Origin of the sequence: Pelagibacterium halotolerans (assembly GCF_044811015.1) — a bacterium.
GTDB lineage: Bacteria > Pseudomonadota > Alphaproteobacteria > Rhizobiales > Devosiaceae > Pelagibacterium > Pelagibacterium halotolerans_A.
Window position 1 is genome coordinate 2,732,390 of the sequence record NZ_CP085243.1, and the last position, 57,671, is coordinate 2,790,060.

Consider the following 57,671-nt stretch of genomic DNA (forward strand, 5'->3'; position numbering starts at 1 on the left):
CGCCCGCATGATCCGGGCGCTGATCGACGGCGCCGATCCAACCGATTTCCAGGTTCTGTGGGAAGCCAAGCTGACGCAACGCGCGTCAGCCAATCCCCCGGCACATCTCATGGAAAGATCATCGAAGGGAGGAAACGAATGATCAGGAAAACCACAGGTATTCTAACGCTCGCGACGGCGGGGCTGATGCTCTCGACGTCGCTGGCAAACGCACAGCTTCAGTTCTGGACGACCGAGGAACAGCCCGACCGGCTAGCCAGGCAGGAACAGCTTGCCGCCGATTTCGAGGCGGAAACGGGTATTGGGGTCGAAGTCATCCCGGTGACCGAAAGCGAGCTGGGGACGCGGGCAACCGCGGCGTTCGCGGCGGGGAACCTGCCCGATGTCATCTATCACCCGCAGCAATATGCGCTGCCCTGGGCCGAGGCGGGGATTTTGGACGTCGAGGCGGCCAATGAAGTTGTTGAAGAGCTCGGACGCGATACCTTTGCGCCCGGCGCGCTCGCTTTTGCCGATTTCGACGGGGAAACCGCCGCGGTGCCGGTCGACGGCTGGACGCAGATGGTGGTCTATCGCACCGACCTCTTTGAGGAAGCCGGCCTCGAACCCCCCACGAGCTACGAGGCGATCGCCACAGCGATCGAAGCGCTACACAATCCGCCCGAGCTGTACGGGTTCGTCGCCGCGACCAAGGTGGACGAAGCGTATATGAGCCAGATGCTCGAGCACGTCTTCCTCGCCAATGGCGTCAGCCCGGTTCATGCGGATGGCTCGACCGGGTTTGATCCCGAGCCTACGATTGAGGCACTTGAATTTTATAAGACGTTGGCCGAAGCCTCGCCGCCGGGCGATCTTTACTGGCAACAGTCGCGCCAGCTCTATTTCACGGGTAATGCGGCGATGATCATCTGGTCGCCGTTTATCCTCGACGAGCTTGCGGGCCTGCGCGACAGCGATCCGCCAGCGATCAATGACGATCCGACATCGACCGAACTGGCGAGCAAAACCGGAGTTACGACCACGATTTCGGGGCCGTCGAACCCGGACGGCTCGGCCTGGGCGGATATCCGGTATTTCGGCATCACCATGGATGCCGATACCGACGATGCCGCGGCGTTTGTCGAATATTCGATGAGCGAGGGCTATGAGAACACGCTTTCGATTGCGCCCGAGGGGAAGTTCCCGGTCCGTCGCGGGACACCGGAAGACCCGACTGCCTTCGTCGACCTTTGGGCGACTTTGCCGGTCGGCGTCGATCGCAAGGCGCCGCTGGCCGATCTCTATCCCGAAGAGGTGATCGGGGACATTGTCGCCGGGCTCGAAACCGCCGGGCGTTGGGGAGCAACGGAGAACCAGCTCGCGCTGGCTTCGCGGATCATCAATTCGCAGATGATCAACCGCTATGTCCGGGAATTCATCGACGGCGAACGCGATGCCGCGGCGACGGTCGAGGCGATGAATGCCGAACTGGCCAATATCGAATAGGGGTCTCCTCCCCCATGGGACCGGACCGCGTTTCGCTGACGCGCGGCCCGGCCCGCCACAGGTTTATTCGAGGGAAGCGATACGATGACCGGATCCGACATGGTCCCGGCCCAGCCCGATCCCGAGCGCGCGACGAAGCCAAAACGCAAGGTGGGGCCGATGGCCCGCGCCGAGGCGCGGTTGGCACTCGGCATGCTGATGCCGACATTCGTTATCGTCTTTGCGATCGTTCTGTTTCCGCTTGCGGCCAATTTCTGGATTTCGGTCAAGCCGGTAGCACTCGCCGATCTGCGGCCCGCCGCGCCGATCGTTTCGGAGCGCACGAGTGGCGACGACGATGTCGCGGGCGCGCAGTTCACCATCGAATACCGCCTGCGCAATTCCTCGCAGGACAACGTGATTACCAATGTGACGCTGGCCGACACGCTGCCCGAGACCATCGCAGTAGACCAGATCGATGAGCGCTGCACGATCGACGGGCGCGCGGTTTTTTGCGAACTGGGCGATTTCGCGCCGGGTTATCGTGAAACCATCGAATTTATCGCCACGCCCGTCGAAGGATTGACGGGCGAAGAGATCGATCCGCGCGCGAGCGCGCCCGTGATGGACGGCGACGCACCCAATGTATTGACGAGCGGCGAATTCACCTTTGGAAACTTCGTGCGAATCTTCGATTCCCGTGCGTTCTGGGGCGTTTTGTGGGTGACCATCGCCTATACCGTCTTCGGGACGGCTGGCGCGCTGGTGCTTGGGCTGTTTGCCGCGCAGCTTCTCAACACCGAATTTTTCGGCCGGTCCTGGCTGCGGGGGCTGTTTTTATTCCCTTATGTCGCGCCGGTGATCGCCGTGACCTTTACCTGGGTTGTGCTGCTCGATCCGTTCTCGGGCACCTTCAATGCGATCCTGCAGCGGATGAACATCACCGACGCGGGGATCAATTTCTTCGGCCAGCGCGCGGTCGAGATGAACCTGTTCGGGCTGACGGTCGACTTTCCCTTGGCGCTGGCCTCGGTCATCGCCTTTGAGGCCTGGCGGTATTTCCCGCTTTCGTTCCTTTTCATCCTTGCGCGGATGCAGTCGATCTCCTCGGACATGTACGAGGCCGCCGAGGTCGACGGGGCCTCGCCGTTTCAGGTCTTCTGGCATATCTCGTTGCCGCAGCTCCTGGGCATTCTCTCGACGCTGTTCCTTTTGCGGTTCATCTGGACGTTCAACAAGTTCGACGACATCTTCCTTTTGACCGGCGGCGCCGCTGGCACGCGCACGCTGACCGTCGAGGTCTATGAGCAGGGGTTTGCGCTCTCCAATCTCGGCGCGGGGGCGGCGGTGGCTGTTGTCGTCTTCCTGTTTCTCGTTGCGTTCGCGACGGCCTATTTCCGCTTCATTCACCGGGAGGAGGGCTGAACCATGCGTATCGGCACGGGATTTGTGCTGGCCCTGCTGGTCGGGGCGCTCTGGGGTGTTATCGCGGTGGTGACCTCGGGGATCGCGATCACGCTGATGACCGGGCTTGCGGCGACGCCGGTGGTTCTTGCCGGGGCGATTGCAGGGGCCGCGAGCGCAGGGGTGATCGTGACGCGCGACCCGGATTTGAGGACGCAGGCTGTTTCGCTCGGAGCCTTCCTCGCGGCGGTTGTCGGGCTGCTTGCTACGTCATTCGCCGCGCCCTTTTCGCAAACCCTCGGGGTTGCGCCGGTCATCCAGGCGGTCGCGATCGCGCTTGTGTGCGGGGCGGTGACGCTCGGGAACCTCGCCTGCCTTTCGGGTATCGAGGCGGGGAACCTGAACCGCTACCGGATCGAAGTGCTGCTAGCGCGGGTCTTTAAGGGGGTCGGGTTCGTCTTTTTCACCGTGATGGTGGTGCTGCCCTTCTACGTCATGGTGATGACGAGTCTCAAAAACCAGCAGCAGCTCATCTTCAACCCGCTCGATCTTTCCGTCGACCTTTCCAAGGGCCTGGGGTTGTTCGAGAGCTACTACCAGCTCTTCACGCAATACAATTTCGGCCGGTTCATGCTGATCTCGGCGATTGTTTCGGTCTCAGCGGTCATCATTACGCTCTTGTTTTCGATCCCCGGCGCCTATGCGGTTGCACGGCTGCGGTTTCCCGGGCGGTCGGTGATGACCCAATCGATCCTATTGATCTATATGGTCCCGGCCATCGTGCTGGTGATCCCGCTTTATGCGGTCTTCTCCCAGCTTGGGCTGAGAGATACCATCCTGGGACTTTTGATCGTCTATCCGGCAACCACGGTGCCCGTAGCGCTTTATATGCTCCAGGGCTATTTCCGGGGCCTGCCGCCCGAGCTCGAGGAGGCGGGGCTGATGGACGGGCTCAACCGGTTCGGGGTGATCCGCAAGATCACTTTGCCCCTGTCGCTGCCGGCGCTCGCCTCGGTTGCGCTCTATGTTTTCATGATCGCCTGGAACGAGTTCCTGTTCGCGTTCATGTTCCTCGACGATCCCTCGATCTTCACGCTTCCGCGCGGCGTCGTCGCGCTCGATTCGGCCGAGGTGCCGCGCCAACACCTGATGGCGGGCGCCGTGGTCGCGACCGTTCCGATCCTCGTCATCTTCCTCTGGTTCGAAAAATTCCTCGTGCAGGGGCTCACGGCGGGCAGTGTCAAAGGTTAGTGCAATGATGAATACACCAAGCGCCGAACGCGCAGACGAACTCGACGCGCGGGCCCGCGAAATCCTCACCCAGAACGATCGGGGCGGATATACCGTGCCGACCAAGGGGCTTTATCCCTTTCAGTGGAACTGGGATTCCGCGCTCGTGGCGCTGGGGTTTGCGACCTTCGATACGGAACGCGCCTGGACCGAGATCGAGACACTGTTCAAGGCGCAATGGGACGACGGCATGGTGCCCCATATCGTCTTCTGGCAGGACGATGCGGGGTATTTCCCTGGGCACGATCAGTGGGGCAGCGAAACGTCCCCGCCGACTTCGGGGATCACCCAACCGCCCGTTGCCGCGACCATCGTGCGCGCGCTTTTCGAACGCGATCCCGATGTCGCCCGCGCCGCAAATCTGGTCGAAAAGCTCGCGCGCTGGCATGTCTGGTTCGCGCGGGCGCGGGATCCCCAAGGGCGTGGCCTTGTCGCGATCACGCACCCCTGGGAGAGCGGACGGGACAATCTTCCCGATTGGGACGCACCGCTTTCCTATGTCGATACATCTCGGGTTGGCGACTATCAGCGCCGCGATACCCAGCATGTCCATGCCGACCAGCGCCCGCTCAAAGCCGAGTACGACAAGTATATGGCGCTGGTGCAGTTCGGGCGTGAGGCGAAGTGGGATATCGATACGATTGCCCAAGGCAATCCATTCTGGGTGGCCGATATCGGGGTCAACGCCATTCTTTTGCGTGCGGAACGCGACCTTGCGGCGCTTGCGGCGGCGGTGGGAGAAACGGACATCGCGGAAAGCGCACGAGTTCGGGCAGCGCGGATGGAGGCTGGCATCGAAGCGCTCTGGAGCGAGGAGTTGAACGGCTATGTCTCGCTCGACTTGCGGCACGATGCGAAGGCCACGACGCTTTCGGCCGGAACGCTGCTGGCGCTTTATGGCGGGGTGGGTGCCGGCCGTGCAGAACAGTTGACAGCAACGCTTGCGCGCTGGGCGGAGCGTGTGACCTATCTCGTGCCGAGCTACGATCCGGAGGAAAGCCGGTTCGATCCCATCCGCTATTGGCGCGGGCCGGTCTGGGCTGTGGTCAACTGGATGATCGCTAGCGGGCTGGCCGATGCGGGAAAGGGCGATCTTGCCGAGGTCGTGCGCCGCGACACGGGGCGGCTAATCGCCAAATCGGGGTTCTATGAAAGTTTCGATCCGTTGACCGGTGCGGGATGCGGCGGTGGGGATTTTTCCTGGACGGCGGCAATGTGGCTCGCCTGGGCGTCACCGAATATGCCTGGTGCGCACGAGGAGGGATAGATAATGGGCAGGATCGAACTTCAAGGCGTCCGCAAATCCTTCGGGGCGCTCGAGATCATCAAAGGGATCGATCTGACGGTCGGCGAGGGCGAGTTCGTCATTTTCGTCGGACCCTCGGGGTGCGGGAAGTCGACGCTCTTGCGGCTTATCTCGGGGCTCGAGGAGGCGACCGACGGCAAGATTGTGATCGATGGCGAGGACGTCACGGGCAAGCCTCCGGCCGAGCGCGCGCTTTCGATGGTGTTCCAATCCTACGCGCTTTATCCACACAAGACCGTGCGCGAGAATATGGGCTTCGGACTTCAGGTCGCACGTGCGCCCAAGGCGGAGATCGAGCAGAAGGTCGCGGCTGCAGCCGCGACGCTGCAACTGACCGATTTCCTCGATCGCCACCCACGTGAGCTTTCGGGTGGCCAGCGACAGCGTGTGGCCATCGGGCGATCCATTGTGCGCGAGCCGAAAGCCTTTTTGTTCGATGAGCCGCTTTCCAACCTCGATGCGGCGCTGAGGGTGGAAATGCGGCTTGAGATCGCTAAGCTGCATCGGAGGCTCCAGGCGACCATGGTCTATGTGACCCACGATCAGATCGAGGCGATGACGCTGGCCGACAGGATCGTTGTCTTGCAGGCGGGGCAGATCGAGCAGATTGGTTCGCCGATCGATCTTTACCAAAAGCCGGCCAATCTCTTTGTGGCGCAGTTTATTGGATCGCCGAAGATGAACGTCGTGCCCTGCGCGGGAGGAGCGGGCACCGTGCGCTTTGCCGGCGGTGGCGAGATCACGTTGCCCCATGCGCGCGAAGCGGTTGCGCATTTCGGCGTCCGGCCCGAGCATATCGCGCTGACCCCCGCGGGCGAGGGCGTGGTCGAGGGAATGATCGACGTCATCGAGCATCTGGGCTCGGATACGTTCGTTTATGTCGAGGTGCCGGAACTGGGGCTTTTTACGGTGCGGATCGTCGGGCACACGCGGTTCGAACCCGGAGAGACCGTGGGGCTGCGCTTCGATTTGGACGAAGTACACATCTTCGATCGGGACGGGCAAGCGATTGGGCGTTAGCGCACCCTTGCGGGTCAGAAGCGTCTGGATGGTCCGCGATGTGACCTTGAGGTCGAGCGAGATGTTTTTGAGGGAATAGGGGTTGTAGCCGAGCTTTTCGAGGCTTTCCTCGTTGCCGGTCGCCCCGCTATGGGTGAGCTCGGACGTCACCATTGGCGAAAACCGGCCAGAGGCGCCAGTGGGACTGCACCTCGATCCGGCGTCGGACGCAGTGTGGTGCAACAGCGACGGGATCACGAGCGACAATACACCGACGCTCACCGGTGCGGCGGGGTCGACCGAGGCAGGAGCAACGGTGATGGTTTACGATGCGAACGGAACGACTGTCCTGGGGGCCGGTGTCGCGGCGTCTGACGGGAGTTGGTCGGTAACCACGAATGTTCTGTCGGACGAAACGCACGATCTGACGGTGAAAGCGGCCGATGTGGCTGGCAATTTGTCTGTTGCCGGCGATGCGGTGACGATCGTTTAAGAGTGCGCTGTCGGCTCGGCGTCAAAGGCGGGCTTCATTCTCACGCATTCAGAAGGGCGCTGGCGGCGACGCGATACATGGCGTTCGCGCCGTGGGCAACAGCATTGTACTGTCTGCCGAAAACCATCTCACGGCCATAGCGGTCTGACCCGAATATATTGCTGCCATCATAGAAAGCCCGGTCATCGCGATGGCCGGGCTTTGCTTTTGCGCAAATGAAGTAAATTGCTATTTATTGCCGATAAAAAGCAAAATTTGTGCGTCAAAATAGCACATTTGGGGTATGTTATTCGCATATAAGCATGAAAAATAGGAAGAGGGGGCAATCGCTGGTGTGTGGGTGATTCTGCCGCCGGCGGATTTATATCGGTCTGACGCGTTTCCAGAAGCGTTTCGACCAGCGGACATCCGGTTGGTCCGGACTCGCTGGATCGCACACGCGAAACACGGTCAGGACAGACCTTCGGCTCTCCCGCTGCGATGGAATTCGGATCGGGATATGCGTTTGGAAATGGAGATAGAGTAGTGAGTATACGGAATGGTGAAGCGGCCCCTGATCGGGGACGCAGCGTTGATCTGGACCGCGCCCATGGAGCGGCGCTGAGTGCGGCCAATGGCGCGGTGGAAGCCGCACAGGGCCGCGAACGCGGCTCGGCATTCTCTGTGCGCGTCGATCGTGACGCCAATGGCGATCATGCGCTCAACAGCAGCGAAATCGATGCGGGCCGGTCGCTGGCGTTCAGCGGCACGGCGGAGGCCGGTCAGGATATCGTGGTGAGCTACACCAATGGCGGGCCTGTCCAGTATTACGGCATCGTCACGGCGGACGCGGACGGCAAGTGGACATTGCCGTTCGATACGGAGATGGCGGACCAGAACGTCCACTTCACCTTCGAGCCCGCGGGCGAAGCGGAGGTGAATGTCGATGTCGCCGTCGATACCCAGGCGCCGGAGTTTACCAGTGGGGTTTCAGTGCCGCTCGGGCCTGTGATCGTGAACATGGAAACCGGAAAAGAGTCATTTGTCCCGATCTATTCCGGCCATGTCGAGGGAGCGGAGACGGTCGAGCTTGTGGTTGACGGCAAGGTGTTCGCGTCCGACGTGGTCGGCCCTGATGGCGAATGGATGATCCGTGGCCCGGAAGATGTGCTTGGGGATGGCGAAACGCCTGTGACCGAGTTCGTGGCGATAGACGCCCATGGCAACAAAACGGTCTACGATGACGAGGCCGTGATGGCCAACATCCTTGGCGATGACTCGGCAACGGCCGAACCCCGTGTTGTCCCTTATGATGCCGAAAGCGGCCATGACGCGGCCTCTCCGGCAGCCGACGCCGCTGATGGCGGTAACGGCAACGGTGCCGGGAACGGCCATGACGCTGCCGACAACGCCCCCGCTGCCTCATCGCTCTCGGTGCATGTGGATGGCGATGTCAATGACGACAATGCGCTCAACGCCAGGGAGATCGGCGCCGACAGGACGCTGTCGTTCACCGGGACAGCGGAGCCCGGCCAGGACGTCACCGTCAGCCACTTCGAGAACGGTCATGTCGTGACCGACCAGACAGTCCCCGTGGGTGCGGACGGCACCTGGACCTATACCTATGGCTCCGGGGTCGCGGACCAGACCCTGCAGTTCGTCTTCGAGCAGGAGAATGGCAAGGCGCTGGACGCCAAGGTCGTCATCGATACTGTCGCGCCGGAGATCTCGGATACCTCGTTTGCCAAGGATACCGGGCGAAGCGATACTGATCGGCTGACCAACGACGCGACCCCGACCTTCTCGGGCAAGGTCGATGAGAAGGCGACGGTCAAGGCGTTGATCGACGGAGATGCGATCGGGGTTGGCACGTCGGATGCCGATGGCGGCTGGACGATCGGTCCGGTGGCAAAGATCGCCGATGGCGAACACGCGCTGCAGTATGTGGCGACGGACCCCTACGGCAATGCGAGCGATGCCTATGACGCCAAGCCGTTGACCATCGACACGGTCAACGACGACACGATCGCCATCTCCTCGGTCAACCGGTCGCGCGTTGCGCATACGACGGGCAAGGTCGATGGCGAGGAGACGACACAGGTGCGTCTTGTCGTCGATGGCCGGACCGCCGAGGCGGTGACGGTCGATGTGACGAACGGCACGTGGTCGGGAAATGTGGACACGCATGTGCTGCGTGCGGGCCATAAGCTCGAGGCGGTCGGGATCGACGATGCGGGCAACCTCACCGAGGTGGCCACACGCATCTTCTCCAACGCACCGCCCCCCCCGCCCCCGCCCCCGCCGCCGGCGCCGACTTGGCCTGTGTGGACGCCTCCAAATACGCCGCGCAGATGGGGTTCATTCGGTCCGATGAATGGCAGCCCACTCTCGCTCGACCTGAACGATAACGGCGAAATCGATACCGCGTCCATCAAGGAAGGCGTCAAGTTCGATCTCTGGAATGACGGGGTGGAGGACCGGATCAGCTGGCTCTCTGACGGCGATGGCTTGCTCGTGCTCGACAAGAACGGCAACGGATCCATCGACAACGGCTCCGAGCTGTTCGGCCCGACCGAGCGCTATGCCGACGGGTCGTTGATCAACGAGGGTTATATCGAGATCTCGGCCTACGACCTCAACGGCGACAAGGTGATCGATCAGAACGACTCGATCTTCGAGGATCTCCAGGTCTGGGTCGACGGCAACATGAACGCCGTGACCGATGAGGGTGAACTGCTCGACATCGCGGATCTGGGCATCGTGTCGATTTCCATCGACCCGACCGACCTCGACTACACAGACGCTGAGGGTGTCTACCACAAAAACACCTCCACGGTTGAGCTCGAGGACGGCAGCACCATGGTGATGGAAGACGTCTTCTTCGAAGTCGAGGACGATGCACCGGCCAACGACACCGCTTCAGCTGATGTCGGCGACGCGATGTTCGACGTCTATGCGGCGGACAACGGCAATGTCCTGCCGGTCGAGGATCAGGCCGCGGCCATAGTGGTCTGATCCGGGGATACAGCCCCCGCTAATCATAGCCGGCCCGGTCATCGAAATGGCCGTGCCGGCTTTGTGTGTGCCGAGGGGTCAAGGAAAGTCCTTGTGGCGTTGTCTTCCCCCAATCCGACAGTCTGCCAAGCACGGCTCCAGGCCGCTTTGCGGGGGTGCAAGACGTCATAAGCTTCGTCTGAGTAAGTATACTCTTCTATATTTAAGTAATCTCTCCGGGTTTTCAGTCCCTCCTTGATCGGTATTTTGTCGTATCGCGCGTTGTACGGTCCCGTAACCAATTGCGCAACAAGGTATCGCAATGATCGAGCCTTTGGCTCTCATTGGATTTATCTTCGAGAGGATTGAACGATGCTTCATATAGCGACAATCACTACGGAAAACGGTGTGCGGAATGTGCCGCAGGCGCTGGCGGGATCCCGTGCTACCGTCGATATGGCGGGCGCAGCGCGTGTGCAGCTCGATGTCCCGGCCGCGGACGTGGCGGGCTATGTCCGTCAGGGCAATGATCTCGTGATCCATCTCAAGAACGGTGAGGTGATCGTTCTTTCCGACTATTTCGCCGCTGGCGCCCAGAATGTGCCTGCGCTCGAGACCATCGACAGCGTGGGCAACTATGTCCCGGTCGATTTCGGAGCCTCGGCGGCTACCGACGGTGTTCTGACACCGTCTATCGGCGCGTCTGGCGCCGCGGCGGCGGAAACCGCCGGGTTGGCGGGTACGCTCGGCGGCGTCGGCATGGCCGGAATCGCGGGGCTCGGCGCACTGGCACTCGGCGGTGTCGCCGCAGTAGCGGCCGGCGGCGGCAGCGGCAGCGGCGACAATGGCGGCGATAATGGCGGCGGCACTGGTGCATATGTGCCCAAGCCGGACATCGGCCAATATAGCGCCGATACAATGTCGGGGACCGGGACGCCCGGGGATACGATCACCATCAAGAACGAGAAAACCGGCGCGGTGCTTGGCACGACGACCGTGCGGCCCGACGGGACGTGGTCGCTCAGCCTCGATCCCAAACCGGCCGATGGCGATCAGGTCTCGGTGACCGGGACGGATGAGGACGGCAACGTCTCGCAGGCGTCAAGCGTCACGATCGGCGAGAGCCGTCCGGCTGCGCCCGAGGTCACACACTTCAGCCCCGACGAAATTTCCGGAACCGGAACGCCGGGGGATACCGTCACTGTCACCGATCCGGAGACGGGGAAGGATCTTGGCTCGGCGACGGTTAATCCGGACGGGACGTGGTCGATCAAGCCCGATCCCAAGCCCGATCCTGGCGATCAGGTCACGGTGAGCGGGACCGATTCGAACGGCAACGATTCGCAAAGCTCCGGTGTCACCATCGGCGAAAACCGTCCAGCGGCGCCGGAGGTCAGCGCGTTTACCCCGGACGAGATTTCCGGGACGGGCACGCCGGGCGATACCGTTACAATCACCGATCAGTCTACGGGGCAGGTGCTCGGCTCGACGGAGGTTAATCCGGATGGGACATGGACGATCAAGCCCGATCCCAGGCCGGCCCCTGGCGCTCAGATCACGGTGAGCGGGACCGACGCGGACGGCAACAGTTCGCAGAGCACCGGTGTCACCATCGGCGAGGATCGTCCGGCGACGCCGGAAATCACCCAGGCGGGTCCGGACGAGATTTTCGGGACGGGCACGCCAGGCAATACCATCACGGTTACAGACGACAGCACGGGGCAGACGATTGGCTCGGCGACGGTTGGGTCGGACGGCAAATGGTCGCTTGCACCCAATCCCAGGCCGGACGATGGGGATCATATCTCAGCGGTCGCGACCGACGCGAACGACAACGATTCGCAAAGCGCCGGGGCCACGTTTGCCTACGTCGACACCACGCCGCCGGAGGCTCCGGCCAACCTGATGCTGGACGCCAGTTCGGATACAGGGTCGAGCGACAGCGACGGGATCACCAAGGATACCGCGCCGACGATCAAGGGCACGGCGGAGGCCGGGGCGACAGTTACGGTTTATCACACCGACGGGACCGAAGTGGGGACCGCGGTCGCGGCGGACGATGGGAGCTGGTCGATGACGGGCACGTTATCCGAGGGTCCGCACAGTCTCACCGCGAAGGCGGTGGACGCGGCGGGCAATATCTCGGCTGCTTCGAATGCGCTCGCTGTCACCATCGACACGACAGCGCCGGAGGCGCCGCACGCGGCGCTCCTCAACAGCACCACAGTCTCGGGCACCGCGGAGGCATTCGCCAGGATGACCATCGATTATAATGGCGATGGCGCGGTCGATGCGGCGGTGGCGGCAGATAGCGAGGGGAAGTGGAGCTTCACCGGGCTCACGCTTGCAAATGGCACCGAGGTCAAGGTCTGGGCGACCGACGCGGCGGGGAATGTATCCGAGGCCGATACCGAAACCGTTGATACCACGACCCCAACGGTGCGCATCCTGCATCCTGACATGACGTATACCGTCACGGAGATCAGTGGGGATACAGGAATAGCCCATTCCGCCGTGATCGGCGATTTCGATGGCGATGGGGACAACGACATCCATGTCGGGATGAATGGGAGCACTCAGAACGTCCTCTGGCTCAATGACGGCAAAGGGGGGTTCACGGAAAAAGGGAATATCAGTGGCGATAATGGATACGCCTACAAAGCCGTTGCGGGCGATGTGAACCACGACGGCAAGATCGATCTCTATGTTCCGAGCAATACCAGCAGCACTTCCTACCCGAATATCCTCTGGGTCCAAAAGCGCGACGGCACGATGGACAACCAGAAAATAACCAACGATGTTGGAAAAAGCTACGGCGCGGTGATGGCCGATATCGACGGTGATGGCAGTCTCGATATCTATGTTGCGAACGAAGGCGCGAACAAGTTGTGGATCAATGACGGAAGTGGCCATTATTCGGACCAATCGATTTCCGGAGACAACGGAAGTAGTCGGGGCGCGGCAGTGGGAGATTTCAATCATGATGGATACATGGATATCTATGTAGCAAATGATTCTGGCCAACAAAATGTGATATGGATCAATAACAAATTCAATAAGTTCCTCGAAACAAAGAAGCTTGAAAGCGATCTTTCATATAGCATGGACGCTGTCGCTGGCGATTTTAATGGTGACGGATTCGATGATATATATGTTGTAAATAGAAGTAATCAGAAGAACGTTCTATGGCTCCAGAACAAAGATGATCCTGGGAAATTCATACGCAAGGAGTTGAATGGCGACGAGGGGGATAGCTATGCCGTCGAGGCGGCCGATATCGACGGCGACGGCGATCTTGATCTCTATGTCGCGAATTATGGCGGCACAAACCGGCTGTGGATCAATAACGGCGAAGGAGAGTTTAGTAGCCACGACATTAATACGGACGACGGCTGGACGTACGACGTGGCCATCGGCGACGTGAACGGGGACGGCTGGCTGGATCTCTATGCCGCGAACTATTATCAAAACATCCTCTGGGTCAATGACGGCCTCAAGGTCACCGCTGGCGAGAGCGTCAGCGTCAAAAGCAGCACGCAAGGCACTGTCTATCTCGTCAACGACAAGGTGGAGGTGCAAACCCTGAGCGATATCACCGATGCGGATGGCGGGCTCTGGAACGAGGTTGCCATCACCGCCGAGGATACTGCCACGGCGCTCGATACGACCGGGCTCGAGGCCGGGGACTATTACGCCTATGCCGTGAATACGGGCTCGACCCTCTCGCTCGTTTCGGAGATGAGCGTTCACGTCGACACCGTATAGCTCTCGGGCGCGCAGGATCGTCCGGCAGGCATGGCGCGTTTCCTCCCCGCGCCATCGCCTGGCCTACCCCTCCGCTCTTCTGAGGCAATCGCATACGGTTCCGGTTTCACCTGATAGCCCCGCACACGCCCTACGGGATTCACACGTTTCCGTTTGAGGCACCCATCCTTGCCCAGTTCAAACCCTGCAGTCTCGAAAGGAAATGTGCGAACGTCGTGGGCACACGCCTGAGGCGGGGTGGGATATGACGAACCCCGTGCAGGGCGCGTCCACGGGTACCTTATTCGCCTATTAGGCGCAAAAGTAGGAAACAACGGAAATCGGCAGCGCGCAGGGCACCGTGGCGCCAGCGGATTTGTATCGGACGGAGAGTTTCCGCAATGTCTCGGATTGCGAAAATTCTCCGGGTTTTTTGATTTGCGACGCTTTGGAAGCGGAAAGCACACCAGTGTTGGAGAACGAATAGTGAAAATACAAATTGTCGATGCGGCCACGGGGCAGATGCGCACTGTGGGGCCGGACCTTGCCAACGGCGCCGTGCTGGATGTGGGCGATGCTGCGCGGGTGGCTTTCGATTTTCCCGCCGATGCGGTGGCGATCTACGAGCGCGTCGGGGATGCCCTCGTCGTGGTGCTGACGAGCGGGGAAACGGTTCTTCTGGAAGACTTTTTCCGTGAGGACGCGGACGGCCGTCCGGTTCTCGAGGTTGCCGGGGATGCCGGCGGCGCACCGGTCGAGGTGGTGTTCGACACTGCCGGGCAGGGCGTGCTTGCGCCGGCCTTCGTCGAGGGCGGGGCCGATGCCGTCGGTACGGCCGGAATGGGCACCGAGGCCATGGCGGGCCTCGCGCTCGGCGGCCTTGCGGTCGTCGGGGCGGGCGCGGCGCTGGCTGGCGGCGGGGGCTCGTCGGATGGCGGCAGTCCGCCGGACACTACGCCTCCGGCGGCACCGGCCGGGCTGACGCTGGATGTGGGTTCGGACACGGGGCCAAGCGATAGCGACGGGATCACGAGCGATACGACGCCGACGCTTACCGGTGCGGCGGGATCGGTCGAAGCCGGGGCGACGGTGACGATCTACGATACGGACGGTATGACGGTTGTCGGGACGGGGGTCGCGGAGGCCGACGGGAGCTGGTCGATAACCACCAGCGCTCTGGCCGAGGGCGTGCACACGCTGACCGCGAAGGCGACGGATGCCGCGGGCAATGTCTCGGCGGCGTCGGATGCGCTGAGCGTGACCGTCGACACCACGGCGCCGGGGGTGCCGGAGGTGGCGGCGTTCCTCGAGCCGTTTTTCAAGAGCGATACTATCGAAGGAGATACCGCGGGCGCCCACCGCGACGTCGCGATGGGCGATGTCGACGGCAATGGGCACCTCGATATCTATGTCGCGAACGAAGACGGGCAGAACCAGTTGTGGCTCGGCCTCGGTGGCGGCAAGTTCAAGCTTGTTGAGATTGAGGGAGATACCGGAGCCAGCGCTGGCGCCGTGATCGCCGATATCAATGGTGACAATCATCTCGATATCTACGTTGCCAACCGGGACGGACAGAACAGGCTCTGGTACGGCGACGGCAAGGGCAGCTTCACCAAGGGGGATATCGAAAACGATATCGCGGGGAGCAATGGCGCCACTGTGGGCGACGTCGACGGCAACGGTTTGCTCGACATTTATGTCGCGAACGAAGGGCAGAATCTGCTGTGGCTCAACTATGGAGAAACCGGCTTCGCCCCGGGCCCGGTCGGACAGCCCAATTCGTTCAGCAACGATGCGGCGATGGCCGATGTCGATGGCGATGGCGACCTCGATATCTATGTCGCCAATGCCGGGAAGGACCTTCTGTTGCTCGGCGACGGCAAGGGCGGTTTCAGCGAGTCCACTGCCTTTGACGATACCGCTCCCCTGCCCAGTTCCAGCGTGGTCCTGCGCGACGTCAACGGTGACAACGCGGTCGACGCCTTTGTCACGAACCGGGCCGGGCAGAACCATCTGTTGCTTGGCGATGGCAAGGGCGGCTTCAAGGAGACGGTCGATATCGGCGGGCCGACCGGGGCCAGCACCGACGCTGCGATCGACGACGTGAACGGCGACGGCTTTCTCGACATCTATGTGGCAAACAATGACAGCCGGGACGAGCTGTGGCTCGGCGACGGCAAGGGCGGGTTTACGCTCGATCCGGCCGACTGGGGCAACGTAATCATGTGGGAGCAAGGGGCCAGCAATGCCGCTGCGTTGGGAGATGTCGACGGCGATGGCGATATCGATATCTATGTCGCGCAGGATAATCACCAGAACAGGCTTTGGCTCAATCGTGGAGGGGAGTTTGAAGCTCCCGAGAGCATCGAGGTCCTGGATTCCGAGGCGGGCACGGTTTATCTGGTGAAGGACGGTGTGAGCGTGACTTCGGAAGGCGATATTATCGCGGCGCCGGACAGCCAGTGGAACAGTGTCACGCTGACGGCGGCAAATACCAACGCGTCGCTTTCGGTGGAAGGGCTCGATGGGGGCCACTATCATCTCTATGCGGCGGACATGGCAGGCAATCTGTCGGCCGTTGGCCAGGACATAACGGTCATCGTTATCGTTGGGCTCTGAAGACGCTTTCGGGTCCGGAGGCGAAGCGGTTCGCGCCGCCCCCGGACGCACCCCCCGTGTTTCCAAACACCGAAAACGGCCTCCACCCGGTCGTATCGTCGACCGGGCGGAAGGTGGGCCTGTCAGGCCTTGTGGGAAGCTATGGGGATGCAGAGGTCGGCCTCTGCGTATTTTATTCGCTCAAGCCTTTTGTTCCTGAAAGCGCTCTCGCGCGTGCTCCGGTGGGGTGCCTAACGTAGAATAGCATTAATTGCCCCGGCATAGACCATCGCGAGTATCTGGAGATCCTGTCCCGATCGTGTCGGGGCGGGATCTCTTATTTTGCTTTTATATCTCAAATTAGTGAAAAAATCAAAGCGCATAAATTTCATAAGTATTGTTGCTTATAAATATTTCCACGTAGACTGTTCTTTATGACGTCGTAACCAGTTCAGCCTCACGCTGTCGTCGATGATTGATGCATTTCGCTCTCATCGGGTTAGCTTTGCGAGGATTGAACGATGCTTCATATAGCTGCAGTCACTATGGAAAACGGCGTGCAGAACGTGCCGCAGGCGCTGATGGGCGCGCGGGCGACCGTCGATACCGCGGACGCGGCGCATGTGCAGCTCGATGTCGCGGCCGGGGATGTGGCGGGCTATGTCCGCCAGGGCGACGATCTGGTGATTCACCTCAGGAACGGCGAGGTGATCGTACTGTCGGACTATTTCGACGACGGTGACCAGAACGTGCCATCCCTCGAGACGCTCAACGGCGCGGGCGACTATGTGCCCGTCGATTTCGGTACCTCGGCGGCTGTGGAGGGCGTCCTGACGCCGTCCGTCGGCGTGGCGGCGGGAGCAGCGGCAGCCGCCGGTGCCGCCGGCGCGTTGGGCGGGCTGGGCATGGCCGGAGTGGCCGGGCTCGGGGCGCTGGCGGTCGGCGGCGTGGTCGCGGTGGCCGGCGGCAGCGGCAACAATAATGGCGGCACCGGCGCGCATGTGGCTGCGCCCGAAGTGGGGCAGTACGGCTCGGACACGGTTTCGGGGACCGGGACGCCCGGGGATACGGTCACGGTCACCAATCAGACGACGGGCGAGGTGATCGGGACCGGGACGGTGGATCCGGACGGCAAATGGTCGGTTACCCTCGATCCCAGGCCCAATGATGGCGATCAGGTCTCGGTGAGCGAGAAGGATCCGGACGGCAACACGTCCGGCACCACCGATGTCACCATCGGGCAGAGCCGGCCCGAGGCGCCCGAGGTCGGCCAGTTCGGCCCGGACGGCTTCTCGGGCACCGGGACGCCGGGGGATACCATCACGGTGACCAACGAAACGACGGGGCAGGTGATCGGCGAGACGACGGTCGGCGCGGACGGCACGTGGTCGCTCACGCCCGACCCCAGGCCGGGCGCGGGCGACAAGATCACCGTGGTCGAGAGCGACCCGCACGGCAACGATTCGCAAGGCTCGGACGTCACCATCGGCGAGAACCGCCCCACGGCGCCCGAGATCGGTCAGTTCGGCCCGGACGGCTTCTCGGGCACCGGGACGCCGGGGGATACCATCACGGTGACCAACGAAACGACGGGACAGGTGATCGGCGAGACGACGGTGGGCGCGGACGGCACTTGGTCGGTGACGCCCGACCCCAGGCCGGGCGATGGCGATCATATCTCGGTGACCGAGACCGATGCCAGCGGCAACAGCTCGCAGGGCGCGGACGTCACCATTGGCGAGAACCGCCCTGTGGCGCCGGAGGTGACCGAGACGGGCCCCGACACCTTTTCGGGGACCGGCACGCCGGGCGATACGGTTACGGTGACCGACGATACCACGGGGCAGGACCTCGGTTCGGCGACGGTGGGGCCGGACGGCACATGGTCGATCACGCCCGATCCCAAGCCGGGCAAGGGCGATCGGGTGACCGTGACCCAGACCGACAAGAACGGCAATGATTCCCAGGGGGCAGGCGTCACGGTGGGCAGTTCGACCGCCGACACCACGGCGCCGGACGCGCCGGTCGGCCTGACGCTGGATCCGGGCTCGGATACGGGATCGAGCGACAGCGACAGGGTCACCAAGGACACCACGCCCACGATCAAGGGCGCGGCGGGATCGGCGGAGGCCGGGGCGACGGTCACGGTTTACGATACCGACGGAACGACGGTGCTGGGGACTGCTGTCGCGGGGGATGATGGCAGCTGGTCGGTGACGGCGGGCACGCTCAATGAAGGCCAACACAGTCTGACGGCGAAGGCGGCCGATGCGGCGGGCAATGTCTCGACCGCGTCAGGCCCGCTCGCGGTGACCATCGACACCACGGCGCCGGCGGCGGCACAGGTGGCCACGGCGAATGCCGGCACGGTCTCGGGCACGGCCGAGGCGTCCGCAACGGTCACCATCGACTATACCGGTGACGGTGAGGCCGATGCGACCGCGGCGGCGGATGGCGACGGGAAGTGGAGCTTTGATGGGCTCACACTGGCCGATGGTATCGAAGTCAAGGTCTGGGCCACCGATGTGGCCGGGAATATCTCCGAGGTGGCGACTGAAGCCGTGGATGCAAAGGTGCCGGTAGCAAGGATTGTGAATGCGACCCCGACGTTTCACGAAACGCATATCAGCGGGGATGCCAACGCTAGCGGCGACGCGGTGATGGCTGATATCGATGGCGATGGTGATCTCGATATTTTTGCTGCAACCGGAGGATCCTCAGCCTGGGGTGGCCAAACAAACCATCTCTGGATCAACGACGGAAAAGGGAGCTTCACGAAAAGCCCAAATCTTCCAGCCGATACCGACTTCAGCAAGGGGGTGGCTATAGGTGACGTCGATGGTAACGGGAAACTGGATATATACGTTGCAAATTACGGCGGTCAAAATAGTCTGTGGATTCAGCATCTAGATGGAACGTTCGAAGAACGACATATTTATACAGATGGAGGAGATAGTCAAAGTGCTGTGATGTTCGATGCAGACGGGGATGATGACCTGGATATCTATGTCGTAAATTTCAATAATCAACAAAACCATTTATGGATAAATGACGGAAAAGGGAATTTCACGGTAAAAATCGATATTCCTAAAGATAACCACAGTAGCTGGGATGCTGCGGCGGGCGACATCGATAAGGATGGAGATATGGATCTCTATGTCGTAAATCATAGTACGCCGAATCAAATATGGCGCAATGACGGCAATGACGGTAGTGGGCTGCCAACGTTCACGGGCATCGGCATTGACGGTGAAACAACCGGGGGGCGTCAAGCGTCGATCGGTGACGTGAGCCGAGATGGGCGCCCCGATATCTTTGTCGCTGACGGCTCGGTGCAGAAACTCTGGATTCAACAGGAAGGCGGTACGTTCGCAAACCACCCTCTTGGCAATAATGCCGTTAGTGACGCTAGCGACGCCGTTATGGCCGATATCGACGGAGATGGTAATCTCGATATCTATATAGTGGACCTAACCAGACAGAACCGTATTTTGATCAATGAAGGCGGGGGAGCTTTCAGGCCCACGGGTATCACCGATGATACCGGTGGCTGGCACGCTGCTATAGGCGATGTCGATGGTGACGGTCATCCTGACATCTATGTCACGACCTATTCCTCTGGCCAACCGACGCTCTGGATCAACGACGGTATTGCGATTTCTGCCGGCACCGAGGTTGACGTCAAAAGCACGGAAAAAGGCACAGTCTATCTCGTCAACGACAAGGTGACAGTGAACACTCTGAGCGACATCACCAACGCCCCCGACAATCTCCAGAACGCGGTCGAGATCACGGACGAGACACAAGCCGTCGCGCTCGATACGAGCGGCCTCGATGGCAATGGTGATACCTATCACGCTTATGCCGTGGATCTGGATGGCAATCTTTCGCCCATCTCGGAGATGAACCTCATCATCACCTGAGACCCGATGTCCCTGCCCCCCGGGGCTTCTCCTCCCGGCCCCGGGGCGCAGCGGATGCAGAGACCGCGGCGAGATGCCGTGTTGTGCCCGGACTTCCCAGGCGAGGTCCTGTGACCAGAACGGTCCACACTCCCAACCACCGACAACGACCATACCGGAAGGCCGTGTCCTTATTCGCCTATAAGCAGACGAGAGGAGTAGGCAGTGAGCAGTTTGCCATGGCTCTGGCGGATTCGCGATTCGATTGACGGTCTGATTCAGAAACGGGGGAAGAGTAATGAAGGCAGATATCGCAGGCGCATCGCCGGGTCAGGTCCCTACCAAAGAGTCAGGTTTTGCCGACGGGGCCGCCCTGCACATGGGCGATGCCTTCCCGGTGACGTTCGACTTTCCTGTCGATGTGGCGGCCACCGTTGCCCGGTGCCCGGCCGGTTTCGGGGCAGGGTGACGTGCTTCATCCCCGCCCAGTCGGACGGCCCGGTTCTCTCTCAAATAACCGAGTGACGAATGCGAACAGCTATCGAAAGCAGGTTTCTCCTTGAAGAATACTATGAAACGCCTTGATGACGACCGGCCTGGAGCCTTTCCGATTTTGAATCGATCGAAATCGGGCTCCAAGCCTCTGTTTTGCCACGCTTCCGAACCGGAAAAGGCTGTCAACTTTTCGTTTGCGCGGACCCTCGGTTCCCGGAAACGCTCCGGAGCCGATCGCGCCGTCATGATGACGGCACTGCTTCTTGTGCTGTCGGGGTGCTCGACGGTGCAAACGACCGGGCAAACGTCTTCGCTCACGCGAGGAGCGGCCGGTATCGACGTTGCCTCCGCGTCCGTGCAAAGCGATGCGCGCGGTTCGGCCGTGCAGCGCAATTTTGCGCCCGTGGCCGGCCCGGCGAATACGCTGTCTGGCGCGGTCGCCGCTGCACTCAATTACAATGCTGCCGTCCGGGAGGCGTCGACCCGTTCCGAGCTTTCGGACATCGAGGTCGATATTGCGCGGTCCGGCTATCTGCCGGTCGTGCAGGGCGCCGCCGAAGTCGGGCAGGATGGCGTTCCGGACTGGCAGGTGACGCTCAGGCAGCCCCTGTTCGACTGGGGCCGTACGGGCGCGCAGGTCGATCAGGCACAGGCCACCAACAGTGCCGCCGGTTTCGAACTGATGGCCGCCCGCGAGCAAGCGGCCTTCGAGGCGGCTCAGGCCTATATCGGCGTCAAACGCAGTGAGGCGCTGGTCGAGGCCGCCCGCGAAAACCTTGCAGCTTACCGTCGTCTTACCCAGTTGGCCAAGGACCGTGTCCAGGGTGGCATCGGCGACAATAGTGAGGTTGAGCTCGCGGGCGTGCACGAAGGCGAAGCGCAGGCCGCGCTCGAGGACGCTCTTGGCGTGCTGCGCAACGCGCGTATCATGTTCGAAGCTCGTATGGGCTACACGCCTCAAAACCTCGCCCCCATTCCCAATCTGCCGCTTGCCCTGGGCGACATTGCCGATATTCGTGCCGCGGCAATGCGTTCGCCAGCCGTCGCGGCGGCGATGGCCAGGGGCGAGGCTGCCAATCACGCGATTGAGGCGGAACGCGCCAACCTGCTGCCGACCTTGAGTCTGGAAGGTTTCGCGCGCACGGAAACGCCGTTGTTCGGGGATCGCTCGGTAAACACCGGTGTGGGCATAAAGCTGACTTCGCCCACATTGGCCGGCTTCAGCAATTTCCAACGCGTCGAGGCAGCGGATCTCGCCGCCAACGAAGTCCGGTGGACGGCGGAAAAAAGCATACGCGACGCCATGCAGCAAGTTCAGGCCTATCAGGCGCAGGCGCCGGGTTTGCGCAATCGCGCAAACATCCTCGAAGAGCAGCTTGAGCGGGCTATGGCGTTGCGGGTCCTCTATGAGGATCAGTTCAAGTTCGGCGATCGCGGCGTATCCGACCTCTCGGCCGTTCTGGCGGACGTCTATCGCGTCGACGTCAGCATTATCAACGCACGGCACGACATCTTTGAGCTGCAATACGCGGCTGCGGGGTCGCTCGGTCTTTTGCAAGAGAGCCTCGCCGCCGTCGAGGGCCCGCGTCACCCGTGAGGGTGCGGATGAATTTCAAGGATATCATAGAACATGACCAACGTGCATATGGCGGCTGAGGCAGAGGCTCCGGTTTCGGGCACTGGAACGCGCCCGCCGCAGCATTTCGACCCGATACTTGCCGGACTCCTTGCGATGTGCCGGCTCTACGACCGGTCCGCATCCGCCGCCGAACTGACGGCGGGCCTTCCGCTCAAGGATGGCAAGCTGACACCGGCCCTGTTGCGCCGCGCTGCGGCGCGTGCCGCGCTGGACGTGCGTGTCGCCCAGCGCGCGATCGATGCGATCGATGAAGACCTGCTTCCGGCGCTGGTTATTCAGGACGACGGTTCCACCGTTATACTTGTGCGCCGCGAGGACGATGATTGCATCGTTCTGCTACCGGACCACGAAACGCGCGAGGTCCGAAAGCCGCTCGAGACACTCAAGGCGCGCCATAGCGGTATGGTTGCGTTTGCTGCGCCTCTCGAACGCAAGGACGGACGCGCCGGTGCATTCGCCGCCGAGCCCAAGGGGCACTGGTTCTGGAGCGAGGTGGTCCGGCTCTGGCCAGTCTTTCTGGAAGTCATGTTTGCATCCGCGCTCGCCAATGTCCTGGCGGTGGTTACCTCGCTGTTCGCCATGCAGGTTTACGATCGCGTTGTTCCCAATCTTGCCTTTGCGACGCTGTGGGTGCTGGCGGCGGGTGTTGGGCTCGCCATCATCATAGAGGCGATGGTCCGCATGGTCCGTGCTCACCTCATGGAGGTTGCCGGCAAGCAGCTCGATCTGAAGCTGTCTTCACGCATATTCGAAAGAGCACTCGGAATGCGCTTGCAGGCACGGCCGAAATCCACCGGTGCCTTTGCCAATCAGGTGCGTGAATTCGACGCCGTGCGTGAGTTCTTTACCTCGACGACGATCGGCGCGTTGAGCGACATTCCCTTCGTTTTCGTGTTCATCGGCATTATTGCGATGATCGGTGGACCGGTTGCCTTCGTGTTGATCGGCGCCGTTCCTCTTATTGTTGTTCCCGGCCTGCTCGCGCAATGGCCCATGTCGAGACTCTCGCGCCGAAATCTGCGGGAGGGCGCGGTCCGGAACGGTCTGCTGATGGAAGCCCTTTCGGGGGTCGAGACCGTCAAGGCGAGTGCCGCCGAGGGGCGGTTTCAACGGCTTTGGGAAGAGTATAGCGGGCTTCTCGCGCGTAATGGCATCGGCATGCGGGTGATATCGGGTGCCTTGACCTATTCGGCGGCGGCGGTTCAGCAGGCCTCCTATGTTCTCGTGATGGTGGTGGGTGTCTATCAGATCGCTGCCGGCCAGATGACGGTTGGGGCGCTTCTGGCTTGCGCTATTCTGTCGTCGCGTACGATCGCGCCCCTCACGCAGATGGCGGGGATTTTTGGGCGCTTGCAGCATATGCGCTCCGCGCTTGCGGGCATCGATACACTTATGGCCGCTCCCGTCGACCGGCCCGCGGACCGCGAATTCGTCCACCGTCCAAATCTCGTCGGGCATTATGTATTTGAGAACGTTGCATTCGCCTACGACGCGGATAGCAACCCCGCGCTTCAGGTCCCTTCTCTGACATTACAAGCAGGAACCGGAACCGCGCTTATGGGTGGCAATGGCTCGGGCAAGTCGACACTGCTCAAGCTTATGGCTGGGCTCTATGAGCCATCGCAGGGCCAGTTCTTGCTCGATGGGACCGACATTCGCCAGATCGACCCGGCCGACCTGCGCAAAGCGATAGGGTATCTGCCTCAGGACGTCCGGCTTTTCTTCGGCACGCTGCGCGACAATCTCAGGCTGGGCCTGGAACACTCCACGGATGAGGAACTGCTCGAAGCGCTGGCATTCGTCGGCGCCGACAGGCTCGTTCAGGAACATCCGCTTGGATTGGACCGTATGATCGGGGAAGGCGGCGCGGGCGTGTCTGGCGGACAACGGCAATCCATCGGAATGGCACGCATCTGGTTGCGCGATCCTCGCATCGTGATTCTGGACGAGCCAACTGCGGCAATGGACCGTGCGCTCGAGATCGAATTCATAAGCAAGCTCAAGCAGTGGGCGGCCGGACGTACGCTTATCGTTGCGACGCACCGCCAACCTGTGCTCGCCCTGGCGAGCCGGGCGATGGTTCTGAATAGCGGTCGGATAATGGTGGATGGCCCGGTTGAGAGCGTAATGGCGGTGTTGTCGGGCAAGGCCCGTCCGCAGGTTGCGTCGCCCAACACGCCGCCCGTGGCGTCAGCGTCGGAGGGGAACAAGTGATGTCGGACAATGCTGCAACTGTCGCCGATCATGTCGGCGCATTCGAAACGCGCAAGCGGGGCGTGTCTCGCCCTTTGCTGTGGGTGACCGGGTTTGCTCTGGTCGTCTTCGTCGCATGGGCCGCGAACGCACCGCTTGGCGAGACCACGCGCGGGATCGGCAAGGTTGTGCCGCTCAGCCGGAGCCAGGTGATCCAGAGTCTCGAGGGCGGCATCCTCGAATCGCTGCTCGTGCAGGAAGGCGAAGAAGTGGCCGTAGGCCAGACGCTCGCGGTCATCGACGCTACAAGGTTCAGGGCGGCGGTCGAGGATCTGCAAGGCCAGGTTATCGCGCACAAGGCGACGCTTAGCCGGCTCAATGCCGAGCTTGCCGGAGCCGATCAGGTGGAGTTCGACGCCGAGGTTTTGCAGGATGCCGAGGTCGTTCGGACGCAAACCGCATTGTTCGAGTCACGGCGGCAAGGTTTTATCGAGGAGGTCGCTTCGCTCGAAGAGCGTATTGCCTTGGCGCAGCAGGAGCTTGACCTTGTGCTCCCGCTGGTGGAACGCGGAGCGGCGAGTGCCGTACAGAGAATTCAGTTGGAACGGACCATCGCCGATCTTAGAGGGCGGCTCGTGGAGGTTCGAAACACCTATTTCGAAGATATCAATACCGAGATCGTCAGACAAAGCGCCGAGCTGGACAGTCTCACTCAGCAGCTTGCCGAAAAGGCGGATGCTTTAAGCCGCACGGCGCTCAAATCCCCTGTCCGGGGGATCGTCAAGAATCTCAAAGTGACTACACGGGGCGGCGTGGTGAGCCCGGGCGAAACCATTATGGAAATCGTGCCTCTCGATGATCAGCTCTATGTCGAGGCCGAAATCCGTCCTCAGGACGTCGCCTTTCTGCATACCGGTCAACCCGCGACGGTGAAGATCACCGCTTATGACTATACGATTTACGGCATGCTCGCCGGTGAACTCGTCTTTATCAGTGCCGATACCATTCGCGATGAGACCCGTAGAGATGCCGAACCCTACTATCGTGTGCGTGTCCTGACCGACAAGGCCGCCCTGCAGGGGCCGGATGGCGCGCTGCCGATCAAGCCGGGCATGGTGGCCGAGGTCGACATTCAGACCGGCAGCAAGACGGTGCTCGAGTACCTTCTCAAGCCGATCCTGCGTGGCCAGGAGGCGTTTCATGAACGCTAACCGCCGGCGTTTTCTCAAGCAGGGGGCAGCCGTTTCCGCATTCTTTGCTGCGGGGTGCTTGCCGGCTGCAGCCAACTCTCACGACGAACGCGCGGTCTTCGAGATGGGATGCGATGTGGTGCGCGGGGTTATGAACGAGCATGTGATGTCAGGATACGTTCCGGGCCTGACCTGGGCTGTCGATTGGGAGGACCACACGCGCGTCGAAGCGGCCGGCGCCATGGCGTTTGGCGGTGCACCGATGCATCCCGATTCCATTTTCCGGATCGCTTCAGTCAGTAAGCCGATTACAGCCGCAGCAGCCATGGTTCTTGTCGACGATGGCAAGATCGATCTGGACGATCCGGTCGACCGATACCTGCCCGAACTTGCGAACCGCCGTGTGCTGCGCAGCGTTGACGGGCCGCTTGATGACACAGTGCCGGCGCGCCGCGCCATCACCTTGCGCGACCTGCTTACATTCCGTTTCGGTCTGGGGGCCTTGGCCTCTTTGCCTGAGAGCGCGCCAATCCGAATGGCGATGGCCGAACGCGATCTCGAGCCCGGTGAAGAGATATTCCCCGGCACGTCGGACGAATATATGCGACGCATGAGTGACTTGCCGCTCGCTTATCAGCCGGGCGAGGTGTGGCTCTATCATACCGGGTCGGAAGTTGCAGGGGTGCTTGTCGAGCGGGTCGCCGGCAAGCCATTGGGCGCATTCATGAACGAGCGCATTTTCTCTCCGCTCGGCATGAAGGGCACAGGTTTCTATGTCACCCCGGCGAATATCGGAAGGCTTGTGACAGCCTATATGCCTGACGCGAGCATTCTCAAGCCGACCGTCTTCGATGCACCGATTGCTGGGCGTTTCTCGAAGCCGCCGCTTTTTGAGTCTGGCGGCGGCGGGTTGGTGTCGACGGCCGGTGACTGTCTTGCCTTTTATAGCCTTCTAGCAAATGAAGGTGGTTTGGGCGGTGTGCGTGTTCTCTCTCGACAGGCAGTTGCGGCGATGACATCCAATCAGCTTACGCCGGAACAGATGCGCGCTGTGGAGGCGCGTTCGCTCCTGGGAGGTGACGGCTGGGGGCTCGGCGTGTCGGTTCAGGAAGACGGCAGTTTTGGCTGGATCGGCAGTTACGGGACGGTTGCCTTTTGCGATCCGGCCCAAAGGCTCACTGCCATTCTCATGACACAGCGCCTGATGGATCTGGAAAGCTCCGATCTTCCGCCAACGATGCGCGATTTCTACGCGGCGAGCACGGCCTTCACGATGTGATGTGCAAACCCACTGTAATATAAAACATCATTCGACAATCCCTCCCGGCGACTTCATGGGTGGAGTTGCTGGTCTGCCGGTGTCGGATGTCTCCCTCCATGCTGCGGTTTACAGCATTGTTCTGCCTGTTGTGGATCAGGCTGCAGCACAGTGGTCTGATCTGCACGTTCACCACGATCATAGCCAGCCCGGTCATCGTGATGGCCGGGTTTTGACTTACATACCCGGATGAAATTACCCTTTTTTGCCTTTAGGCAGCAAAATTGTGCGCTAAAACGACGCATTTGGGGTATGTTATTCGCATATAAGAAAGAAATGTAGGAAAGAGCGGGCAATCGTTGGTGGGCAGGCGTTTCTGTCACCGACGGATTTATACCGGTCTGACGCGTTTCCAGGAACAGTGGACGTCCTTTTGTCTGGCCCCATGAGACCGCACAAACACAACGCGACATGACGGACCTATGTGCCCCCGTTTCGATGGTTCGGAGCGGGATAGGCTTTTTAGAAATGGAGATAGAGTGATGAAAGTACGTATCGTTGACAGTGCTGCGGTTCAGGCGGGTACCGATGGTCTGGCGTTCAGCGGCACGGCGCAAGCCGGTCAGGAGATCGTCGTGAGCTATTTCGATGGTAGCGCTGTGCAGTATTACGGCATCGTCACCGCCGACGCGGACGGGAGCTGGACGCTTCCGGTGTCGTCGGAGTTGGTAAGCCAGAATGCCCAGCTCACTTTCGAATCCGCGGGCGGTGAGGCGGTGACGGTCGATGTGGCTGCCAGTATCGCGGCGCAGGAGATTGTCGATGCGCCTGTTTCCGAGGAGATGGCTTCAGTGGTTTCGGGTCAAATCGCTGAAGTTGCGGTCGCGGTTCCTGCCGACGGCGAGGCGGCGGGATCGGTCGAGACCGGTGCGGCCGACGCCTCCGCGAGCGAACCTGCCGTGACCACCGAGCTCGTTACGACGACCAAGCTTGTTTCGGCGGTTGCCGATAACAACCGCGGCGATAATGGAAAGGCCGCTGCCCCCGCGTTTTCGGTGCATGTGGACGGCGATGCCAATGGCGACAATGCGCTCAACGCCAGCGAGCTCGATGCTGCCGGGCAGTCGCTGTCGTTCACCGGAACGGGGGAGCCGGGTGAGACGGTTTATGTCAGTTACTTCAAAGATGGTTCTGTTCAGAGTCTTGGTCATGCCACCGTCGATGCGGATGGAAACTGGACCTTTGAATATGACAAGTCCGGTCTTGAGGACCAGAACATCCAGTTCGTCTTCGAGCAGGGCGATAGGACGATCGATGTCGATGTCGTAATTGACACCGTCGCACCGGTGATCTCGGATACGTCCTTGTCCACGGATACCGGTGTGAGCAACACTGACCGGCTGACCAACGATGCGACCCCGACCTTCGCGGGTCACCTCGACGAGCAGGCGACAGTCGAAGTGCTTATCGACGGCAAGGTTGTCGGATCGGGGCTCTCGGACGCCAGTGGCGCCTGGGCGGTCGATACGTCGACGCTCGCCGATGGCGAGCATACGGTCCAGTTTGTCGCAACGGACATCTATGGCAACAAGGGCGCGATCCATGACGCCGCGTCGGTGACCATCGACACCGTCAATAACGACACGATTAGTCTGGATTCGGTTAATCGGGCGCTCGTTGCGCGTACGACAGGCAGGGTTTCGGGCGGCGAGACGGTGCAAGTGCGCCTTGTTGTCGACGGTCGGACCGATGAGGCGGTGACTGTCGACGTGAATGAGGACGGTACGTGGTCCGGGAATGTGAATACGCATGTTCGGCAGGGGCACACGCTCGAAGTGACTGGGGTCGACGCTGCGGGCAACGCCACCGAAGTGGCCACCCGCACCTTCGACAACAGCGATCCGCTCGCGATCGACATGAACGGGAACGGTCGCATCGACACCATTTCCATGGATGAAGGAACGCGGTTCGATCTCGACAATGACGGTTTCCTCAACCAGGTCAGCTGGCTGGCGAAGGGCGACGGGCTTCTCGTGCTTGACAAGAACGACAACGGTGCCATCGACAATGGCAGCGAGCTGTTCGGCCCGACCGGGCGCCATGCCGATGGGTCGCTGGTCAACGATGGGTATGCAGAGCTCTCGGCCTACGACCTCAACGGCGATAAGGTGATCGATCAGAACGATTCGATCTTCGACGACCTGCAGGTCTGGGTCGACGGCAACATGAACGCCGTGACCGACGCAGGCGAGTTGGTGGGTGTCGCGGATCTGGGCATCGTGTCGATCTCCCTCGACCGGGCCGGTCTCGATTACACCGACGCGGCTGGTGTCTACCACAAGGACGCGTCCCGCATTCAGTTCGAAGATGGGCGCACACGGGTCATGGAAGATGTTCTGTTCGAAGACATCGATGACGCGATAGGCAGCGACAATGCTTCGGCCGGTGCCGGCGAGACGATGTATGACGTCTATGTCGCGGACAATAGCACAGTTCTGCCTGCCGAAGATCCGGCTATGGCCATCGTAGTCTGATCCGAAGATATCGCCACAATCATAGAGAGCCCGGCCATCGCGGTGGCCGGGCTTTGTTCTGCCTCTGTGGACGAAATTGCCAATTTTTGGCCTTAATAAGCAAAATTGTGCGCAGGATAGATAAATATTGAGAATCTTATTCGCATATAAGCATGAAAAATAGGAAGAGGGGGCAATCGCTGGCGTGTGGGTGATTCTGCCGTCGGCGGATTTATATCGGTCCGACGCGTTTCCAGAAGCGTTTCGACCAGCGGACATCCGGTTGGTCCGGACCTGCGGGCGCGAAACGCGATGAGGACAGACCTTCGGCCCTCCCGCTGCGATGGAATTCGGATCGGGATATGCGTTTGGAAATGGAGATAGAGTAGTGAGTATACGGAATGGTGAAGCGGCCCCTGATCGGGAGCGCAATGTTGATCTCGGTCTCTCCCATGGGGCGGCACTGACTGCCGGTGATGCCGCACAGGGCCGCGAGCGCGGCTCGGCATTCTCTGTGCGCGTCGATCGTGACGCCAATGGCGATCATGCGCTCAACAGCAGCGAAATCGGCACGGACCGGTCGCTGGCGTTCGGCGGCACGGCGGAGGCCGGTCAGGATATCGTGGTGAGCTACACCAATGGCGGGCCTGTCCAGTATTACGGCGTTGTCACGGCGGACGCGGACGGCAGGTGGACATTGCCGTTCGGGTCGGAGATGGCGGACCAGAACGTCCACTTCACCTTCGCGCCCGCGGGCGAAGCGGAGGTGAACGTCGATGTCGCCGTCGATGCCCAGGCGCCGGAGTTTGCCCGTGGGGTTTTTTCGACCAGGGATATGTTTTACATCCGCGATCCCGAAATCGGCGTCGTCGGAATGGCCTCGCAGCATTCCGGTTATGTCGAAGGCGCGGAGCGGGTCGAGCTTCTGATAGACGGCAAGGTGTTTGGGTCCTCCGCGGTCGACCCGGATGGCTACTGGATCATCAATCTGCACGACTGGGTTGCGCCTGAAGGCGACGGTGGCCCGTCCGGCGCCCCGCTCGATCCACTCCCACCCGCCGAGTGGGCTCCGCATACGGTCCAGTACAGGGCGATAGACGCCCATGGCAATTCGACGATCTATAGCGACGAGACAGTGTCGACTAAGATCGATCTTGTCGATAGCGACACCGACAACGCCCGTGGCGCGGTCCCTCAGGCGGTCGTCAAAGCCGCTCACGGTGGTAACGACGCCGACAACGCCCCCGATGCCGGCAAGGCTGAGGCCTCGGCGTTCTCGGTGCGTGTGGATGGCGATGCCAATGGCGATCATGCGCTCAACAGCAGCGAGATCCATGTGAGCCGGTCGCTGGCGTTCAGCGGCACGGCGGAGGCCGGTCAGGACATCGCCGTGAGCTACGCCCGTGACGGATCCGTCCAGTATTACGGCGCTGTCACGGCGGATGGGGATGGAAACTGGACGCTGCCGTTCGCGGCCGGGATGGCGGATCAGAACATCCGGGTCACCTTCGAGCCCGAGGGCGAAGCGCCGGTGAGCGTCGATGTCGTCATCGATACCACGGCGCCGGAGATCGCCGATGCGACCTATGCCGAGGGTGCATTTTCCGGCCATGTCGACGAAACGGCGACAGTCGACCTCGTGATTGACGGATCCACATTCGGGACTCTCTCAACCGAGCCTGATGGTAGCTGGACGAGCGGTGTGATAGCGGATTTCGCGGCCAGCGATCACGTGGTTCAATACGTTGTGACGGACGCCCATGGCAACCAGAGGACCTATGACGGCCCGGCGGTGACGACCGCAGACGGCTATGGTGGCAATCATGGCAACGGCGGAAAGCAAGCGCTCTCGGCGTTCTCGGTGCATGTGGATGGCGATGCCAATGGCGACAATGCGCTCAATGCCAGCGAGATCGATGCCGACAAGTCGCTGTCGTTCTCCGGAACGGCGGATGCCGGCGAGACGGTATATGTCAGTTACTTCAAGGGCGGCGCTGTTCAGGGTCTCGGTTCCGCCATCGCCGATGCAGACGGAAACTGGACGTTTGCGTACAACAAGACCGGGCTTGAGGATCAGAAGATCCGGTTCGTCTTCGAGCATAACAATACGCCATTCGACCTCGATGTCGTCATCGATACAACCGCACCGGTGATCTCGGACACCTCCTTTTCCACGGACACCGGTGTGAGCGATACCGACCGGCTGACCAACGACTTCACCCCAACCTTTTCGGGTCATATCGACGAGCAGGCGACGGTCAAGGCGCTGATCGGCGGTAAGGCGGCCGGGTTGGGACAGTCCACCGATGGCACCTGGACGGTCGGTCCGGTGGCGGCGCTGGGCGATGGCGAGTATGCGGTCCAGTATGTGGCGACGGATGTCTATGGCAATACGAGCCAAGTCTATGACGCCAAGCCGTTGACCATAGATACCTTCAATGGCGATACGGTCGCCATCTCCTCGGTCAACCGGTCGCGCGTTGCGCATGCGACGGGCAAGGTCGATGGCGAGGAGACGATGCAGGTGCGGCTTGTCGTCGATGGCCGGACCGCCGAGGCGGTGACGGTCGATGTGACGAACGGCACGTGGTCCGGGGATATCGATACGCACACGTTGCGTGCGGGCCATAAGCTCGAGGCGACCGGGGTCGACGATGCGGGCAACTCCACCGAGGTTGCCACACGTATCTTCTCCAACGCGCCTCCTCCTCCTCCGCCGGCTCCGGTGTCCGATCCGTGGCCAACTCCCGGCGCCAATGGGGACACGTTCGTGCATGATGGGCAGATATATACGTGGTGGTATGACTTGGGTGCCCAGAAAACGGTACCTTGGAAAGGCGTATGGACTTCGGTGCCTTATGACCCGTCGCCATGGGTACATCCCGTTGCCCCTCCCCCTGGCAGCTCCCCCCTCTCGCTCGACCTGAACGAGAACGGGCGCATCGACACGGCGTCTATCAAGAAAGGCATCCTGTTCGATCTCGACAACGATGGAACCCTCAACCAGATCAGCTGGCTGTCCGGCGGCGATGGGCTTCTCGTGCTCGACAAGAATGGCAACGGGTCCATCGACAACGGCTCCGAACTGTTCGGGCCGACGGAACGCTATTCGGACGGCTCCCGGATCAACGAGGGCTATATCGAGCTCTCGGCCTACGACCTCAACGGCGACAAGGTGATCGATCAGAACGACTCGATCTTCGAGGATCTCCAGGTCTGGGTCGACGGCAACATGAACGCCGTGACCGATGAGGGCGAACTTCTCGACATCGCGGATCTGGGCGTCGTGTCGATTTCCATCGACCCGACCGACCTCGACTACACCGACGCTGAAGGCGTCTACCACAAGAACACCTCCACGGTTCAGCTCGAGGACGGAAAGACCATGGTGATGGAAGACGTCTTCTTCGAAGACAAAGAGAGCGATTCGGCGCTTGCCGGCGACGATACCGTTCAGATTTCAGGCATGGATTATGCCGGGTCCGAAATCGTCGGCGATGTCACCTACGACTTCTACGTTGCGGACAACGCCAATGGTCCGCGCATGGAAGACGAGATCGGCGCTATCGTGGCCTGATCCCTGCATCCTGCCAGCCCGGCCATAATCGCGGCCGGGCTGGGCAGCATGTTGCCGGGTGCCCGGTGATGACCTGCGGCGTGTGCAGCGATGTTTTCGCATCGGAAAATAATCCCCGTACATTATTCGCCTATAAGTATTCTCCAGTATAGAAGTTTGTTTCTGCGGGGAGTTTTGGGTTCAGAGGGAATAAGTATTTCCATGTAGAGAGCATTTCACGGCGCTGTAACCAGAAAAACAGACTATCGCGACGGTCGAGCCCTTGGCTCTCGTCGGATTTACCTTAGAGGAAAGACCAATGTTTCATGTAGCCAAAGTCACCATGGAGAATGGCGAGGTCAAGGTGCCGCAGGCGCTGGCGGGAACCCGTGCCGCAGTCGATGCCGCCGACACGGCGCTGATCCAGCTCGACGTGGCGGTGAGCGACGTCGCGGGCTATGTCCGGCGCGGCGACGATCTGGTGATCCAGCTCAAGAGCGGCGAGGTGATCGTTCTTGCGGACTATTTCGACGACGGTAACCGGGATGTTCCGGTGCTCGACCTGCTCACGAGCAATGGCGAGTATGTGCCGATCGAATTCGGGACCTCGGCGGCCGCGGACGGCGTGCTGACGCCGGCCGTCGGCGTGGCCGGGGTCGGAGCGGCGGGGGCTGCCGGTGCGGCGGGCGCGTTCGGCGGCCTGGGCGCGGCCGGGCTGGCCGGTCTCGGCGCGCTGGCACTCGGCGGCGTCGTGGCGGTGGCTGGCGGCAGCGGCGGCGGTAATGGCAATGGCAATGGCGGCGGGGGCAGCGATAGCTATGTGTCCCAGCCCGAGATCACGCTTTATGGCCCGGAGGGCATGTCGGGAACCGGCAAGCCGGGCGACACGATCACGATCCACAATGAAACGACGGGCCAGGATATGGGCTCGGTAACCATCCCCGACGACGGCAACTGGTCGATCACCTTCGACCCGAGACCCGGCCCGAACGATCATCTCACCGTGACCGAGACCAGCCCTGAGGGCGGGACGTCCGAGCCGGTCGACCTGACGCCCGGCACGGCGCGTCCCGAAGCGCCCGATATCGACCAGTACGGCCCCGACAAGATTTCCGGCACGGGCAAGCCCGGCCATACCGTCAAGGTGACCGACGAAACGACCGGCAAGGTGATCGGCGAGACGACGGTCAAACCCGACGGCACATGGTCGATCACGCCCGATCCCAAGCCGTCCAATGGCGATCAGGTGGTCGCGGTCCAGAGCGATCCGAACGGTTACGATTCCCCGGGCACCGAGGTGACCATCGGCGCGAACCGGCCGCCGGCGCCGGAGATCGACCAGTACGGTCCGGACAGCTTCTCGGGCACCGGTACGCCGGGCGATACGGTGACCCTGGTCGATGAGTCGACCGGCCAGCAGCTCGGCCAGGTCGAGGTCGGCCCGGACGGCAAATGGTCGATCGAGCCCAACCCCAAGCCGGGCAATGGCGATCAGGTCACCGCTGTCGAGACCGACAAGAACGGCAACGATTCTCAGGGCTCGGACGTCACCATCGGTGCCAACCGCCCCGATGCACCGACCATCGACCAGTACGGCCCGGACGCCATCACCGGCACCGGCACGCCGGGCAATTCGGTGACAGTGACCGATGAGACCACCGGTCAGGTGATCGGCAAGGGGACTGTCGGCGAGGATGGCACGTGGTCGATCACGCCCGATCCCAAGCCGTCCAATGGCGATCAGGTCACCGCGGTCCAGAGCGATGCGAACGGCAACGATTCCCTGGGCGCGGACGTCACCATCGGCACCAACCGCCCCGATGCGCCGGACGCGCACCAGGAGGGGACGACGCTCATGGGCACCGGCACGCCGGGCGACAGCATCACCATCGTCGACAAGGACACCGGCCAGGTCGTGGGCAAGACGACGGTGGGCGACGACGGCAAGTGGAGCACGACGCTCTCCCCCGCACCGGCCAACAATGCCGGCCTCTCGGTCACCCAGACCGACAAGAACGGCAACGATTCCCAGCCCGATACGGTAACCTGGGACGCCGTCGCGCCCGCCAGCGCCACGATTGCGGCGTCCGACGGGGCGGCGATCACCGGGCTTGCCGAACCCGGCACGACGGTCACGATCGAATGGGCCGGCGGGAAGGAGACCGTGCAGGTCACCGGCGATACCTTCAACTACACCTTCCCCTCCAAGCTGCCCGATGGCACTGCGGTGACGGTGACGCTCAAGGATGCGGCGGGCAATGTCTCCGAGCCGGTCACGGTGGTGACCGATACCGACGGCAGCGGCTCGGGCATCGGTGCTGCCGCCATGCCGGCGGCGCCCTCGATCAGCGCCAGCAATGGCACCGTGGTTTCGGGCTCGGCCCCCATCGGCACGACGGTGATGCTCGACCTCGATGGCGACGGCACTTCGGATGCGAGCGTCGCCACCAAGGCAGACGGCACCTGGAGCTACACGCCATCGACGCCTTTGGCCGACGGCACGGCAGTGACGGCGTGGACGCAGGACAGCGACGCCACGCCGCAGGTCTCATCGAAACAGACCATGACGGTGGATGCGCACGTTCCCGATACGCCGGTGTTCTTCCTCTCGCACGGGATCTCCGCCATCGGCACGGGCACGCCGGGCTCGGAGATCAGCGTCGACTCGACCGGCGACGGCGTCGCGGACTTCACCACGACCGTGGGTGCCGACGGCACCTGGGAGGTGAAGAATATAATCCCGCGCCCCCAGGATAAGGAAGGCGATCCGGTGCACGTCTGGGCGACCGACCCCGAGACCGGCGCGATGTCGGGCCGGGTCGAGCAGGTCGTGGATGCGACGGCGCCGGGCAATCCGGACATCACCGCGGCGGGGGCCAGCATGGTCACGGGCACGGTGGACGAGGCCTTCGCCACGATGCTGCTCGACCAGAACGGCGACGGCGTGATCGACGTGACCACGACCGCGGACAGCGCGGGCAACTGGAGCTTCACCGGCCTCTCGCTCGCCAACGGCACCGAGATCGCCGTGCGCTCAATGGACGGGTCGGAGAACAAGTCGCTGGAGGTGAAGGCGACGGTGGATACGACAGTGCCAACGGTAACGATCGAGAATTCCGAGTTGAACGATGACTTCACGATCAATCTTGGTGACAGCGTCGACGTTAGAAGCAGCGAGAAAGGCACCGTCTATCTCGTCAACGATCAGGTGACGGTGAACTCGCTGAACGATATCACCAGCGCCAAGGATAGTTGGCAGAACGCGGTCCAGATCACCGACGAGACACAATCATTCGTGCTCGATACGGACGGTCTCGAGGGCGGCAACGCGACCTATCACGCCTATGCCGTAGATCTGGACGATAATCTCTCGCCCATCTCGGAGATGGCCCTCACCATCGTCTGAGGCTGGGTCTCTCTGCCCCGGGGCTTCTCCTCCCGGCCTCGGACGCAGCGCATGCGGGGGCCGCGGCGCATGCCGCGTTCCCTCCCCTCATCCCGGCCTTCGTCTTGCGGCGACCGAGGGCTCAAGGGTGGCCGCGCAAGCGGCCGGATGAGGGCGGCACACGCTCCCCTCGCATGCGACACCCCTCCCTCCCGGCAACGCTCCTTTGCCGGGAGGGGCAAGGGGTTGGCGGTGGTGGCATGGGACGGTTTTCGACGTGATGGAAATCCGTATTTCTCCGGCTCTTGGCGCTGTCGGTTCTGGCAGTGCACGCCCCCTCACTCAGGCATTATCGCTCTTGCACCACGCTCTACCCTCCCTCCGGCACTCCTCTACCGGTTCTCGTGCTGCGCCATCCCATACCCCACCGTCATCCTCGCGCTTGACGCGAGGACCCGCAACGCCACCGCAGCCCCGGCAGAAGTCGGACGCGCCACGCCCAACCGCGCGCGCCTCAACCCCTGCGCGGAGCGCTTCGAGCTTGCGGGTCCTCGCGTCAAGCGCGAGGATGACGGCATGTGGGGGAGCGCCGGTGCGCAAACCTCTGGTGGCAGTGCCAAGCGTAAACGCAGGAAGCGGGCGCGCCGCAGGGCAATCTCACTTCAAGCGATTGCCCTGTGACGGCGTGGGGGATGGCGCAGCGCAAGAGCCGATAGCGAAAACTTATCCCCGCCCCCGAAACCTCGCCTATGATCCCTCCCACGGATCCGCTTTGATGGGCGCAAGCGCAACGAACGTTTGGGCGGAACCGGTCCGGGTCCGATGGAGGTCGCTCCAGCGGAGGCCCAAAGGGTGCTCACTCGCGCCAGGCGCCACGTCCCCCGATGCGTCGGGCAAGGTCCAGCGCGTCACACCCTCGAAAGAGGGAGGGGATCGTCCCCGGCGGGGTACCCATAAGCCAAAAACCCCGGATGCATGCGGCGAGGCGAGCCTCGCTTTTACGACCAAACGGAATGAGGCCCGTCTCGCCGCATGCCGTCCACTTCCCAAAGCCCGAGGCCCATGGCCGTCGGAGGATTTCGCATGCGCGCTAGCCCGCATTTCGTTGGCGGGCCCCTTCGCTCACGCTCCAGGCGTTCGTCCTTCAAATCATGCCACCGGCATGATTTGCCCTTCGGGACAGTCCTCACCCCTTCATAAAATCGGATACTGAACCGCTCCGATCCCCCCCTGTCTTCAAAACCACACCGCCAGGAAAGGTAAAGCCATGTATTCATACAGCAGGACCAAAGACATCTATCAGGACGTCAACGGCTACACTGCGTATTCCGGAGATGTTTACATTTCCCCGGACGTCTCGCAGGCGGGTCGTGCGCTTTCGACGCAGCAAGGCGGCGCTCCCAATTACGGGTACGTCTCCGGCGCACCCGAAACCGTCTATGGGACGCCCGGCAACGACAGCCTCACTGGGGGTGCTGGCGACGATGTCATCATCGGGTATGCCGGGGACGATCTGCTCGATGGTATCGCCGGGAACGACACCCTTTATGGCGGCGGGGGGAGCGACCACCTCATCGGAGGCGAAGGCCGCGATATCCTTTATGGCGGAGCCGAGAGCGACATTCTGGAAGGCGGAGACGGCGACGACCGTCTTTATGGGGGCGAGGACAGGTTGGACGAAATGCCCGGCAACGATCGCCTGCTCGGCGGGGCCGGGAACGACTCTCTTTACGGCGAGGGCGGAAACGATGTCCTCTTGGGTGGGACGGGCAACGACATCCTCGAGGGCCATAGCGGCGACGACCTTCTGGAAGGCGGTGAAGGCAACGACTTCGTGAGGGGGGACGACGGAAACGATGTCCTCGTTGGCGGCGCGGGCTTCGACGTCCTTTCCGGCGGCAGGGGGAGCGACATCTACCAACTCCCGACGGGCAGCGACGATCAGGCGGTGATCCTGGATTTCACAATCGGTGAGGACAGGCTACGCGGGAACAAGTCCGATGTTTCGATAATGGGCGGGGACGGCGACCTGTTCATATACTCCGGAGACGGCGGCGTCGCGATGCTGAGTGGCATTACGGCGGAGCAGTATTACACGAACGAAGCGCTATTCTGGGGGTGAGGCGCGGGGGTTCCGTCGCGTCTGGATCAACAACAAGTCTGAAACTTCATGGGACGAAGTGATCATGTATGAATATGATAGAAATAGAAACGTCTATCAGGATTTCGGCAGTTATATCGCCTATGACGAGGGGATTTACATCCATCCCGAAATTTCACAGAGAAGCGGTTTTTCTCAATCCTCGCAGTTTCCCTCTCCGGTTTATAACGCCCTGTCCGGCTACACCCATCCCGCCGTCGGAACCGTAAACGACGACGTTCTTTATGGCGATCATCAGGCCAATGTCATATTCGGGTATGCCGGAAACGATGTGATCTACGGGTTTCACGGAAACGACACCTTGCACGGCGATATCGGTGACGACCGAGTCTTCGGCGGCGCGGACAATGACACGCTTTACGGCGGCGTCGGGGATGACACGTTGCGGGGTGGGGCCGGCAACGACCGGCTGTATGCAGGTGACGGCAATCTCTACGCGTTTGGCGGGAACGATTACCTGTTCGGCGACGACGGGCACGATTACATTTGCGGCGATGCCGGCAACGACACACTCTCGGGCGGGGCGGGCGACGACGTGCTCGAGGGTATGGGCGGCAACGACAGTCTTTATGCCGGTGAGGGCAACGATACGCTCAGCGGCGGGAATGGCGACGATGTTCTGGTGGCCCATGCCGGTTTCGACGTGCTCACCGGCGGCGCGGGCCGGGATGTTTTCTATCCATCCCAATATTCCGGGAGCAAGACGCTCATCACCGACTTCACCATCGGCGAGGATATCATCCGCGGGGACATTGCGGAGAATACCGTGGTGGATAGTCTCGAGGGGTTGGTGTTTTACACATCCACTGGCGGGTACGCGGTGCTGCGCGGCATCACAGAGGATCAGTATTACGCCAATCCGGGACTTTTCTGGGGGTGAGGGGATCGGCAGGCGCGATCCAATACGAACGGGATCGCGCCTTCGACCTTACACGTTGGAGCCGCGAATACGCTTGTGATCCGGCATCGTCAGGTCGTCGTGCGCGCCCAGTATGCCCATAAGCCCTTCAAGGGAGGATTCGGAAATCACCTTGGTGTTGCATCTGACGCTGTAGGTCAGATTGAAATGCCGATCCCCCTCCATGGGGACGGGGTGCAAATCCTCGGGCAGCAGAGGTACGGCGGAAACCGGAACCAGCGTCGCCCCCACGCCTTTTTGCGCCAGCACGATCCGGCTCGAATAGTCGTCCGCATGGACGGCCACATGCAGCCGCATCCCCCGGTCGGCCAGCATAGCGCGTATGACCTCGCCATGGGACGACAACGGGGAGGAAATCACGGCGGGAAAGACCGGCAAACTGGCGTCCCACTTTCGCGTGGCAACCCAGACATGGGGTACCTCGAAAGTCGTATCGGCATGGTCGCGAGACGCAGATACGGGGAAAATAATGCCGTCCAGGCCGCCGGCGTTGAACAAGCTGTGTAAGGAAGCTGAATCGATGACATAAATCGAAAACTTCTGGATCAGATCGCCAAGCCGGTCGGCGGAGCTGACGAAATGCAGGCCAAGGCTCGCACAGATGCCCAGGCGGGCCTTGGTCTCAGCGCTATCGGACACCCGGCGGCTGAGCATCTCGCGCGCCTCCGAAATCGCGCGCACGAAATCCACGACCGCACCCTCGCGAACCACCATCTGATTGCCCTTGCGTGCGATGATGGAAACGCCAAGGAGCCGTTCGAAACGTGCAATATGCTGGGAAACGGCCGGCTGCGTCATACCCAGACGTTTGGCGGCTTCGCCGATGCTGCGCGTATTGATCGCTTCCTGCACGCATCTAAGCGTGCCTAACGACATCCGATCGAAATTGGGATGCACGATTCTCCCATCCATAACTGCCTACGAATGAGCTGATAACGACACCAATTGCGCTTATATGCAATTAAGGGGAAACACGCTTGGGACTCAATCAGATGCTTGCTGAAATCCCGGTCGTGGTATCGGCGTGCAGCCATTCGAACACGAACAGCGTCCCGCGCATTCGACTGCCCTCCGCCCGCCAGGGGCGTGCCCGGAGCGTAACCCATTTGCCGGTGTCGTCTGGTGTCATGAACAGCTCGTTCTCGAGGTCGACCGCTTCGCCCTCGAGGCAGCTCTTGTGCGCGGCACGCCAGGATTCGGGTATTGGGGTGATAATCGAATCCAGGTGCCGCCCAAGCACGTCGTCGGCGGAAAGACCGGTCTCTGCCAGCCAAAGGCGGCTCCCTGCCTGAACGCGGAATTCGCTATCGAGCACGATGAAGCACAGCGGAATTTCGTTGGCCATGGCGCGCAGCGCTTCATTTTCGTGCGCGAGCTTTTTGATGAGACGGTCGCAATGACCCGTCATGACACTCAGGCAGAAATAGCCCAGTGCTATGGTCAACCCGAACGCGGCCAGGGGCAGGGCGATATCCGCGCCGGGTGGTTCGGACGGCAGAATGCCCAGGGATGCGCCCAGGACAAGCCCAGCGGCGGTCAGCATTGCCGCCGCGAGTGTCAGCAGAGGGATAGCCGGACCCGGCGCGAATCCCGCGAATAACGGTGCAGCCGCAAGAAGCAGAAGAAAGGAATAGCTGCCCGCATCGCTCACGATAGCAAGACCGGTTATCGTTCCGATCCAAATCAATATGCAAAGAACACCGGGCCAGAGCAGATTTTCCGTCGCCTTCGCCCACTGCCCCGCCGCGGCGAGGCCCACCACACCCAGAACGACCAATGCTTTGGCCGAAGGCAGGTCCTCGACGAAAACGAAAATGACGAAGCTTACGGCGACAAGAAGCATAACGCAGATGCGGATGAATACAACGAACGCATTCGTGCGCCATCGTGAAAGCGAGTTGAATTGCAAGGGTCAGCTCTCTGGCGGCGATTGTGTAAATCCAGGGACGATCGGATGCCCGACGCGCGCCGTCTGCGCTATCATTGTCCCGGCCGAAACCGATCGGGGCATCATGTGACCAGGCTTCGTGGCGATTCGAGCGGGCGGTGCACAATGAGCACGCGCCCATCCTCGAACCGTTGCGCACGTTCTTCGACAGGGATCGTCCGGCCATCGGCATGGCGCATGAACACGAGGCGTGCCGGGGCAAACGGCCCGCCTTCGGCCAAAGCCTCGTAGCCAGCGCGCGCGGCGGCCACGTCGCTCCCGGCCAGTCTGGAGATCAGTACGTCGATATCGCAGTCGCGGCCTTGCTCAAGCCCGAGCAGCTTCCACCAAGCCGAGGAGTAGCAGGCCCGGAAGTCCGCCGGCGACCAGCGAATCGTGGGTATGTCCGCCAGCGCGATCAGCGCCCGGTCCTCGGCGCCTTTGCGCGCGAGCATACGGTACTCCCTGTAGCGCCGTAGAGCTGCGTCCGCGGCGGGCCAGCCCATTACCAATGCCAGCGTCAATCCGGCGCCAACGCTGAATAAAATATAGACAGGCGCTTGCCAGAGCACGGTGAACATCGATGTGTCCGCAAGACGCGCCTCTTGCGCCGCGGCAATGTTCACGCGGTCGGCAATGACATTGGCCAATGCGAGACTGCTGGTGGCCACGGCACTCAAGAGGATCACGGTGAGCATGCCCCACGGCCATGAGAACCGTATTTTCTTCATCGGTGTTCTCCCGGTGCCGGCTCCTGAAACGTCGTCGAAGTATTGGTGGGAACTCATCCGGTCAGATTGCGACCTCCCCACGTATAAAGGCACGATAGTGATCGAATGCCCGCCGTAGACCGCCTATGAGCAGTGCCGTGAGCCGCCCCTTGGGCGCTGGCGTCGCTCCTCCGGCACGGTGATCCCGCCAGGCCACCCAGCGCGCGCTGTCGCCATAAATGAAATCGACGATATCGCGCCGTTCTTCCGTGCTTACTTGCGCGAAGGAGAAGCCGACAATGGTCCGCTCCTCTATTTGCCGGCGAGAGGATACGTACATCGTGAGTTCTCGCACGCCTCCTCCGCGTAACGGCAGGAGCGCATATGCCTCATGACCGAGCGCCAGCCCCTTTGCCTCAGGGGCTTCGATGGGGGCCGCAAATCCAGTGACGGAAATGTCAAAAATCGGGACGGCAGGGAATGCCCCGGTTGCGGTGGCGATACGCACCTTTGCTTCGATAGGTATGCGTGGAAAGTCCCGCCGCTGCACCCTCTCGAACATCACACCGATCGCGCACAGGAGCAGGACCAGATGCAAGCTGTTCCAGAACAGTAAAACGACCATCCCGTTAAAGCGGGCCGGATCAACGCCAATATGGAGGATGCCGACGATCTCGGCGATCAGCACAAGGTAGAACAGCAGATAGATCGGTCGTGCCAAAGGTGTGACGAAATCGGCGTCAGCCCGTTCGTTTTTGGGCGTGGTGACGAAGGATGGCCCGCATGGGTTGCGGAAGACTTCGATGATTGCCCTCGCGCAATGGACGCATTGGACCACTTCGTAGAGCTCCGAGGTGAAAGGGGGTCGCGCGCGTCCGTAAAGGGCCATGGAGATGGCTATGCTCCCCCAAACATGAGGCGTGCCATACGCAAGCAACGCCAACGCACCCGCGTCGATCACTTTGATGCCGGTCAGAAGGGAGAAGACCGGACACAGGATGAAGGCGAGCCGGGAAAAGGGGAAAAACCAGAAGGCGCAAGCGTTGAAGTAGCCCAGCCTCTGTCCGGGTGAGAGTCCCTTCAACAACAGCGGATTTTTAAGAAGGAGAATCTGGATCATTCCTTGCGCCCAGCGCATCCGCTGAACGATGAAGCCCGCAAAACTCTCGGCGGCAAGTCCGGCGACCATGGGACGCGGTATGTAGGCTGAATTGTAACCCTTGGCGTGGAGCTCCAGGGAGGTTTCGGCATCCTCAGTAACAGTGAGCCCGAATATGCCCCCTGCCTCTAAAAGATACTTGCGGCGCAAGAGGGCTGCAGAGCCGCAAAAGAACGAGGCGTTGAAGGCGTGAAGCCCGTTCTGTATGGCATAGTAGAATATCTCGTTCTCTCCGGGCATGGCGCCGAAGGTGTCCAGATTGCGCTCGATGGGATCGGGATTGATGAAAAAATGCGGCGTTTGGACGAGGAAGAGCTTATCGTCGCGTTTGAACCACGGCACGGTACGCTTGAGGATGTCGCGCGTCGGGACGTGGTCGGCGTCCAGAATGAGCACCAGTTCGCCCTCGGTACGGGCAAGAGCGGCGTTGAGATTGCCTGCCTTCGCGCGCTCATTTTCCTCCCGCGTGAAATAGGTTACCCCTGTTCGCTTGCACAGGGCCGTGAGCGCCATGAAGCGTGCGCGTGCCCTGGCGGCGATCACTGGATCGCTGTGTCGCCGTCGGGCTGCGGTTCCGCCGTCGTCGAGAAGATAGACCTTGAGCTTGTCGGCGGGGTAATCGATACTAAGCGCCGCCAGAAGCGTGACCTCAAGGAGTGCTTCATCCTCGGTGTAGGTGGGCACTAAAACGTCGACCTTGGGGAATTTGTTGGTATCAAGAACCGGGGGAGGCGCCTTTCTCGGTGGCGTTTCGACGATGATGAATACGGACATCAGGGCGATGAGGTAGGCATAGACTTCAGCCGCCAGCAGAATCAGCGCTATCGGCATTCCAACCGGATCGGACCAGGGCAACGTTTCCGTCGTCCGCCAGATGAGATAACGCGACGAAGAAAAAACGCCCACAACGACCACCGCGACCTTCAGCACCTGCCCCAGGGGCTGCTGGCCAAGGATAAGCCAGAAGGCAAGGCAACTCAGGCCAGCCAGCCAACATTGAGCGGCAAATTCTGCCGGTAGCGCTGCAAGAGTAACGGTGGCAATGAGCACAGAAAGTGCGATAAAGGGGCGTAAAATACTTGTATCGAAGGTTAAAAGTCGGGGCACGGATGGTTCCTTGACAAAATAACCTACGCGTTCGATTTCGTTCCTGTCTGGGCTTATGAACAAATCGGACAATTGTTATAGAAGTCGGTGGAGGGTATGCCCTCCACCGACCCTATTCCGACCCATTTCCAATGGAACCCAGGGAGGCAGGGGGGTGTGCTCCCCAAGTGAGGCCGGATATCTTATGCGGTTGAACACCGATAACTAGAAACGCTTGTTCTCAGAGCGCCTTATTCCCATGTGCCTGGCAGCTATTGGTCCACCTCAACAACCCATTAGACTTGCCAATCTCGTCAGACCGAAACGATGAGCGAGCGCCCCCAGGTCGACAGATGAAACAAAGCTGACAGCAAGCCCCGTTTTATGATGGCGGGTAACAACGGCGGGCATGTGCTCCACCTGGACTGACGTGCCAACACGAAACCGAGCCGTTGTCGCAAGTGAGGCGCCCGAAAGCGACAGATCGACGATCGTGCATTCAAACGTCCCGCCGCCGCCAGTCAGGAGCATGTGGCCCATGGATCTCCCGCCAGGCTGAAGGGCGGCTTGCTTGATCCGCCTTTCTTCAAAGGGCGCATCATGACCCCGCATATGAACTGCCCCAATATCCGCCATGGCCGCCTCAAGCCTTTCCGCGCTCATAATGCGAGACAAAGAACAAAAGCCCCTCCTGTATTGCGAATGGTGCAGCACCATCCATGAAGACCTGTGTTTCTTCCCGTTGGACCTTCACTACCTTTCCTGCAGCCCCCCTCACGCTGCTGCCGGTCCGGCTCTATCCGCAAGGGAAGGTTGATGCCGATGCCTGGAACTTTTCACGCGTGTCGATCAAGTTCTCGACCTCTGTACAAATCACTCTTCTTACGCTCACGCGAAATAAACAGAGTGAATGCCTTATATGCAAATAAGACAATGATATTTGAGAGGCGGAACCCAATGTCAGAGAAGGATGTATCTGCAAGTTATTTGCTAATAAGCATTTTTAAAATGAGTTTTAGGCGGATTTTCCCAGCCCCGGAACGGGCACACGAAAGCTCGCAAAATGCTATCGCAACTATCCATGCAGACAATGCAGCTGTGGCGACGCATGGCGTCGATGAACAGTCACTTTGCAGAGCATCAAGGCGATCTGCGCCTTTCGTTGATCCTCAACTCCCTATTGGCGGTGATCGTTGCCGTTATGCTGGGCGCTTACGTGCCCCCAATATGGGCGCCGGTAGTGCTCGCGCTCAACTTCATGCGCATCGCGGCGGATACGACATTGTCCTCGCGCATCGGCCTGACGGACCTCCTGCGCATACACGCGGGCTTCGCATTCGTCAGCGGTTTGGCATGGTCCTATCCCGCGCTTCACATTCCGCTTGAAGGCAGTATTCCGGGTCTGTTTTTGGCATTCATGGTTGCCTGCGTTGCCGCAACCGAGGCGGTACGGACCTCGATATACGCGCCGGGCGTGCTTGCTTTTGCTCTTGCAATCCAGGTCCATTTCACAATGCATTTGGCGTGGCGCGCCGACGATTTCTCCAAGATGGCAGTGATCGTGGCGATCGGATCGTCGATATTGCTTTTTTATGCCGCGATCCGGGGAGAGCGCCAATTTCGCAAAGCGCTCTCGAACAGTGAGGAGACCCTGGCCAGCGCGCGCATCGCCAGGATCTTCGATGAGGCTTTGCGCAACTCGCCATTGTCTATGTATGTGCTCGACCGCAATCTCGTCGTGCGTACCATCAACCCCGCTTTCACGCGGGTGTTTGGTTATTCCGCCGAAGAAGCTATCGGTAGGACGGCAAGCGACTTTTTGCCCCACCCCGATTTCAAGGCTCAAGCCGACCGCAGCCTCCGGTGCATGTTCGAGCAGCGCACGGCCCAGTCGAACCGGGCCGAACTCGTCGGCGTGCGAAAGGACGGAACACACTTTCATTATCGCGCATTCAGGACCTTCATCCCCGACGCCAACGACGCGGCGCAAGACGTTATCGTGGTGCAGGTCGAAGACATAGAGGAACTCTGGCGCAAGGATCAGGAATTGCGGTGGCTGGTCGCGCGTTATGAGGTGGCTTCAGCAGCGGCAGGCGTCGGTGATTTCGTGTGGGAACCACAGAGTGGCGACGACGATTGGAGTCCGGCGCTCTACACGATCCTCGGGTATGAGAAAACCACTGTAGAACCCTCGGAAACGGCTTTTCTGGCCCGGGTTCACGCCGATGACCTGCCTATGGTCGAGGCGACCCGGGATATGTTGCGCGAACAGCCCAGGCTGTCAGAACCCCATTGGAGCACCTACCGGCTGGCTTTGCCCGGGGGGCAAATCAGGCATGTGCGCCAGGTTCTGGATAATTTTTCGGTCGCAGAGGGAGGGGCGATCGCCGTTATTGGCGCGGTAACCGATATCACGCTGGAAATCGAGACCGCCGACCGGCTCAAGGCCGAGCAGGAACACGCCGCGCGCGCACTGGCGCGGGCTGAATTGGTCATCGAGGCGGCCAAAATCGGCGTTTTCGAATACGATCCGCGAACAGACAAGATGTGGCGCGATGATCGGATGCACGAAATCTATGGAGTCGATCCCGCATCGTTCCCCAACGATGTCGAGGCGTGGTCCGCCCTCATACACCCTGACGATCTGGCACATGTCATGGAGGTTCTGGACGCATTCAGGGAGGTTACCAACAACACGAAGTTCGTATCCGTTCGCCATCGGCTCGTGCGTCCCTCAGGCGAGGTCCGCTATGTCTATATGAATATCAAGGGTCTCTTCGACGACAAAAGCGGCGATTACTATATTTGCGGCTCGGTTTGGGACGAAACCGAGCAAATCCAGCACGCCGAAGCGCTCCGTGCCGCCAAGGAAATGGCGCAGATCACAATCGAATCAGCCAATGACGGTATTTTACGTACTGATGCGCACGGGATTGTAACCCTGTGCAATGCGCAAGCCGAAAGTCTGCTGGGTGTCACAGCCGAGGACATTACCGGCAAATCCCTCTCGACCATCATCGAGCCTTTGGGCAAGGAAGCGGTCGAGAATATCCTCAACCCAATGCGGCAGGTTCTTGCCGTAGGCAAGACCTATCGGGCTGAAAAGGCGTTCCGGCTTTGCAGCGGCAGCGGCAGGTTCGTTTATATTGCGCCGTCCATAGCGCCCCTGCACAGACAGGCGGACAAGACTGCCGGCGCAGTGGCCGTCTTGCACGATCAGACGCGCATTGCCCTCATGACCGAGGAGCTCAATCGGCGCGCCAATACCGATCATCTGACCGGATTGCTGAACCGGCGCGCCTTTGAGGAAGCCCTGGATGCGCAGCTACACGAGCACAACGGGCAGTCCGGCTATCTGCTGTGCATCGATCTCGATCATTTCAAGACTATCAATGATTTGTGCGGGCATGCCGCCGGTGACCGGCTTTTGCGAGAGGTGAGCCAGTTATTTTGCGCCGGTACGCGCGAGGTCGATAAGGTTGCGCGTCTGGGGGGCGATGAGTTTGCCATTCTGCTCGATTGCGACGCGGAGAGCGTCGCCGTACGAATGGCCGAAAGCATCGTATCGGCGGTAGGTTCATACCGGCTCCGCCATGATGGTCAATCGTATCGGGTGGGGGTGAGCGTGGGCGTGTGCGCGCTTGCGTCCGGCATGACGATTTCCCAAGCGCTCGCGGCGGCAGATGCGGCATGCTATTCGGCCAAGTATATGGGACGTGGCCGCTATGAAATCTATCGGCACGACAACAGCACCATCGAAAATATCAAGATGGGACATAACTGGTTCCAGCGCCTCGAAAATGCGCTTGAGAACAATCATTTCAGTATCTTCTTGCAAAAGATCGTCGATGGCGACCGCAAGGCGGTCGGCTTCGAAGCTCTGCTGCGTCTTGCCGATGAAGGGCAGTTCCTTTCCCCGCATGCGTTCATGCCTCAGGCCCGTGCACATGGACTTCTGCCCAAGATCGACAAATGGGTCGCCGAAAACACGATCGCGACGATAGCTGGTGAAATGGAGAAGGGCTGCCCGTTCGAAGACTGTTATATCTCGGTGAATCTCAACGCATCCTCGCTGGCCGATCCGAAATTCAACTCCTGGCTCATACGCAAGATCGAGGAAAACGTTCAGATATGTCCGCATCTTTGGATCGAAGTCACCGAAACCGACGAGTATACCGCCGGTATCGCAGAGCTGGATGCGCTCAATCGGCTGCGCCGGCTGGGCGTCAGGCTGTATCTCGACGATTTCGGGACCGGGTATAACTCCTTTGGTGTGCTCAAACACATCACCGTGGACGGGATCAAGATCGACCGCACCGTTACGCGTGGGGTCGATGGCGATCCGGTCGATCAGGCCCTGGTGTCCGCGTCGTTGTTCATCGCCAAGACGCATCGACTTGAACTGGTCGCCGAGGGCGTGGAGGACGAACAAACCTTCGCCCGCCTGAAGGCGCTCGGGGTGAGCAAGTTCCAGGGTTTCCTGTTTCACGAGCCAGCGCCCGCCTGGAAGGCGATCGCAACAATGCGGGCAAGCTTCCCTGCAGCGCGTGGCAAGGTCGGTTAGGCGGTTTGACCACAAGTCGCGGTGGCGTCCCGGCTGCGTATTGCGGCAGTTCGCTCGGCGGTCGCCTCAAGGGTTCTCAGTGTCGGGTATCCACGCGCACTGACCGGTCCTGGGTAGGGACAGCGGTAGATATGGTAAGAAACACTTATCGTAGAGGTTATTCAATATAATTAGACATTATCGCAGTGCCTCGCCTATGACGCACGGTAGCAATACCTCACAGCGTACGATCGGAGACCAGGATGAATGAGATGACCCAAGACAAGCAGTCGGCCTGTCCGGTCAGCGGTGGACACCGTGGGCCGAGGAACCGCGACTGGTGGCCCGGGCAACTCGACGTCTCGCCCTTGCACCGGCACACGGCCAAATCTGACCCGATGGGCAAGGATTTCGACTATGCGGAAGAATTCAAAACCCTCGATCTCGATGCCGTCATCGCCGACCTTGAAGCGCTAATGACCGATTCGAAAGATTGGTGGCCGGCGGATTTCGGTCATTACGGCGGGTTGATGATCCGCATGGCGTGGCATAGCGCGGGCACCTATCGCATTACCGATGGACGCGGCGGTGCCGGGCAAGGGCAGCAGCGGTTTGCCCCGCTCAATTCCTGGCCGGACAATGCCAATCTCGACAAGGCGCGGCGGCTGCTCTGGCCGATCAAGCAGAAATACGGGCGCAAGATCTCCTGGGCGGACCTGATGGTTCTGGCCGGGAACGTCGCGCTCGAATCGATGGGGTTCAAAACCTTTGGGTTTGCCGGCGGACGGGCCGATGTGTGGGAGCCCGAGGAACTCTATTGGGGGCCTGAGGGCACGTGGCTCGGTGACGCGCGCTATTCGGGCGAGCGCCAGCTCGAGGAGCCGCTCGCGGCGGTGCAGATGGGGCTCATTTACGTCAATCCCGAAGGGCCGAACGGCGAGCCCGATCCGGTCAAGGCGGCCAAGGACATCCGCGAAACCTTCTATCGCATGGCGATGAACGATGAAGAGACCGTGGCGCTGATTGCGGGGGGGCATACCTTCGGCAAGACGCACGGTGCGGGTGACCCGTCGCTCGTTGGCCCCGATCCCGAAGGCGCGGCGATTGAAGACCAGGGTCTCGGCTGGAAGAGCGGGCATGGTACGGGCATGGGCCCGGATGCCATCACCGGCGGGCCAGAGGTGACCTGGACGCAGACTCCGACCCAGTGGGGCAACCTCTTTTTCAAGAACCTCTTTGAAAACGAGTGGGAACTCGAAAAGAGCCCGGCCGGCGCGTATCAATGGGTCGCCAAGAACCATGAAGCCGACATTCCCGGCCCGAGCCCGGATGCGCCCAAGCGCAAGCCGACCATGCTCACGACGGATCTGTCGCTAAAGATGGACCCCGAATACGGGAAGATTTCGCGCCGGTTCTATGAGAACCCGGATCAGTTTGCGGACGCCTTCGCCCGCGCCTGGTTCAAGCTCACGCATCGCGATATGGGCCCCAAGGTCCGGTATCTGGGTAAGCTCGTACCACACGAAGACTTGATCTGGCAGGACCCGGTCCCCGCCGTCGACCATGAATTGATCGACGACAAAGACATTGCCGAACTCAAGTCGAAGGTTTTGGCGTCCGGACTTTCGGTTTCCGAACTGGTTTCGACCGCTTGGGCCTCAGCTTCGACCTTCCGTGGGTCAGACAAGCGCGGTGGCGCCAATGGTGCGCGCATCCGGCTTGCGCCGCAGAAGGACTGGGAGGTCAATGAGCCCGAGACGCTTCAAAAGGTGCTCGGCACGCTCGAAGAGATCCGGGCGGCGTTCAATGGTATCCAATCGGGCGGCAAGAAGGTTTCGCTGGCCGATCTGATCGTGCTCGCAGGTTGCGCAGCGGTGGAAAAAGCCGCGCGGGACGCAGGGGTCGAGATCACCGTGCCCTTTACGCCGGGCCGCACCGATGCGACCGAGGCGCAGACCGATGTCGAATCGTTCCGTGTGCTTGAGCCACGGGCCGACGCTTTCCGCAATTATCTGAGCGGGCGGCAGTTGATGGCGCCTGAGGAAGCCATGATCGACAAGGCGGAACTCCTGACGCTGACAGCGCCGGAGATGACGGCGTTGCTTGGCGGCATGCGGGTTTTGGGTACGAACTATCAGGGCACCGATTACGGCGTTTTGACCAGCCGTCCGGGCGTCTTGACCAATGACTTCTTTGTCAACCTCTTGACCATGGACACCGCATGGCAGCCAGCATCGGATGGCACATATGAAGGACGCGACCGGACGACCAACGATCTCAAGTGGCGTGCGACGCGTGTCGATCTGATCTTCGGTTCGCACTCGCAACTGCGTGCGCTCGCGGAGGTCTATGCTTGCGCGGATTCGCAGGAGAAGTTCGTGCGCGACTTCGTTGCCGCCTGGACCAAGGTAATGGAAGCGGATCGCTTCGATCTGCATGCGGCGAAAAAAACCGCTGCCTAACCGCCTCACGGATACCAACGCGATGGCCGGGGCCTGTTCTCCGGCCATTTTCGTGTTGTGCCGGGAAGTGCCGGCCCGTCGCTTGCCGCGCAACAGAATCCGCTTGCTGCAACTACCGATTCCGGAATACGCGTTCCGTCAGAATCACATCCGGAACAAAGGCTATCTCGAATGCTGCGCGTTGGGCTCTTGGGTGCCGGCCGTATCGGTCAGGTGCACGCGAAAAATATCCACCTCGATCCGCGCAGCACGCTCGCTGCGGTGTCGGACTTCCTCCCCGAGGCGGCGAACGCCTTGGCCGGGCGGTATGATGCGGCCGTGCGGAGCACCGACGAGATCATTGCCGACGATGCCATCGACGCGGTTCTGATCGCCAGCCCGACCGATACCCATGCCGATCTGATCGAGAAGGCCGTTGCCGCAGGCAAGGCGGTGCTGTGCGAAAAACCGATCGATCTGAGCCTCGCGCGCGCGCTTGCATGTCAGGCCGCGACGCGGGACGCGAAGCGGCCGGTTATGCTGGGGTTCAACCGGCGGTTCGACCCAAACTTCGCCGCGCTCAAGGCGGCGTTTGGCGCAGGCGAGATCGGTAAGGGCGAGCTTCTGGCCGTGACCTCATTCGATCCCGCGCCGCCGCCTCCAAGCTATGTCAAAGTGTCCGGCGGGCTCTTCCGGGATATGGCGATCCACGATTTCGACATTGCGTGCTGGCTGTTCGGCGCAGTGCCAGAGCGGGTTTCGGCTATGGGGTCGAGCCTTGTCGATCCCGAGATCGGCGCCTTGGGCGACGTCGATACGGCAGTGACGACGCTTTATTTTGCGGATGGGCGGATTGCGGTCATCAAGAACAGCCGCCGGGCAGCCTACGGTTACGACCAGCGGATCGAGCTTCTGGGCTCAGACGGGCTGCTCTCGGTGGGCAACGTCAATGAAACGACGGTTTCGCGTGCCTCGGCGGCGGGTGTGACGGGCGCCAAGCCGGAACACTTCTTCCTTGAGCGCTATGCGCGGGCTTATGTCGCCGAGTGGGCGAGCTTTGTCGCTGCCGCGTTTGGCGAGGCCGAGGTACCGGTTTCGGTCGCCGATGGCGTCAATGCGCTGGCGATTGCGGAAGCGGCGACAGCTTCGGTCAAATCCGGCGCGGCGGTCGAGGTGTCGGTTTAGCGCTCACGCCTCCATCGCGCGGCGTAGATTGCCGCCGGCGGCTTCGAGACACGCCTGGGCGGCGTTCCGGTCAAGGGATTTCGCGAGCATCAGAATCGCGAGTTTGATAGAGCCGCCGGTGGCCTCGAGGCTTGCCCGGGCCGCATCGTGGTCGGCGTCGGCGATCCGGGCGACGATCCGTACGGCGCGTTCACGCAGCTTGGCGTTGGTGGCGCGCATTTCGACCATCAGGCCCTTGTAGACGAAGCCGAGCTTCATCATGACGCCGGTCGAGATGCAGTTGAGCGCTGCCTTTTGGGCCGTCCCGGCCTTCATGCGGGTGGAGCCGGCGAGGAATTCGGCGCCGGTGTCGAGCAGCACCGGCAGTTCGCAAACTTCGCCGATGCGGCCTTCGGGATTGTTGTAGATCCCGACCGTCAACGCGCCTTTCTTCCGAGCGTGCGCCAGACCGGTCACGGCGAAGGGCGTGCTGCCCGAGGCGGCGAGTCCGAAAACGACGTCTTTGTTGTTTACGCCGATTGTTTCGAGCGCTTCAATGGCCTGTTCTTCGCTGTCCTCAGCGCCTTCGGCAGCCTGCGCGAACGCGCCGTTGCCGCCGGCCATCAGGGAAATGGCACGCTCGTAAGGCCAGGAGAAGGTGGGCGGGAGTTCGGACGCGTCCTGGGTGGCGATGCGGCCTGAAGTCCCCGCGCCCAGATAGATGAGGCGACCGCCGGATTCGAGGCGTTCTGCGGCGCGGTCGATCACTTCGGCGATGGCCGCGCGGGCGTTCTGGACGGCTGCGATGGCGGCGAACTGGCCTTCGACGATGCCCTCGACGATTTCGGTCGATGACCAATCCTCGATGGTGGCGTAGCGGGGCGAGGCGGTTTCGGTGGTCGTCATTGGGGTGTGTCCTGGGTGGTCTGCGCGCGTTGGCGAGCGATGTTTGCCGCGGCGAGGGGCGCGTCGATCGTGGGGAAAGTGATATCGAAATCCGCTAGCGCGTCGCGTAGCGCGGGTTTTATGGAATTGTGGAGCGCGAGGACGCCGCCGATATAGGCAATGGGCAGTGGCTGGGTGCGGTCCACAAGCGCGCGTCCGAGACGGGCGAGTTCATGTGCGGCGTCCGCGAGAATGGCTACCGCAACCGGATCGCCCCTCTCCGCGGCGCGGGCGACAGGCAGGGCGAGGGCCCCGATCTTGCCACGATCTCCCGCATACACATAGGCCCGAACCGCGTCCCAGCTTTGGCCGTCAATGGCATCGAACAGTTCGTTTGCGAGGATGCTGGCATCCGCGGGGCCGCCTGTTTCGTCTATGCGGCGGTAAATGGCGTTGAGCGCCCGTAGGGCAATCCATGCGCCGGACCCGGCGTCATCGATGAGAATGCCGCGCCCGCCGACGCGTACCGTCTTGCCGTCTTCGGCGATGTGGAGGCCGATCGAGCCGGTTCCGGCGGAAACGAGATGGCCGGTCCCCGGCGCGAAGACCGCGCGGAAGGCGAGCTCCATATCGTCTGCCGTATCGATCATGTTCGCAGCCAGCCCGAATGCGGCGCCGATGATCTCCTTGGCGTCGGGGTAGGTTATGGGACCGAGGCCGGTAATCCCGGCAAAGGCTCCGTGCACTGGCGCGTCCCCATGAGCTTGGGCGATCTCGGCAATCGCGGCGGTGAAGTCGGCGCGGGCTGCCGGATTGAACAGGTGCCCGGTCGCTCCACGAGCCTTGCCGCGCGCGACGACCGTGCCCTTTGCAACCACCACTGCCCATCGCGTTGCCGTGCCGCCGATATCGATGCCGAGATAATGCGCGCTCATGCGGACATCCGTTGCGCGAAGGACCGTGTAATCTCGCGCGGATTGGTGATCATGGTCCCCACGACAACCGCGTGGGCGCCAGCGTCGATGGCCGTGCGGGCAAGCTCGGGGGTATTGTAGCGTCCTTCGGCGACGACAGGGACGGAAACGCGCTTGGCGAGCGCTTCAACGAGCGTGAGGTCGGGCTTTGAGGGTTTAGGTTCAGTGTATTCGGTATAGCCCGAGAGGGTGGTGGCGATGTAGTCGGCGCCCATTTGCTCGGCGGCGAGGCCTTCGTCCAGCGTCGAAATATCGGCGAAGACCGGCAAGCCGAGTTCGCTTCTTATCCGATTGACCAGTGTTTCATGGGGTTCGCCGTCGCGCGGGCGGGGCGTGCAGTCGAGTGCGACAATATCGGCACCCGCCTCGGCGAGCGCAACGGCGCTTTCGAAGTTGGGGGTGATGTAGACAGGGAACCGGCCGGAAAAAACCTTGTTGATGCCGACGACCGGCAGGCCCACCGCCGCGACCGCCGTGACATCTTCTGGACCATTGGCCCGGATGGCACAGGCGCCACCTTGCGCAGCCGCGAGGGCCATCGCGCGCATGAACATCGGGCCGTGCAGCGGATTGTCCGCGCGCGCCTGGCAGGAGACGATCAACCCGCCTTCTTTGAGGAGCCCGGTCATTATTTGAGTGCCCCTGAGGTCATGCCGTTGATGAACTGGCGCGAGAGGATGATGTAGACCACCGTGATCGGCGCGGCGGCGAGGGTCAGCCCCGCGAACATTACGCCCCAATTGGTGGTGTATTCGCCCATGAACGAAGTGAGGCCCTGCGGCAGCGTCTTGAACGCATCGTTCTGGATGAAGACGAGCGGGAAGAAGAAGTCGTTCCAGATCGGCACGAGATTGTGGATCGCGGAGATGATCATGGCGGGCCGGGTCAGGGGTAGCATGACCGACCACATGATGCGCAATTCGCTCGCCCCGTCCATGCGCGCGGCGTCCTCAAGCTCGCGTGGCAAAGAGCGGATGAAGCCGGTCATGATGAAGACTGTCGAGGGCAGGCCCATCGCGACATAGACGGCGACCAGTGCCCAATAGGAATTCAGGATGCCGAGGTCGCGGAAGAGGATGAAGAGCGGGATGATCGCGAGTTTGAGGGGCAAGGTCAGCCCGGCAATGAAGAACAGCAGCAAAAAGCTCGCGCCGAAGAATTCGTATCGCGCGATGGCGTAGGCGGCCATGGTGCCGAGGACGAGGATCAGGAGGAGCGAGAGGCCGGTGACGAAGACGGAGTTGAAGAGGTAGCGGACGAAATTGGTCTGGGTCCAGACGTCGATATAGTTCGAGAGGTTCGCGAAGTCGGGGATTGCGAACGGGTTGTTGAAGATCTCCATATTGGATTTGAAGCCCGAGAAGACCATGATCACGACCGGAAAGAGCATCAGGATCGTATTGGCGATCAGAATGATCTGGAGAAGCCCGTCGCGGCCGAGCGTGCTCAATATCCCCTTGTTGTCGTAGGTCATCGCCTTGGCGGATGTCGCGGTCATAGCTGGATCTCCCGCTTGCGCAGCCGCACGGTCCAGAAGGCGGCGACGACGGCGATGAAGAGGAAGGTGATGACGGCGAGTGCCGAGCCGCGGCCGAAATCCTGAACGCCGGCGGACTGGTTGCCGAAGGCGGTTCTATAGAAATAGAGCCCGAGAACGTCGGTCGAACCGAAAGGTGAACCGTCCAAGCCCACCATGATGTAGGGCAATTCGAACCAGTTGAACGAGCCGATGAAGAGGAGGATGAAGACCACCGTCGCGCTGGGGGCGACGAGCGGCCAGACGATTTTTTTGATCACCACCCATTCGCTGTCGGTCTCCATGCGCGCGGCGTCGAGGATTTCACCCGGGATGCGCTGCATGCCGGCGAGGAAGACGAGGGTGGGAAAGCCGACCCAGGCCCAGGCGTTGACGAAGATGAGCGATCCAAGCGCGGTTGAGGATTGCCCCAGCCAGGGCTGGGCGAGAGCGTCGAGGCCCATTCCGCGGAAGATCTGGTTCACCGGGCCAAAGAGCGGGTGGAAGAAGAGCTTCCAGAGAAAGCCGATGATGACGGTCGAGAGCACAACCGGCAGGAACACCGCGACGCGGTGGAAGGCGGCGCCGGGCAATTCACGCCAGAGGGCGTAGGCGAGGATGAAGCCGAAGCCGTTCTGGATGACCATCAGCGAGAAGAAGACGATGACGTTGTGGATGAAGGCGTTGCGCGTCCAGGTCGCAAACGGCTCGGTGAAGAGCACTTGGTGGAAATTTCCGAACCCGACGAAGTCGCCGCGCTGAAGGCCGTGCCAATCGTAAAAAGCGTAGGCGAGGGCCGAGAGGATCGGGTAGGCGACAAAGGTCACCATGACCGCGAGCGGCGGCACGATGAGCGCAGTAATCCAAAGACCTCGTCCGGTGAGGCGCAATCGCGGCATGGGTGTTCCTCGATCAAGACCGGTCCGGGCGTGGAGTCCGGACCGGGTTTGCGTTTAGTCCTGGAACGGCTCGTAATAGGTCGCGATGCCTTCGGTTACCGCCTGGGCTGCGGCTTCGGGCGTCGTTTCGCCTGCGAGCATGCGCTGGACTTCGGCCTGCAGCAGCACCGACCCCGAGGGTTCCTCATACCGGAAGTGCACGAGCATGATGTAGGGGATCGAATTCTCGTTGAGCTGCGCCACCTCCTGGAGCAAGGGGCGTTCGAATTCGACGCCCGGGATCGGCGAGATGTTGCCCAGTTCGTTGGCGAACATATTGCCGAATTCGGGCGTGGTCAGGAAGCTCAGGAAGGTCTGGACGGCCTCGGGGTGTTCGGTGTCGGCATTGCCGGCATAGCCACCGTCGAAGAAGAGCCCGACAAGGTGCTCGTCGCCTTCTTCGGCCACGGGCGCCGGGAAGACACCGAGGTTGAGATCGGGGTTCTGGCCCATGAAGTTGGCAATCTCGAACGAACCGCCCGCGAACATGCCCGCCATCCCTGAGGTGAAGAGCTGCTGGGAAGATGCGTAGTCGAGCCCGACGAAGCCATCGGGGAAGTACTGTGAGGCCTCTTGCACGGCCACAAGCGCCTCGACGAAGCGCGGATCGGTGAAGTCGGTCTCGCCGGCAACGAGGTCGTTATAGAAATCCTTGCCGATGATCGAGGAGCCGAGCGCGGAGACGATGGTTTCGTTCTGCCAGGCGGTCGCCGTGCCGTTGGCGAAGGGGAACATGCCGGCGTCTTCGATGGCCTGACTGACGGCCATCAGATCCTCCCAGGTCGAGGGTTCCTCAAGCCCGAGCTGGTCGAAGATGTCCTTATTGTAGATCACCAGCATGGTTTG

At 61.3% G+C, this 57,671-nt stretch carries 35 protein-coding genes (2 of these 35 running past the window's edge); 24 read left to right on the top strand and 11 right to left on the bottom strand.

Features of this window, described 5'->3' with window-relative positions:
• The 21 genes from LG281_RS13295 to LG281_RS13395 all read left to right on the top strand — a co-directional run.
• Positions 1–142, top strand: the end of a protein-coding gene (locus LG281_RS13295; protein WP_404401448.1) for a substrate-binding domain-containing protein. The gene continues 947 nt to the left of window position 1, outside the view; only the last 142 of its 1,089 coding nucleotides appear in the window; its start codon lies off the left edge, out of view; the stop codon is at positions 140–142.
• Positions 139–1,485: an ABC transporter substrate-binding protein gene (locus LG281_RS13300; protein ID WP_404401450.1), complete on the top strand. Its 1,347-nt coding sequence runs from the start codon at positions 139–141 to the stop codon at positions 1,483–1,485. Before LG281_RS13295 ends, LG281_RS13300 begins: the two co-directional genes overlap by 4 nt.
• 84 nt (positions 1,486–1,569) lie before the next feature.
• Positions 1,570–2,889 (top strand): carbohydrate ABC transporter permease, encoded by a 1,320-nt coding sequence (locus tag LG281_RS13305; RefSeq protein ID WP_404401452.1) that lies wholly within the window; start codon positions 1,570–1,572, stop codon positions 2,887–2,889.
• Positions 2,890–2,892: 3 nt separating this feature from the next.
• Positions 2,893–4,119 carry a carbohydrate ABC transporter permease gene (locus tag LG281_RS13310; RefSeq protein WP_404401454.1) on the top strand — a complete coding sequence of 409 codons (1,227 nt, stop codon included), beginning with the start codon at positions 2,893–2,895 and terminating at the stop codon, positions 4,117–4,119.
• 4 nt (positions 4,120–4,123) lie between these two features.
• Positions 4,124–5,425, top strand: a complete 1,302-nt coding sequence (locus LG281_RS13315; protein ID WP_404401456.1) for an MGH1-like glycoside hydrolase domain-containing protein — start codon at positions 4,124–4,126, stop codon at positions 5,423–5,425.
• Positions 5,426–5,428: 3 nt separating this feature from the next.
• On the top strand, positions 5,429–6,484 hold the full coding sequence (locus LG281_RS13320; RefSeq protein ID WP_404401458.1) for an ABC transporter ATP-binding protein: 1,056 nt from the start codon (positions 5,429–5,431) through the stop codon (positions 6,482–6,484).
• Between the two features lie 112 nt (positions 6,485–6,596).
• The gene (locus LG281_RS13325) at positions 6,597–6,956 is read left to right on the top strand and encodes an Ig-like domain-containing protein (RefSeq protein ID WP_404401460.1); all 360 of its coding nucleotides are present in this window, start codon (positions 6,597–6,599) and stop codon (positions 6,954–6,956) included.
• A 525-nt stretch (positions 6,957–7,481) separates the two neighbouring features.
• On the top strand, positions 7,482–9,950 hold the full coding sequence (locus tag LG281_RS13330) for an Ig-like domain-containing protein (protein WP_404401462.1): 2,469 nt from the start codon (positions 7,482–7,484) through the stop codon (positions 9,948–9,950).
• Positions 9,951–10,301: 351 nt separating this feature from the next.
• Positions 10,302–13,694, top strand: coding sequence for an Ig-like domain-containing protein (locus tag LG281_RS13335; RefSeq protein ID WP_404401464.1), 3,393 nt, complete (start codon positions 10,302–10,304; stop codon positions 13,692–13,694).
• Between the two features lie 465 nt (positions 13,695–14,159).
• Positions 14,160–16,292 carry an FG-GAP-like repeat-containing protein gene (locus tag LG281_RS13340; RefSeq protein WP_404401466.1) on the top strand — a complete coding sequence of 711 codons (2,133 nt, stop codon included), beginning with the start codon at positions 14,160–14,162 and terminating at the stop codon, positions 16,290–16,292.
• 500 nt (positions 16,293–16,792) lie between these two features.
• On the top strand, positions 16,793–20,194 hold the full coding sequence (locus LG281_RS13345; RefSeq protein WP_404401468.1) for an Ig-like domain-containing protein: 3,402 nt from the start codon (positions 16,793–16,795) through the stop codon (positions 20,192–20,194).
• Between the two features lie 277 nt (positions 20,195–20,471).
• Entirely contained in the window at positions 20,472–20,642 is a 171-nt protein-coding gene (locus LG281_RS13350) for a hypothetical protein (RefSeq protein ID WP_404401470.1), read from the top strand.
• A 270-nt stretch (positions 20,643–20,912) separates the two neighbouring features.
• Positions 20,913–22,265, top strand: coding sequence for a TolC family protein (locus LG281_RS13355; RefSeq protein ID WP_404401472.1), 1,353 nt, complete (start codon positions 20,913–20,915; stop codon positions 22,263–22,265).
• 33 nt (positions 22,266–22,298) lie between these two features.
• Positions 22,299–24,521 (top strand): type I secretion system permease/ATPase, encoded by a 2,223-nt coding sequence (locus LG281_RS13360; protein WP_404401474.1) that lies wholly within the window; start codon positions 22,299–22,301, stop codon positions 24,519–24,521.
• Entirely contained in the window at positions 24,521–25,711 is a 1,191-nt protein-coding gene (locus LG281_RS13365) for an HlyD family type I secretion periplasmic adaptor subunit (protein WP_404401476.1), read from the top strand. Before LG281_RS13360 ends, LG281_RS13365 begins: the two co-directional genes overlap by 1 nt.
• Positions 25,701–26,969, top strand: a complete 1,269-nt coding sequence (locus LG281_RS13370; protein ID WP_404401478.1) for a serine hydrolase domain-containing protein — start codon at positions 25,701–25,703, stop codon at positions 26,967–26,969. Before LG281_RS13365 ends, LG281_RS13370 begins: the two co-directional genes overlap by 11 nt.
• A gap of 521 nt (positions 26,970–27,490) precedes the next feature.
• A complete protein-coding gene (locus LG281_RS13375) occupies positions 27,491–29,482 on the top strand; it encodes an Ig-like domain-containing protein (protein WP_404401480.1) in 1,992 nt (663 codons plus the stop codon).
• Between the two features lie 367 nt (positions 29,483–29,849).
• Positions 29,850–33,038, top strand: a complete 3,189-nt coding sequence (locus tag LG281_RS13380; protein WP_404401481.1) for an Ig-like domain-containing protein — start codon at positions 29,850–29,852, stop codon at positions 33,036–33,038.
• 298 nt (positions 33,039–33,336) lie between these two features.
• Positions 33,337–36,423: an Ig-like domain-containing protein gene (locus tag LG281_RS13385; RefSeq protein ID WP_404401483.1), complete on the top strand. Its 3,087-nt coding sequence runs from the start codon at positions 33,337–33,339 to the stop codon at positions 36,421–36,423.
• A gap of 1,246 nt (positions 36,424–37,669) precedes the next feature.
• Positions 37,670–38,524, top strand: a complete 855-nt coding sequence (locus tag LG281_RS13390; protein ID WP_404401485.1) for a calcium-binding protein — start codon at positions 37,670–37,672, stop codon at positions 38,522–38,524.
• A gap of 64 nt (positions 38,525–38,588) precedes the next feature.
• Positions 38,589–39,443, top strand: coding sequence for a calcium-binding protein (locus tag LG281_RS13395; protein WP_404401487.1), 855 nt, complete (start codon positions 38,589–38,591; stop codon positions 39,441–39,443).
• 48 nt (positions 39,444–39,491) lie between these two features.
• Here LG281_RS13395 and LG281_RS13400 read toward each other — a convergent pair whose 3' ends face one another.
• The 5 genes from LG281_RS13400 to LG281_RS13420 all read right to left on the bottom strand — a co-directional run bounded on the left by LG281_RS13400 (position 39,492) and on the right by LG281_RS13420 (position 45,000).
• Positions 39,492–40,334, bottom strand: coding sequence for a LysR family transcriptional regulator (locus LG281_RS13400; RefSeq protein ID WP_404401489.1), 843 nt, complete (start codon positions 40,332–40,334; stop codon positions 39,492–39,494).
• A 136-nt stretch (positions 40,335–40,470) separates the two neighbouring features.
• Positions 40,471–41,391 carry a PAS domain S-box protein gene (locus LG281_RS13405; RefSeq protein WP_404401491.1) on the bottom strand — a complete coding sequence of 307 codons (921 nt, stop codon included), beginning with the start codon at positions 41,389–41,391 and terminating at the stop codon, positions 40,471–40,473.
• Positions 41,392–41,492: 101 nt separating this feature from the next.
• Positions 41,493–42,140, bottom strand: a complete 648-nt coding sequence (locus LG281_RS13410; protein WP_404401493.1) for a hypothetical protein — start codon at positions 42,138–42,140, stop codon at positions 41,493–41,495.
• A gap of 61 nt (positions 42,141–42,201) precedes the next feature.
• The gene (bcsA, locus tag LG281_RS13415) at positions 42,202–44,385 is read right to left on the bottom strand and encodes a UDP-forming cellulose synthase catalytic subunit (protein WP_404401495.1); all 2,184 of its coding nucleotides are present in this window, start codon (positions 44,383–44,385) and stop codon (positions 42,202–42,204) included.
• 264 nt (positions 44,386–44,649) lie between these two features.
• On the bottom strand, positions 44,650–45,000 hold the full coding sequence (locus LG281_RS13420) for a PilZ domain-containing protein (protein ID WP_404401497.1): 351 nt from the start codon (positions 44,998–45,000) through the stop codon (positions 44,650–44,652).
• 481 nt (positions 45,001–45,481) lie between these two features.
• Between LG281_RS13420 and LG281_RS13425 the strand changes: the two genes are divergently transcribed.
• From LG281_RS13425 to iolG, 3 genes are all read left to right on the top strand, one after another.
• Positions 45,482–48,928 carry an EAL domain-containing protein gene (locus tag LG281_RS13425; RefSeq protein ID WP_404401499.1) on the top strand — a complete coding sequence of 1,149 codons (3,447 nt, stop codon included), beginning with the start codon at positions 45,482–45,484 and terminating at the stop codon, positions 48,926–48,928.
• A 242-nt stretch (positions 48,929–49,170) separates the two neighbouring features.
• Positions 49,171–51,369 carry a catalase/peroxidase HPI gene (gene katG / locus LG281_RS13430; protein WP_404401501.1) on the top strand — a complete coding sequence of 733 codons (2,199 nt, stop codon included), beginning with the start codon at positions 49,171–49,173 and terminating at the stop codon, positions 51,367–51,369.
• Positions 51,370–51,540: 171 nt separating this feature from the next.
• The gene (iolG, locus tag LG281_RS13435) at positions 51,541–52,533 is read left to right on the top strand and encodes an inositol 2-dehydrogenase (protein ID WP_404401503.1); all 993 of its coding nucleotides are present in this window, start codon (positions 51,541–51,543) and stop codon (positions 52,531–52,533) included.
• Positions 52,534–52,536: 3 nt separating this feature from the next.
• On the opposite strand, the gene LG281_RS13440 is transcribed toward iolG, so the two are convergent.
• The 6 genes in view from LG281_RS13440 to LG281_RS13465 are tightly spaced (at most 54 nt apart) and all read right to left on the bottom strand, a layout consistent with a single transcriptional unit that may run on beyond the window.
• Positions 52,537–53,418: an N-acetylmuramic acid 6-phosphate etherase gene (locus LG281_RS13440; protein ID WP_404401505.1), complete on the bottom strand. Its 882-nt coding sequence runs from the start codon at positions 53,416–53,418 to the stop codon at positions 52,537–52,539.
• Positions 53,415–54,332, bottom strand: a complete 918-nt coding sequence (locus tag LG281_RS13445; protein WP_404401507.1) for an N-acetylglucosamine kinase — start codon at positions 54,330–54,332, stop codon at positions 53,415–53,417. Before LG281_RS13445 ends, LG281_RS13440 begins: the two co-directional genes overlap by 4 nt.
• Positions 54,329–55,000 (bottom strand): N-acetylmannosamine-6-phosphate 2-epimerase, encoded by a 672-nt coding sequence (locus LG281_RS13450; RefSeq protein WP_404401509.1) that lies wholly within the window; start codon positions 54,998–55,000, stop codon positions 54,329–54,331. The genes LG281_RS13445 and LG281_RS13450 overlap by 4 nt, the downstream gene beginning before the upstream one ends.
• Positions 55,000–55,869, bottom strand: coding sequence for a carbohydrate ABC transporter permease (locus LG281_RS13455; RefSeq protein ID WP_404401511.1), 870 nt, complete (start codon positions 55,867–55,869; stop codon positions 55,000–55,002). The genes LG281_RS13450 and LG281_RS13455 overlap by 1 nt, the downstream gene beginning before the upstream one ends.
• Positions 55,866–56,786 (bottom strand): carbohydrate ABC transporter permease, encoded by a 921-nt coding sequence (locus LG281_RS13460; protein WP_404401513.1) that lies wholly within the window; start codon positions 56,784–56,786, stop codon positions 55,866–55,868. Before LG281_RS13460 ends, LG281_RS13455 begins: the two co-directional genes overlap by 4 nt.
• Before the next feature lie 54 nt (positions 56,787–56,840).
• A protein-coding gene (locus LG281_RS13465; RefSeq protein WP_404401515.1) for an extracellular solute-binding protein crosses the window boundary here: on the bottom strand, positions 56,841–57,671 show its 3' portion. 408 nt of this gene lie beyond the right edge of the window; only the last 831 of its 1,239 coding nucleotides appear in the window; its start codon lies beyond the right edge, outside the window — the gene reads right to left on this strand; the stop codon is at positions 56,841–56,843.

Excerpts from the sequence above, each read along its gene's own strand:
- LG281_RS13300 (WP_404401450.1), top strand. The coding sequence starts at position 139 with ATGATCAGGAAAACCACAGGTATTCTAACGCTCGCGACGGCGGGGCTG.
- LG281_RS13305 (WP_404401452.1), top strand. The coding sequence starts at position 1,570 with ATGACCGGATCCGACATGGTCCCGGCCCAGCCCGATCCCGAGCGCGCG.
- LG281_RS13310 (WP_404401454.1), top strand. The coding sequence starts at position 2,893 with ATGCGTATCGGCACGGGATTTGTGCTGGCCCTGCTGGTCGGGGCGCTC.
- LG281_RS13315 (WP_404401456.1), top strand. The coding sequence starts at position 4,124 with ATGATGAATACACCAAGCGCCGAACGCGCAGACGAACTCGACGCGCGG.
- LG281_RS13320 (WP_404401458.1), top strand. The coding sequence starts at position 5,429 with ATGGGCAGGATCGAACTTCAAGGCGTCCGCAAATCCTTCGGGGCGCTC.
- LG281_RS13335 (WP_404401464.1), top strand. The coding sequence starts at position 10,302 with ATGCTTCATATAGCGACAATCACTACGGAAAACGGTGTGCGGAATGTG.
- LG281_RS13345 (WP_404401468.1), top strand. The coding sequence starts at position 16,793 with ATGCTTCATATAGCTGCAGTCACTATGGAAAACGGCGTGCAGAACGTG.
- LG281_RS13350 (WP_404401470.1), top strand. The coding sequence starts at position 20,472 with ATGAAGGCAGATATCGCAGGCGCATCGCCGGGTCAGGTCCCTACCAAA.
- LG281_RS13355 (WP_404401472.1), top strand. The coding sequence starts at position 20,913 with ATGATGACGGCACTGCTTCTTGTGCTGTCGGGGTGCTCGACGGTGCAA.
- LG281_RS13360 (WP_404401474.1), top strand. The coding sequence starts at position 22,299 with ATGACCAACGTGCATATGGCGGCTGAGGCAGAGGCTCCGGTTTCGGGC.
- LG281_RS13365 (WP_404401476.1), top strand. The coding sequence starts at position 24,521 with ATGTCGGACAATGCTGCAACTGTCGCCGATCATGTCGGCGCATTCGAA.
- LG281_RS13370 (WP_404401478.1), top strand. The coding sequence starts at position 25,701 with ATGAACGCTAACCGCCGGCGTTTTCTCAAGCAGGGGGCAGCCGTTTCC.
- LG281_RS13375 (WP_404401480.1), top strand. The coding sequence starts at position 27,491 with ATGAAAGTACGTATCGTTGACAGTGCTGCGGTTCAGGCGGGTACCGAT.
- LG281_RS13385 (WP_404401483.1), top strand. The coding sequence starts at position 33,337 with ATGTTTCATGTAGCCAAAGTCACCATGGAGAATGGCGAGGTCAAGGTG.
- LG281_RS13390 (WP_404401485.1), top strand. The coding sequence starts at position 37,670 with ATGTATTCATACAGCAGGACCAAAGACATCTATCAGGACGTCAACGGC.
- LG281_RS13395 (WP_404401487.1), top strand. The coding sequence starts at position 38,589 with ATGTATGAATATGATAGAAATAGAAACGTCTATCAGGATTTCGGCAGT.
- LG281_RS13410 (WP_404401493.1), bottom strand. The coding sequence starts at position 42,140 with ATGAAGAAAATACGGTTCTCATGGCCGTGGGGCATGCTCACCGTGATC.
- LG281_RS13420 (WP_404401497.1), bottom strand. The coding sequence starts at position 45,000 with ATGGCGGATATTGGGGCAGTTCATATGCGGGGTCATGATGCGCCCTTT.
- LG281_RS13425 (WP_404401499.1), top strand. The coding sequence starts at position 45,482 with ATGAACAGTCACTTTGCAGAGCATCAAGGCGATCTGCGCCTTTCGTTG.
- katG (WP_404401501.1), top strand. The coding sequence starts at position 49,171 with ATGAATGAGATGACCCAAGACAAGCAGTCGGCCTGTCCGGTCAGCGGT.
- iolG (WP_404401503.1), top strand. The coding sequence starts at position 51,541 with ATGCTGCGCGTTGGGCTCTTGGGTGCCGGCCGTATCGGTCAGGTGCAC.
- LG281_RS13440 (WP_404401505.1), bottom strand. The coding sequence starts at position 53,418 with ATGACGACCACCGAAACCGCCTCGCCCCGCTACGCCACCATCGAGGAT.
- LG281_RS13445 (WP_404401507.1), bottom strand. The coding sequence starts at position 54,332 with ATGAGCGCGCATTATCTCGGCATCGATATCGGCGGCACGGCAACGCGA.
- LG281_RS13450 (WP_404401509.1), bottom strand. The coding sequence starts at position 55,000 with ATGACCGGGCTCCTCAAAGAAGGCGGGTTGATCGTCTCCTGCCAGGCG.
- LG281_RS13455 (WP_404401511.1), bottom strand. The coding sequence starts at position 55,869 with ATGACCGCGACATCCGCCAAGGCGATGACCTACGACAACAAGGGGATA.
- LG281_RS13460 (WP_404401513.1), bottom strand. The coding sequence starts at position 56,786 with ATGCCGCGATTGCGCCTCACCGGACGAGGTCTTTGGATTACTGCGCTC.